Source organism: Comamonas sp. C11 (genome assembly GCF_024496285.1).
Classification (GTDB): Bacteria; Pseudomonadota; Gammaproteobacteria; order Burkholderiales; family Burkholderiaceae_C; genus Comamonas; species Comamonas testosteroni_F.
Window position 1 is genome coordinate 5,594,265 of record NZ_CP101743.1, and the last position, 54,484, is coordinate 5,648,748.

At 63.6% G+C, this 54,484-nt stretch carries 54 protein-coding genes (2 of these 54 only partly in view); 23 read left to right on the forward strand and 31 right to left on the reverse strand.

The window, feature by feature from the left end; genetic code table 11:
- The 3 genes from hprK to hpf form a co-directional block, all read right to left on the reverse strand.
- Positions 1–422: the start of an HPr(Ser) kinase/phosphatase gene (gene hprK, locus NOX35_RS25835; RefSeq protein ID WP_003060345.1), read on the reverse strand. Its footprint begins 538 nt before the window's first position; only the first 422 of its 960 coding nucleotides appear in the window; it begins with the start codon at positions 420–422; its stop codon lies off the left edge, out of view.
- Positions 423–458: 36 nt separating this feature from the next.
- Positions 459–932: a PTS sugar transporter subunit IIA gene (locus NOX35_RS25840; RefSeq protein ID WP_182285006.1), complete on the reverse strand. Its 474-nt coding sequence runs from the start codon at positions 930–932 to the stop codon at positions 459–461.
- 156 nt (positions 933–1,088) lie between these two features.
- Positions 1,089–1,448 (reverse strand): ribosome hibernation-promoting factor, HPF/YfiA family, encoded by a 360-nt coding sequence (gene hpf, locus NOX35_RS25845; RefSeq protein WP_256495205.1) that lies wholly within the window; start codon positions 1,446–1,448, stop codon positions 1,089–1,091.
- A 440-nt stretch (positions 1,449–1,888) separates the two neighbouring features.
- Between hpf and NOX35_RS25850 the strand changes: the two genes are divergently transcribed.
- Positions 1,889–2,806 carry a phosphoribosylaminoimidazolesuccinocarboxamide synthase gene (locus NOX35_RS25850; RefSeq protein ID WP_003067010.1) on the forward strand — a complete coding sequence of 306 codons (918 nt, stop codon included), beginning with the start codon at positions 1,889–1,891 and terminating at the stop codon, positions 2,804–2,806.
- A gap of 147 nt (positions 2,807–2,953) precedes the next feature.
- On the opposite strand, the gene NOX35_RS25855 is transcribed toward NOX35_RS25850, so the two are convergent.
- The 4 genes from NOX35_RS25855 to NOX35_RS25870 all read right to left on the reverse strand — a co-directional run bounded on the left by NOX35_RS25855 (position 2,954) and on the right by NOX35_RS25870 (position 6,320).
- Entirely contained in the window at positions 2,954–3,439 is a 486-nt protein-coding gene (locus NOX35_RS25855; protein ID WP_182285008.1) for a peptidylprolyl isomerase, read from the reverse strand.
- Positions 3,440–3,516: 77 nt separating this feature from the next.
- Positions 3,517–4,500, reverse strand: a complete 984-nt coding sequence (locus NOX35_RS25860; RefSeq protein ID WP_256495206.1) for a tripartite tricarboxylate transporter substrate binding protein — start codon at positions 4,498–4,500, stop codon at positions 3,517–3,519.
- Between the two features lie 67 nt (positions 4,501–4,567).
- Positions 4,568–4,942, reverse strand: a complete 375-nt coding sequence (locus tag NOX35_RS25865; RefSeq protein ID WP_054074314.1) for a hypothetical protein — start codon at positions 4,940–4,942, stop codon at positions 4,568–4,570.
- A gap of 16 nt (positions 4,943–4,958) precedes the next feature.
- A complete protein-coding gene (locus tag NOX35_RS25870) occupies positions 4,959–6,320 on the reverse strand; it encodes an acyclic terpene utilization AtuA family protein (RefSeq protein ID WP_256495208.1) in 1,362 nt (453 codons plus the stop codon).
- Positions 6,321–6,447: 127 nt separating this feature from the next.
- Here NOX35_RS25870 and NOX35_RS25875 point away from each other — a divergent pair, with 127 nt between their 5' ends.
- Entirely contained in the window at positions 6,448–7,335 is an 888-nt protein-coding gene (locus tag NOX35_RS25875) for a LysR family transcriptional regulator (RefSeq protein WP_256495209.1), read from the forward strand.
- Between the two features lie 149 nt (positions 7,336–7,484).
- On the opposite strand, the gene NOX35_RS25880 is transcribed toward NOX35_RS25875, so the two are convergent.
- Positions 7,485–8,531 carry a pirin family protein gene (locus tag NOX35_RS25880; RefSeq protein WP_256495210.1) on the reverse strand — a complete coding sequence of 349 codons (1,047 nt, stop codon included), beginning with the start codon at positions 8,529–8,531 and terminating at the stop codon, positions 7,485–7,487.
- Between the two features lie 147 nt (positions 8,532–8,678).
- A complete protein-coding gene (locus NOX35_RS25885; RefSeq protein ID WP_182285013.1) occupies positions 8,679–9,401 on the reverse strand; it encodes a glutathione binding-like protein in 723 nt (240 codons plus the stop codon).
- A 237-nt stretch (positions 9,402–9,638) separates the two neighbouring features.
- Here NOX35_RS25885 and NOX35_RS25890 point away from each other — a divergent pair, with 237 nt between their 5' ends.
- A complete protein-coding gene (locus NOX35_RS25890) occupies positions 9,639–10,682 on the forward strand; it encodes a tripartite tricarboxylate transporter substrate binding protein (RefSeq protein WP_256495211.1) in 1,044 nt (347 codons plus the stop codon).
- Between the two features lie 16 nt (positions 10,683–10,698).
- Here NOX35_RS25890 and NOX35_RS25895 read toward each other — a convergent pair whose 3' ends face one another.
- Positions 10,699–11,583, reverse strand: coding sequence for a LysR family transcriptional regulator (locus NOX35_RS25895; protein WP_256495212.1), 885 nt, complete (start codon positions 11,581–11,583; stop codon positions 10,699–10,701).
- Positions 11,584–11,747: 164 nt separating this feature from the next.
- On the opposite strand from NOX35_RS25895, the gene NOX35_RS25900 reads away from it, so the two are divergent.
- Entirely contained in the window at positions 11,748–12,557 is an 810-nt protein-coding gene (locus NOX35_RS25900; protein ID WP_256495214.1) for a substrate-binding domain-containing protein, read from the forward strand.
- Between the two features lie 65 nt (positions 12,558–12,622).
- Here the strand turns inward: NOX35_RS25900 and NOX35_RS25905 are convergent, their stop codons facing one another.
- Positions 12,623–13,153 (reverse strand): DUF1439 domain-containing protein, encoded by a 531-nt coding sequence (locus NOX35_RS25905; protein ID WP_182285017.1) that lies wholly within the window; start codon positions 13,151–13,153, stop codon positions 12,623–12,625.
- 286 nt (positions 13,154–13,439) lie between these two features.
- Here NOX35_RS25905 and NOX35_RS25910 point away from each other — a divergent pair, with 286 nt between their 5' ends.
- A complete protein-coding gene (locus tag NOX35_RS25910; RefSeq protein WP_256495215.1) occupies positions 13,440–14,102 on the forward strand; it encodes a DUF924 family protein in 663 nt (220 codons plus the stop codon).
- Between the two features lie 5 nt (positions 14,103–14,107).
- Here the strand turns inward: NOX35_RS25910 and NOX35_RS25915 are convergent, their stop codons facing one another.
- The 8 genes from NOX35_RS25915 to NOX35_RS25950 form a co-directional block, all read right to left on the reverse strand.
- A complete protein-coding gene (locus tag NOX35_RS25915; RefSeq protein WP_182285019.1) occupies positions 14,108–15,211 on the reverse strand; it encodes an acyltransferase in 1,104 nt (367 codons plus the stop codon).
- Between the two features lie 435 nt (positions 15,212–15,646).
- Positions 15,647–16,417 carry a sterol desaturase family protein gene (locus tag NOX35_RS25920; RefSeq protein WP_182285020.1) on the reverse strand — a complete coding sequence of 257 codons (771 nt, stop codon included), beginning with the start codon at positions 16,415–16,417 and terminating at the stop codon, positions 15,647–15,649.
- 50 nt (positions 16,418–16,467) lie between these two features.
- Positions 16,468–17,430, reverse strand: coding sequence for a transporter substrate-binding domain-containing protein (locus tag NOX35_RS25925; RefSeq protein WP_256495216.1), 963 nt, complete (start codon positions 17,428–17,430; stop codon positions 16,468–16,470).
- A gap of 155 nt (positions 17,431–17,585) precedes the next feature.
- Entirely contained in the window at positions 17,586–18,422 is an 837-nt protein-coding gene (locus NOX35_RS25930) for a tRNA-uridine aminocarboxypropyltransferase (protein WP_371878561.1), read from the reverse strand.
- 82 nt (positions 18,423–18,504) lie between these two features.
- Positions 18,505–19,278: a hypothetical protein gene (locus NOX35_RS25935; RefSeq protein ID WP_256495219.1), complete on the reverse strand. Its 774-nt coding sequence runs from the start codon at positions 19,276–19,278 to the stop codon at positions 18,505–18,507.
- A gap of 72 nt (positions 19,279–19,350) precedes the next feature.
- A complete protein-coding gene (locus NOX35_RS25940; protein ID WP_256495220.1) occupies positions 19,351–19,962 on the reverse strand; it encodes a class I SAM-dependent methyltransferase in 612 nt (203 codons plus the stop codon).
- Positions 19,963–20,154: 192 nt separating this feature from the next.
- The gene (locus tag NOX35_RS25945) at positions 20,155–20,397 is read right to left on the reverse strand and encodes a hypothetical protein (protein ID WP_182285024.1); all 243 of its coding nucleotides are present in this window, start codon (positions 20,395–20,397) and stop codon (positions 20,155–20,157) included.
- A gap of 252 nt (positions 20,398–20,649) precedes the next feature.
- Positions 20,650–21,024: a VOC family protein gene (locus NOX35_RS25950; protein ID WP_003072386.1), complete on the reverse strand. Its 375-nt coding sequence runs from the start codon at positions 21,022–21,024 to the stop codon at positions 20,650–20,652.
- A 103-nt stretch (positions 21,025–21,127) separates the two neighbouring features.
- On the opposite strand from NOX35_RS25950, the gene NOX35_RS25955 reads away from it, so the two are divergent.
- The 3 genes from NOX35_RS25955 to NOX35_RS25965 all read left to right on the forward strand — a co-directional run bounded on the left by NOX35_RS25955 (position 21,128) and on the right by NOX35_RS25965 (position 23,826).
- Positions 21,128–21,703 carry a flavin reductase family protein gene (locus NOX35_RS25955; RefSeq protein WP_256495221.1) on the forward strand — a complete coding sequence of 192 codons (576 nt, stop codon included), beginning with the start codon at positions 21,128–21,130 and terminating at the stop codon, positions 21,701–21,703.
- Between the two features lie 247 nt (positions 21,704–21,950).
- The gene (locus NOX35_RS25960; protein WP_182285026.1) at positions 21,951–22,769 is read left to right on the forward strand and encodes a hypothetical protein; all 819 of its coding nucleotides are present in this window, start codon (positions 21,951–21,953) and stop codon (positions 22,767–22,769) included.
- Complete coding sequence (locus NOX35_RS25965; protein WP_182285027.1) at positions 22,762–23,826, forward strand: PAS domain-containing protein; 1,065 nt, start codon at positions 22,762–22,764, stop codon at positions 23,824–23,826. Before NOX35_RS25960 ends, NOX35_RS25965 begins: the two co-directional genes overlap by 8 nt.
- An 877-nt stretch (positions 23,827–24,703) precedes the next feature.
- Here the strand turns inward: NOX35_RS25965 and NOX35_RS25970 are convergent.
- A complete protein-coding gene (locus NOX35_RS25970) occupies positions 24,704–25,711 on the reverse strand; it encodes an NAD(P)-dependent alcohol dehydrogenase (RefSeq protein WP_256495223.1) in 1,008 nt (335 codons plus the stop codon).
- Between the two features lie 163 nt (positions 25,712–25,874).
- On the opposite strand from NOX35_RS25970, the gene NOX35_RS25975 reads away from it, so the two are divergent.
- Entirely contained in the window at positions 25,875–26,279 is a 405-nt protein-coding gene (locus tag NOX35_RS25975; RefSeq protein ID WP_256495225.1) for a helix-turn-helix domain-containing protein, read from the forward strand.
- Between the two features lie 103 nt (positions 26,280–26,382).
- On the opposite strand, the gene ycaC is transcribed toward NOX35_RS25975, so the two are convergent.
- The 3 genes from ycaC to NOX35_RS25990 form a co-directional block, all read right to left on the reverse strand.
- Positions 26,383–27,012 carry an isochorismate family cysteine hydrolase YcaC gene (ycaC, locus tag NOX35_RS25980; RefSeq protein WP_256495226.1) on the reverse strand — a complete coding sequence of 210 codons (630 nt, stop codon included), beginning with the start codon at positions 27,010–27,012 and terminating at the stop codon, positions 26,383–26,385.
- A gap of 39 nt (positions 27,013–27,051) precedes the next feature.
- Positions 27,052–27,747 (reverse strand): hydrolase, encoded by a 696-nt coding sequence (locus NOX35_RS25985; protein ID WP_182285031.1) that lies wholly within the window; start codon positions 27,745–27,747, stop codon positions 27,052–27,054.
- Positions 27,748–27,836: 89 nt separating this feature from the next.
- Positions 27,837–28,757 (reverse strand): pirin family protein, encoded by a 921-nt coding sequence (locus tag NOX35_RS25990; protein WP_182285032.1) that lies wholly within the window; start codon positions 28,755–28,757, stop codon positions 27,837–27,839.
- Positions 28,758–28,888: 131 nt separating this feature from the next.
- Here NOX35_RS25990 and NOX35_RS25995 point away from each other — a divergent pair, with 131 nt between their 5' ends.
- Complete coding sequence (locus NOX35_RS25995; RefSeq protein ID WP_182285033.1) at positions 28,889–29,800, forward strand: LysR family transcriptional regulator; 912 nt, start codon at positions 28,889–28,891, stop codon at positions 29,798–29,800.
- A gap of 66 nt (positions 29,801–29,866) precedes the next feature.
- On the opposite strand, the gene NOX35_RS26000 is transcribed toward NOX35_RS25995, so the two are convergent.
- Positions 29,867–30,352: a glutathione peroxidase gene (locus NOX35_RS26000; protein WP_182285034.1), complete on the reverse strand. Its 486-nt coding sequence runs from the start codon at positions 30,350–30,352 to the stop codon at positions 29,867–29,869.
- Positions 30,353–30,618: 266 nt separating this feature from the next.
- On the opposite strand from NOX35_RS26000, the gene NOX35_RS26005 reads away from it, so the two are divergent.
- From NOX35_RS26005 to NOX35_RS26020, 4 genes are all read left to right on the forward strand, one after another.
- Positions 30,619–33,087, forward strand: coding sequence for a penicillin-binding protein 1A (locus NOX35_RS26005; RefSeq protein ID WP_256496963.1), 2,469 nt, complete (start codon positions 30,619–30,621; stop codon positions 33,085–33,087).
- Between the two features lie 127 nt (positions 33,088–33,214).
- The gene (gene putP / locus NOX35_RS26010) at positions 33,215–34,738 is read left to right on the forward strand and encodes a sodium/proline symporter PutP (protein WP_198424705.1); all 1,524 of its coding nucleotides are present in this window, start codon (positions 33,215–33,217) and stop codon (positions 34,736–34,738) included.
- Positions 34,739–34,915: 177 nt separating this feature from the next.
- On the forward strand, positions 34,916–35,335 hold the full coding sequence (locus NOX35_RS26015) for a ribonuclease domain-containing protein (RefSeq protein ID WP_182285035.1): 420 nt from the start codon (positions 34,916–34,918) through the stop codon (positions 35,333–35,335).
- 142 nt (positions 35,336–35,477) lie between these two features.
- Positions 35,478–35,903, forward strand: a complete 426-nt coding sequence (locus NOX35_RS26020) for a barstar family protein (RefSeq protein ID WP_003072350.1) — start codon at positions 35,478–35,480, stop codon at positions 35,901–35,903.
- 74 nt (positions 35,904–35,977) lie between these two features.
- Here the strand turns inward: NOX35_RS26020 and NOX35_RS26025 are convergent, their stop codons facing one another.
- Positions 35,978–36,670 carry a TerC family protein gene (locus NOX35_RS26025; protein ID WP_256495228.1) on the reverse strand — a complete coding sequence of 231 codons (693 nt, stop codon included), beginning with the start codon at positions 36,668–36,670 and terminating at the stop codon, positions 35,978–35,980.
- Between NOX35_RS26025 and NOX35_RS26030 the strand changes: the two genes are divergently transcribed.
- From NOX35_RS26030 to NOX35_RS26045, 4 genes are all read left to right on the forward strand, one after another.
- Positions 36,669–36,887 (forward strand): hypothetical protein, encoded by a 219-nt coding sequence (locus tag NOX35_RS26030; RefSeq protein WP_256495229.1) that lies wholly within the window; start codon positions 36,669–36,671, stop codon positions 36,885–36,887. The two genes, NOX35_RS26025 and NOX35_RS26030, sit on opposite strands and share 2 nt — an antisense overlap.
- A 61-nt stretch (positions 36,888–36,948) precedes the next feature.
- Complete coding sequence (locus NOX35_RS26035; RefSeq protein ID WP_256495231.1) at positions 36,949–37,641, forward strand: response regulator transcription factor; 693 nt, start codon at positions 36,949–36,951, stop codon at positions 37,639–37,641.
- Positions 37,642–37,662: 21 nt separating this feature from the next.
- Positions 37,663–39,543 (forward strand): ATP-binding protein, encoded by a 1,881-nt coding sequence (locus NOX35_RS26040; protein ID WP_256495233.1) that lies wholly within the window; start codon positions 37,663–37,665, stop codon positions 39,541–39,543.
- Positions 39,544–39,600: 57 nt separating this feature from the next.
- On the forward strand, positions 39,601–40,797 hold the full coding sequence (locus NOX35_RS26045) for a transcriptional regulator (protein ID WP_256495235.1): 1,197 nt from the start codon (positions 39,601–39,603) through the stop codon (positions 40,795–40,797).
- Between the two features lie 3 nt (positions 40,798–40,800).
- Here the strand turns inward: NOX35_RS26045 and mnmA are convergent, their stop codons facing one another.
- Positions 40,801–41,931, reverse strand: coding sequence for a tRNA 2-thiouridine(34) synthase MnmA (gene mnmA / locus NOX35_RS26050; RefSeq protein ID WP_256495236.1), 1,131 nt, complete (start codon positions 41,929–41,931; stop codon positions 40,801–40,803).
- 53 nt (positions 41,932–41,984) lie between these two features.
- On the opposite strand from mnmA, the gene NOX35_RS26055 reads away from it, so the two are divergent.
- Positions 41,985–42,923 (forward strand): LysR substrate-binding domain-containing protein, encoded by a 939-nt coding sequence (locus NOX35_RS26055; protein WP_256495237.1) that lies wholly within the window; start codon positions 41,985–41,987, stop codon positions 42,921–42,923.
- Here NOX35_RS26055 and NOX35_RS26060 read toward each other — a convergent pair.
- Positions 42,907–44,922: a DUF2075 domain-containing protein gene (locus NOX35_RS26060; protein ID WP_256495238.1), complete on the reverse strand. Its 2,016-nt coding sequence runs from the start codon at positions 44,920–44,922 to the stop codon at positions 42,907–42,909. The two genes, NOX35_RS26055 and NOX35_RS26060, sit on opposite strands and share 17 nt — an antisense overlap.
- Positions 44,923–45,163: 241 nt before the next feature.
- On the opposite strand from NOX35_RS26060, the gene tcuA reads away from it, so the two are divergent.
- The 3 genes from tcuA to NOX35_RS26075 all read left to right on the forward strand — a co-directional run bounded on the left by tcuA (position 45,164) and on the right by NOX35_RS26075 (position 48,902).
- Entirely contained in the window at positions 45,164–46,615 is a 1,452-nt protein-coding gene (gene tcuA, locus NOX35_RS26065) for an FAD-dependent tricarballylate dehydrogenase TcuA (RefSeq protein ID WP_182285042.1), read from the forward strand.
- A 3-nt stretch (positions 46,616–46,618) separates the two neighbouring features.
- Positions 46,619–47,827, forward strand: a complete 1,209-nt coding sequence (gene tcuB, locus NOX35_RS26070; protein WP_256495239.1) for a tricarballylate utilization 4Fe-4S protein TcuB — start codon at positions 46,619–46,621, stop codon at positions 47,825–47,827.
- 91 nt (positions 47,828–47,918) lie between these two features.
- Positions 47,919–48,902: a tripartite tricarboxylate transporter substrate binding protein gene (locus tag NOX35_RS26075; protein WP_182285044.1), complete on the forward strand. Its 984-nt coding sequence runs from the start codon at positions 47,919–47,921 to the stop codon at positions 48,900–48,902.
- A gap of 122 nt (positions 48,903–49,024) precedes the next feature.
- On the opposite strand, the gene NOX35_RS26080 is transcribed toward NOX35_RS26075, so the two are convergent.
- The 4 genes from NOX35_RS26080 to NOX35_RS26095 form a co-directional block, all read right to left on the reverse strand.
- The gene (locus tag NOX35_RS26080) at positions 49,025–49,522 is read right to left on the reverse strand and encodes a carboxymuconolactone decarboxylase family protein (protein ID WP_256495240.1); all 498 of its coding nucleotides are present in this window, start codon (positions 49,520–49,522) and stop codon (positions 49,025–49,027) included.
- Positions 49,523–49,763: 241 nt separating this feature from the next.
- Entirely contained in the window at positions 49,764–50,687 is a 924-nt protein-coding gene (locus tag NOX35_RS26085; RefSeq protein ID WP_182285046.1) for an RNA polymerase sigma-70 factor, read from the reverse strand.
- Between the two features lie 201 nt (positions 50,688–50,888).
- On the reverse strand, positions 50,889–52,505 hold the full coding sequence (locus NOX35_RS26090) for a gamma-glutamyltransferase family protein (protein WP_256495243.1): 1,617 nt from the start codon (positions 52,503–52,505) through the stop codon (positions 50,889–50,891).
- Positions 52,506–52,651: 146 nt separating this feature from the next.
- Positions 52,652–53,662, reverse strand: a complete 1,011-nt coding sequence (locus NOX35_RS26095) for a tripartite tricarboxylate transporter substrate binding protein (protein ID WP_256495244.1) — start codon at positions 53,660–53,662, stop codon at positions 52,652–52,654.
- Between the two features lie 158 nt (positions 53,663–53,820).
- Between NOX35_RS26095 and NOX35_RS26100 the strand changes: the two genes are divergently transcribed.
- Positions 53,821–54,484, forward strand: partial view of a LysR family transcriptional regulator gene (locus tag NOX35_RS26100; RefSeq protein ID WP_182285049.1) — the 5' portion only. It continues 257 nt past the right edge of the window; only the first 664 of its 921 coding nucleotides appear in the window; it begins with the start codon at positions 53,821–53,823; its stop codon lies beyond the right edge, outside the window.

Consider the following 54,484-nt stretch of genomic DNA (forward strand, 5'->3'; position numbering starts at 1 on the left):
GCGAAATGCTTGGACAGATAGGCACGCAGCACGTCGATGACGAAGGCCGACTGCTCCTTGGTGGAGAACAGCGGGATATGCGCGCGCTCGCACATGGAGATCAGTTCGTCGGGCGCGTCCTGACCATCGGCCAGCACCAGCACCGGCGGCTCCAGCGTGACGATGCGGGCAATGCGGCGCAGGCAGTCCTGCGAGGTGGCATTGGTCAGATAGGCGATTTCACGCTCGCCCAGCACCTGCAGACGGTAGGGATGGATGTAGTTGAGATAGCCCACCAGATCGGCACCCGAGCGGGCCGAGCGCACGGCCATCTCGTCGAAGCGGCGCTCGGAGGCGCCCAGCCCCGCTATCCACTGCCAGCGCAGGCTGGAGTTGCGAAATGCCTCGAACAATACATCGGCACTGATGGCGCTGGGTCTCATGGCAAGGCCCTGTCAGTCAAGAAGAAGGGCCAGGACTCAAGCCTGGGAGTTGATGGAGGACTGCCAGCTGTCGATCATGCCGTGCAGCTGCTGCGCATCGGTGGACGACTTCAGGCGCTCGCGCAACTGGCTGTCGCTGAGCAGCTCGGCGATCTCGGAGAGGATTTCCAGGTGCTTTTGCGTCGCCGCCTCGGGCACCAGCAGGAAGATCAGCAGCCCGACCGGCTGCTCGTCGGGCGCATCGAAGCCGATGGGGTTGGCCAGCTGGAACACTGCCGCCATGGGAGCCGTCAGGCCCTTGATGCGGCCATGGGGAATGGCAACTCCATGCCCCAGGCCGGTGGAGCCCAGGCGTTCGCGTGCGAACAGGCTATCGGTGATCAGGGCACGAGACAGACCATGCAAGCTCTCAAAGAGCAAACCCGCTTCCTCGAAAGCGCGTTTCTTGCTGGTGACATCAACGCTCACAAGCACTTGAGCGGCGGGAAGGATAGAAGCTAGGCGATTCATGGTGTGATCAACAATTATGCACCGCAGCGCTGAAAACCGTGGGGAAACCCTGATCACCATCAAAAACCGCCCCGTAGGGCGGCGCTTTTAGCGTTGTAACAAGGCGACAGCCCTGCAACAAACCGGCGCAAACGCTGGGCTTGCGCCTCGCTTTCATCAAGCTGACACCTGCGCCAGCCCCAAGCCCCCGGCATCGAGTCGCTTGGCTGTGGCACGCGGGCCTTGCTGACGAGTCTTGTAGCGCATCACCACACGGTCGAGCTTGTCGGCCAGGGCATCCACGGCGGCATAGAGGTCGAAATGCTGCGTCTCCACGAACAAGTCTTGCCCTTTTACGCGTACCGTGCAACCGGCGCGCTGTCGTTTGTCTTTTTCCTTTTGCTTGTGGACTGTGAGCAGCACCTTCACGTCCACGACCTGATCGAAGTGCCTGAGAATGCGTTCCAGCTTGGCCATGACATAGCTGCGCAGCGAGGGAGTGACCTCCAGGTGATGCCCGCTAATCGTCAAATTCATAACAAAACACTCCTTAGCTCTCGGTGAAATCACTGCGGTTTCACAGCACCTGATGGCTGTGCCGCAGCCTGGCAGTTCGGAATGCGCATTCGTCTTTGCTGTGAATCCACTATGCGCCCGCCCCACGCCAAAGGCAACGAAATGACCGTGATAGCGCAGGCTAGTCAGGGGCCTTGTTTGGCGGTTTGATGACAGGCGGTTTTGACGCCACAATGAGTGGCTTTGGCTGGCATGCGGGGGATACGCCTTCATGCCCCATGGCCCCGATCGCAGCAGGCGCGCACTGGCAAAGACCGTGACCGTCCAAACCCCTGCCTGCGCCATTAAAATCGCGTTTTTACGCAGCCGCCTCTCGGGCCTGCGACGCTGGCAGCCCCCGGGCTTTCAGGCGCCTGCTGACCGACTGCACGCCTGAATTGCCTGACAGCCCTATCTCGACCATGACCACCCAGCCCTCCGCCCTGCATACCTCCAACATTGCCTCGCTGCCCCTGCTCGCACGTGGCAAGGTCCGCGACAACTACGCCGTGGGCGACGACCGCATCCTGATGGTGGCCTCGGACCGCCTGTCTGCCTTTGACGTGATCATGGGCGAGCCCATTCCCGGCAAGGGCGTGCTGCTGACGCAGATGGCGCTGTTCTGGTTCGACAAGCTGGGCCATATCTGCCCCAACCACCTGACCGGCGAAGCCCCCGAATCCGTGGTCAAGCCCGAGGAAGTCAAGCAGGTCGAAGGCCGCTCCATGCTGGTCAAGCGCCTCAAGCCCGTGCTGATCGAAGCCGTGGTGCGCGGTTATCTGGCCGGCAGCGGCTGGAAGGAATACCAGGAATCGCAATCGGTCTGTGGCGTGAAGCTGCCCGCCGGCCTGACCAACGCGGCCAAGCTGCCCGAACCCATCTACACCCCCGCGGCCAAGGCCGAAATGGGTGACCACGACGAGAACATCACCTACGAGCGCACCGTGGAAATGGTGGGCGAACAGCTGGCAGCCCAGATCCGCGACACCGCCATCCGCATCTACAAGGAAGCGGCCGAGATCGCGCTGACCAAGGGCATGATCATTGCCGACACCAAGTTCGAATTCGGCCTGACCGAAGATGGCACCCTGGTGCTGATGGACGAGGTGCTGACCCCCGACAGCTCGCGCTACTGGCCCGTGGAAGGCTATGAGGACGCGCTGGCCAAGGGCGAGAACCCTCCCAGCTACGACAAGCAGTTCGTGCGTGACTGGCTGGAGCAGGCACAGGTCAACGGCAAGGCCTGGGACAAGAAGGCTCCCGCGCCCCGCCTGCCCAAGGAAGTGATCGACAGGACGGCGGCCAAGTACCGCGAGGCGCTGGATCGCCTGACCGCCTGAGCGATCAGTCCCAAGCAGACAAAAGGCCCCCGGAATCGAAATCCGGGGGCCTTTTTTGTTTTGATAGCTGCTTGCGCTTTCAGACAAGGGATTTCAGCTCGAAATAATGCTGAAATCCTTTGTGAGAATACGCTGACAGCTATGTTTTTAATGGTGGTGGCCGTGACCGCCATGCACATGCTTGTGGGCGATTTCTTCTTCGGAGGCCTCGCGCACATCGTTGACCACCGCGCTGAAGCGCAGCGCGAAACCGGCCAGGGGATGGTTGCCGTCCAGCAGCACCACGGGGCCCTTGATCTTCACCACGTTGTAGATCTGGGGCAGGCCCTGATCGTTGGTGCCGCGCAGCTGGCCGCCCACCTTCACGCCCGCAGGGAATTCACCCTTGGGAATGGTGCGCTTGAGGCTTTCGTCGCGCTCGCCGAAGGCGTCCGCCACGGCCAGATCCACGGTCACGACATCGCCTTTTTGCTTGCCGTCCAGAGCGGCTTCGACCTTGGCGAAGATGTTGTCATAGCCGCCGTGCAGATAGGCCACATCGCCCTTGTCCAGCAGTTTGACGGCCACGCCGCCCGCGAGCAGCTCGTGAATCTTGTAGTTGATGGTGACGGCAGTGTCTTTGGTGATGTTCATGACAATGGATTTCGAGTGGTGCGGTGCCTGAACCCGAGTCAGGCATCGCGCAAAGCTGTCATTGTCGGCGACTCGGGCTATTCCAGTGTCACGCCCGTGGCCTTAACCACGCCGCGCCATTTGTCCACGTCGGCGCGGATCTGCTGTGCAAAGGCCTCGGGCCTGCTGGCCACGGGCTCGGCGCCCAGGCTGCGCAGTTGCCGGGTCACCTCGGGGTCGCGCACGGCCTGGGCAACTGCGGTCTGCAGCGTGTCGAGCACCGCCTTGGGCGTTCCCGCCGGCGCCAGCAGGCCGAACCAGCCCGAGACCTCGTAGCCGGGCACGCTTTCGGCAACGGTGGGAATGTCTGCCGCCCCGGGCCAGCGCTGTGCCGTGGTCACGGCCAGCGCCCGCAGCTTGCCGCTGCGCACGAAGGCGATGGTGGACGGCAGGTTGTCGAAGCCGGCCTGTATCTGCCCGCCCACGAGATCGGTGAGCATGGGCGATGCGCCCTTGTAAGGCACATGGGTCATGTCCACGCCCGCCATCATCTTGAGCAGCTCGGCGCTCATGTGCGGAGAGCCGCCGGGGCTGGTCGAGCCGAAGTTGATCTGCCCGGGCCTGGTCTTGGCCAGCGCCAGCAACTCGCCCAGGGTGCGCGCGGGGACGCTGGGATGAACCACGATGATGTTGGGCGTGCTGGCCACCACGGTGACGGGCGCGAAGTCCTTGACGGCGTCATAGGGCAGGTTCTTCTGCAGCGCCGAGTTGATGCCGTGCGAGCTGGCCGTCCCCATGACCAGGGTGTAGCCGTCGGCGGCGGCCTGGGCCACGGCCACCGAGCCTATGGCACCGCTGGCGCCGGCCCGGTTCTCGACGACGAAGGGCTGGCGCAGCCGCTCGGACAACTGGGCCGCCGCCAGCCGCGCGATGATGTCCGTGGTGCCTCCTGCCGGATAGGGAACGATGATGCGCACGGGCTTGACGGGATAGGCCGGGGCCTGCGCGAAGGCCACGGCCGTGCAGGCCGCCATGGCCAGCGCTGCGGCGGCAGCCAGAGCGCGAAACAGTTGCGAGGTCATTGCGGTGTCTCCTGGTGGTGTTTTTTGGAATATGCGGTGGATGCCCGTGCTGGATGTCGGTGCCAGCTCAGCCTGGCGCACGGCGGCGCAGCAGCGGAGCCAGCGCAGCGGGAACGAGCAGCTCGAAGCCCAGGATGGCCGCCGACAGCGCCTTGCCGTAGTTGTCCACCGACAGGCTGCGCGAGACGCCGCCGCCCAGTGCACCGTGCGCCACGAAATTCAGCGCGTGAAGGTTGTCGGCCTCGTAGCGCAGCACCTCGCCGGTGATGGCCGGGCCATGAAAGGCCTTGAAGCGTTCGGCGCTCAGCTGCTGCTTGAGCAGCGCATAGAGCTCGGGCTCGTAGGCAAACACGGCGATGTTGGAGGTATTGCCCTTGTCGCCCGAGCGCGTATGTGCCACCTGCTCCAGCGGCACCCGGATGTCCTGGTTCATGTCCTGCATGCTTTGCTCTCCCTGCTCAGCTCGTGAAGTAGTCGATATGCGCCGTCACCTGCTCGCGCGGCACCAGCGAGGACCACACGCCTATCACCTCGCGCGTGCGCTCCTGGTGCGGCACTCGCTTGCCGGTGTGGGCAATCCCCGAGACCGCCATGCCGTCCACTTCGCGCCCCACCTTGACCGCCTCCTCGCGCGAACGGGTGCGTGCCGCCACGCGCACGGCCACTTCATAGGGCTCGGGCGCATCCGCCGGCGTGGCAGCGCCATGCACGGCATTCAGGCCCAGGAAGTCGATACGCACCTCCTCGGCATCGAGCTTGACGATGCGCAGGCGCTCCTCCAGGATGCGCCTGGCCAGCTGGGCGCGGCGCAGCGCGCCAGGGCCGGCGTAGAAGAACATGTCCTCGCCGATGAAGCCCTCGGTGCATCCCATGGAGACCTTGAGCGTGGATGTGCGCGGCTTGCCCGTGAGACCCGTCACGCGCACGCGATCGGGCGCCAGTTGCTCGATGCGAGCCTGCGTGAAGTCGACCACCACATCGGGCGTGATGTAGTTCGCCGGGTCGTGCACCTCGTAGAGCATCTGCTCCTTGACCGTCTGCAGGCTGATCATGCCGCCCGTGCCGTCCACCTTGGACAGGGTCACGCCGCCTTCGGCATCGACCTCGGCGATGGGAAAGGCCAGGTTCCAGGGATCGGGCACGTCCTTGAGGCCGGGGTCCGCAAAATACCCCCCGGTGATCTGGGCCCCGCACTCCATCAGATGGCCTATCGCACTGCCGGCACCTATACGCTCATGGTCCAGCAGGTCCCAGCCGAACTCATGCACCATGGGAGCCAGGAACAGTGAAGGATCGGCCACGCGGCCCGTGACCACGATCTGCGCGCCTTTCGCCAGAGCGTCGACGATGGGAGCGGCCCCGAGATAGGCTTCGGCCGAGATCAGCGAGTGGGCAATGCTCTGCGTGGGCGCACCTGTCTCCAGGATGGTGGGAGCCAGCGACAGCACGCGGTCGGTGATCAGGCTGCCGCCCACGGCCGCCACCTTGACGCCGGTGATGTCCAGCTCGCGCAGCAGCTCGACGATGCGCCGGGCCGCACCCTGCGGGTTGATCCAGCCCTGGTTGGAGATGATGCGCGTGCCCTGGCGCATGCATGCAGGCAGCACGGCTCGCATGCGGTCGTCGAGATAGGTGTCGTAGCCCGGAAAGGACGGGTCCCGTCTGGCCCTGACCTGCGCGGCGGAGACCGTGGCCTCGGCCATGGTCTCGAAGCACAGGTAGTCGAGCCGGCCATGCTCGGCATTGAGGGCGGCGGGCTCGATCCGGTCGCCCCACCAGGCGGCTCCCGCGCCTATGCGCAGGATCTTGCTGTCATTCATTGCGCTCGTCTCCGTTGTTCCCCCAGACCCGGGGGCTGAGACCATTCTGTACAGTCGTTTTTCAAGAGACAACGCATGCGCGCGCACAGCGCATGTGAATCAATTTCACAGGGGGCAAAGACCTTAGATGGACCAGTTCGGCGAGATGACGGTATTCCTGCGCGTGATCGAGGAAGGCAGTTTTTCCGGTGCCGGCAGAAGGCTCGAGCTATCGCCTTCGGCGGTGAGCAAGCTCATCGCGCGTATGGAGGCACGCCTTGGCGTGCGGCTGTTCGAGCGGGTTGCCGCAGCCATACGCCTGACCCAGGAAGGCGAGCGCTTTCGCACCGCCAGCCAGCGCGTGGTGCAGGCCATGGAGCAGGCCGAGGCTTGTGTGCGTGTGGCCGATGCCGAAATCTCGGGCACGGTGCGCATCCATACGGCGCTGACCACGGCCAAGTACCTGGTCGCGCCACGCCTGCACCTGCTGCTGGACCGGCACCCGCGACTGCACCTGGACTTCGTCCTCGGCACGGAGCGCGGCGACTTCGTGCGTCAGGGCATAGACGTCGCCATCCACAGCGGCAGGCCTACGGAGCAGACGCTGATCGGCCGCCCGCTGATGCTCAGGCCTTGGGTGATAGCCGCGGCGCCGCAGTACCTCCAGCGTTTCGGCCATCCCGAGCAGCCCGAGGACCTGCTGCAGCACCGCTGCCTGAACTTCACCATACGCACGCAGTGGAACCGCTGGACTTTCCACGAGGAAGGCGGGCTCAAGACCATAGACATCCCCAGCCACATCGGCGCCAACCAGGGCGAACTGTTGCGCAGCCTGGCGCTGCTGGGCCACGGCGTGGTGCGACTGGCCCACTTCCATATCGCCGCCGACCTGGAGCGTGGAACCCTGGTGCCGCTGCTGCAGCAGTTCCAGGAGCGCAGCGAGGACGACCGCTTCTACCTGCTATATCCGCGCGGCAGATCCCTGGCACCGCGCGTGCGCGCCGTAGTGGATTTCCTCGCGGGAGAGTTCGGCTGAGCGGGCATCACCCCAGGCATTGCCGCGCGCAGTCGAGCAGGCAGAGCGCCCTTGGATCTGGGCACCCGAGCAATACCGGCCTGGCAGGTGCTCAGGGAGCAGGGCCGCACGCCGGAGGCGGCCAGCTTCACGCCCTGAGCCTGGCCATATCAGGCCTGGGGAGGCTGCTCGTCGACGTCGGCGCCAGGGTAGCGCGCAAAGCGGCGATTCTCGGTGCCATGCACCGGATCACTGTCCTTCCAGGGCCAGCCGCCGAACTGGGTGCGGCGATAGTCCTGCATGGCCTGCATGATCTCCTCCTGCGTGTTCATCACAAAGGGGCCATATTGCGCCACCTTCTCGCCAATCGGCTTGCCCTGCAGCAGCACCAGTTCTGCACTGACATCGCCGGTGTTGACCAGCTCCAGCTCGCGCTGAGCGTCGACATGCATGGCCAGATGGTCGTTCACGGTTTCGCCACCCACAGTCATGCTCTTGCCTACGAAGAAGTAGAGCATGCGGTGAGTTTGCTCACCTGCAGCCCTGGGCAGGGTCCAGCGGGCACCGGGCTCCAGCTCCAGCGTCCAGATGGCCACATCGCTGTCGGCCTGGGAAGCCCAGGATTCGGGTGGTGGCTGCAAGGCCTTGCCCGCACCGTCCAGGGCACCAGCCACCACGGTGACGGTGGTTTTGCGGCCCGCCGCATCGCTGAAGCTCTGACGAGGAATCTGCTCGTTCCAGAACATGGTGAAGTGGGGCTCCACCATCTTGTTCCTCGCAGGCAGGTTCAGCCAGATCTGGAACAGTTCAAGCGGATTGGGCTTGTCGCTGCTCAGCAGCGGAAACATCTCCGAGTGCTGGATGCCCTTGCCGGCAGTGAGCCACTGCACATCGCCGCCGCCGAAGCGCGCGGCTGCGCCCAGCGAGTCCGCATGGTCGATGCGACCCTTGCGCACCAGGGTCACGGTCTCGAAGCCGCGATGCGGGTGGCCCGGGAAGCCCGGAACCGGCTCGCCGTGGTACATCGAGAAACCGTCCCTGGCACTGAAATCGCTGCCCATTTCGCGTCCCTCGAACTCCACGGCCTGCACGCCCATCTTTCCGTTGCTGGCCGGATAGCTGTCATCGTGGTGAGCGCAGAACAGGAAGGGGTCCAGGCAGGGCCAGCGCGGACCCAGGGGGGCACTTTCCAGAATGGGTGGGCGATTCGTGGTCATGGAGTTCTCCTCTTGAGAAGCCGCTGCCAGCTGCAGGGCCTGAAGTCTCGAAGATAAGGCCGGCCCACGGGTTTGAAAGACATCACCACTGGGACAGTACTTGCCGCTTTTGCAACAACGGCAAGCCTGTGCCGCCCGAGCCGGCGCTCAGCCGCGCGGCGGAATGTTCAGGCCTTTTTGCGTCGCCGGGCGGGCCATGAAGGCCTTGAGCACGCGCTGCAACTCGGTGAACCCGCTCCAGCCCACCAGCTCGGCGGCGTTGTAGCCGTTCTCGTCGACCATATTGCGCACCCAGGGCCAGATGGCGATGTCGGCAATCGTGATCTGCTCGCCCATGATCCACTCGCGGCCCTGCATGCGCTGCTCCAGCACGCCCAGCAGGCGTTTGGACTCGTTGATGTAGCGATCGCGCGGGCGCTTGTCCTCGAAGTCCTTGCCCGCGAACTTGTGGAAGAAGCCGACCTGGCCGAACATGGGTCCCACGCCGCCCATCTGGAACATCAGCCACTGCAGCGTCTCGTAGCGCGCCGCGGGGTCTGCGGGCAGCAGCGGGCTGCCGCTCTTTTCGGCCAGGTAGATCAGGATGGCCGCCGACTCGAACAGCGCCAGCGGCTTTCCGCCCGGGCCTTGCGGGTCGATGATGGCGGGAATCTTGTTGTTGGGGAAAGTGCCGACAAACTCCGGCGTGAGCTGGTCATTGGTCTGGAAGCTGACCAGGTGCGCCTCGTAGGGCAGCTGCATCTCCTCCAGCGCAATCGACACCTTCACGCCGTTGGGCGTGGGCAGCGAGTACAGCTGGATGCGCTCGGGGTGCTGCGCGGGCCATTTGCGGGTCACGGAAAAATCGGCGAGGACTTGGGGTTGCGTCATGGGTTTCCTTCGGAGCGTGTTGGCAATCTCTGCGGCCCCGCATGGGGCTGTCGGCGTGGCCTGGCAAGCCACGACACAGAGCGCCCGAGCATCCTAACGGTTGTCATGCGGCCTTGCAGGCAGCGCTGCCGATGGCTGGGATGGCCAGATGCGGGTACGCAGATTCCCTCATCGAAGCCAGTGCCTGAGCCGGTGATATTGGGTGTTTGATAAAAAAGTGAACCACGGAGACATCACATGCATCAGCTTCCTGGCAGGCCCGATTCTTTTTTCACCGGCACAAAGGCGCCTGCTTGCACTTTGCTGCGCCGACGGCAAGTGCTGGGCCTAGGCGCTACCGCGCTGGCTGCAGGGCTGATGCTGGCCAGCGGTGCGACCGCTGCCGCAAGCTTTCCGGAGCGCGCCGTGACGGTCGTCGTGCCATATTCGCCGGCCGGAGGCGTGGACATCGTGACCAGGCTGGTCACCACGCCCATGGCGGAGTTTCTGGGTCAGTCCATCGTGGTGGAAAACAAGCCCGGAGGCGGCACGAATATCGGCATGGCGGCAGTGGCACGCTCCGCGCCCAATGGCTATATGCTGCTGACGGCCTCGAATACGCTGACCACCAACAAGGCACTGTACTCCAAGCTCAGCTTCGACCCGGCAGTTGACCTGATTCCGGTAGGGCGCATCGGCGAGGCGCCACTGGTGGTCGTGGTCAACGCCAGGTCACCATACAAAAGCCTGGCCGAACTGATCGCAGCGGGCAAGGCCAAGCCCGGCGCCCTGTCCTATGGCACGGCAGGAGTGGGCAGTTCGGGCCATATGGCAAGCGCCTTGCTGGAAAGGGCAGGACAGTTCAAGGGCGTCCATATTCCCTACAAGGGAGGATCCACCGCAGTGACGGACCTGCTGGGCGGGCGTCTGGACTTCATGGCCATCAATCCGCTGGAAGTCGCGGGCCATGTGAACAGCGGCAACCTGCGCGCACTGGCGGTGCTCAACAAGAATGGCTCGCGCCTGCTGCCCCAGGTGCCTACTGCACGCTCCCTGGGTGTGGATGTACAGGCCACCGTATGGTGGGGCCTGGTAGCCCCCAAGGGAACGCCCGAGGCCGTGATCCAGACGCTGAACGCCGCACTCAACAAGGCACTGACCACGCCTGCGGTCACCCAGACGTTGGCCGATATGGGCGCCACGCCCCTGGGAGGAACACCGGCACAGTTCGGCAGCTTCATCCAGGCCGAAACCCGGGAACTAGGCGACGCCATCCGGGCCGCCGATATTCGCGCGGACTGATGCCGGAGAAGGCCGCTCAGCGCAGCAACTGCCAGAACATCTGCACGCAGGGTGATGGCGCCTGCTGCATGCTGACCAGCGCGATGCGCGAATGGCGCGCGGCGTCGGCCAGCGGCTGCAGCACCACGCCGGGCGGGCAGATGCGTTCATAGACGCTGGGCACGATGGACAGCCCCAGGCCGGCGGCCACCAGCGCCAGCATGGTCGAGGTCTCGCGTGCCGGCTGGGCGATGCGCGGCACAAAGCCGGCCTCGCTGCACAGCGCCAGAATATGTTCGTGCAGACCACCGCCCAGTACGGCCGGATGCAGCACAAACGGCTGGTCGGCCAGGCTGCTCAGAGCCTGTGCCTGGCCCGCAGCCGCCTTGGCATGTGCCACCGGCAGGGCCAGCTTCAACTCGTCGCGCCACAGCGTCTGCTCCCGGATCGGCACGGGGATGCGAAACGTCGGCGAGGGGCGCATGAAGCCGATATCGATCTGCCCGGCCGTCAATGCCGCGATCTGCTCGCCCGTGGTCATATGCTGCAGGTCCAGCTCCACCTGCGGGTGGCGGCTGCGAAAGTCGCGCAGCATAGTGGAGAACTCCTCAAACAGCGGCACCGATGCCGTGAAGGCGATGCGCAGCCGCCCCGCCAGACCATGGGCCGCCATGCGCACCAGCTCGCCGGCCTGCTGGTGCAGCTCCACGATCTGCCGCGCCTTGTCCTGCAGCAGCAGGCCTGCCGGCGTCAGCGCCACGGCACGGCGCGAGCGCTCGAACAACTGCGCCCCCATCTCCTGCTCCAGCAGACGGATCTGCTGGCTCAGCGGGGGCTGGCTCATATGCAAGCGCTGGGCCGCACGGCTGAAATTCAGCTCCTCGGCCACAGCCAGAAAACAGGTCAGACGGCGCAAATCCATAGGACGATTTTCGTATCAAGTCCAGACGCAAACGGTATTGGACGCAAAGACCGCAGCTTTTCACAATCCGCTCAGCCGCAGAAGCCATGACAACCGTAGCTGTCTGCGTTGATTCAATAAGGGTTCAAGGCCTATCCAGACCAGCCCGATACAGAGAGACATTGATGAAGCCGTTTCCCCTTTTCACCGTCCGCCGAGCCCTGCTGATCAGTGCCGTGGCCCTGGCCGCAGGCTGCGCCCAGCAACCGGGCAGCACGCCCAAGGAGCCCGTGCGCCTCATGACCTCGGGTGGCTTCACTGAAGCACACAAGCTGCTGGCGCCGCAGTTCACGGCCCAGACCGGCCTGGCAGTGGAGTCGGCCTATGGCTCGTCCATGGGAGCCTCGCCCACCTCGATTCCCAATCGCCTGAGCAAAGGCGAGAAGGCCGACGTGGTGATTCTGGCACGCGGCGCGCTTGACGATCTGGCCGCCAAGGGCCTGGTGCGCAACGGCACCCAGATCGACCTGGTGCGCTCTGCCGTGGGCGTGGCCGTGAAGAAGGGTGCCCCCATCCCCGACATCAGCAGCGAGGACAAGCTGCGCCAGGTGCTGCTCAACGCCAAGAGCATTGCCTACTCGGCCAGCGCCAGCGGCACCTATTACGAAACCCAGATGCTCAGGAAACTCGGCATTCACGATCAGGTCATGCCCAAGAGCAGGAAGATCGTGACCGAGCGCGTGGGCACCATCGTGGCGCGAGGCGAGGCCGAAATCGGCCTGCAGCAGGTCAGCGAGCTGCTGCCCATCGAGGGCATCAGCTATGTCGGCACCCTGCCCGATTCGGTGCAGCACTACACCCTCTTCTCGGCCGGCACGGCCAGTACCTCGACCAACCCGCAGGGGCTGGAGCAGTTGCTCAAGTACTACACCTCGCCAGCCGCCGCCAAGACGATTCGTGAAACCGGCCTGGAGCCCATTGCCAAGCCCCGCTGAGCATCGCACGAACCCGCAAAAAAGCCCGCCAGGCAAAGCCTGCGGGCTTTTTTGTCACCGCCAGCTCAGCGCTTGCTGCCCGGGCCGGCTTTCTGCACCAGGGCCACGGTCAGCCCCTGGGCGGTGACGGTAATGGCGCCAGGCTCCATCGCCAGCGCATCGACCAGGGCCAGATCCTGGTCCTGCAGCTGATAGAGCACCACCTGGCCCATGGCCTGCTCGGCCAAGGCCGTGGCATAGGTGCCCAGCATATCGCTGAGCGCGGGCGACAGCCCTTCCATGCTGAGCTGGTTGACCTTGATCTGGTAGGCGCGCAAGGTGCGGTCGGTGGGTTCATAGCGCAGCGCGAAATCGACATTGAGCAGGCCGCTGTACTGCTCCTTGAGCACCTTGCCGCTGAGCTCGGCCGGAATCACGGCGTTGAGCATATTGCGCTCGGGCAGCATGCTCAGCTGCGGCGCCTTCAGGTCCAGATGCAGCAAGCCCGCCACGGGGAACTGCCTGGGGAAGCGCCTGGCCAGCATCTCCTGCAGCTTCTGCTGGCTCACGCTCACGCTGCTGGGCACGGACTTGCCCGAGCAGCCTGTGGCAGCCATTCCCAATCCCAATACTGTCACCGCCAACCATGAGCGCCGATTCATCACGACCACCGAACTCCGTAAAACCTGATTCAAAACCCGTGCAAACGCCTGATAAACCAACGCTGTCAGCTATGGTTTTTGAGTACTCCATTGTCTCCGAGCCTGCTATTCCACAGAGTCTCGATGGATGATTGCAGTTCCCCATCTGACGCAATCTGCAGGTAAAAGACTGTTATCTAACGTCCGACGCCATCCGGGGTTGACTGTCAACGCAAGCAGCTGTGCATGCACAATGATTCGCATGACCGCATATCCCTCTTCCCTCAGCCATGAGGCACTGACAGCCGCCGCCCAGGACACCAGCCTGCCCGAGCAGATCCTGACCCAGTGGTTCGGCAGCGCCAGGCCCGGCAATGCCGATGCCCTCAAGCACAAGGCGCAGTGGTTCACCAAATCGGCAGCCTTCGACGAGGCGCTGCGCCAGCGCTTTGGCACAGCGGTGGAAGCCGCTCTGGGCGGTGCGCTGCAGCACTGGGCAACCCAGGGCCCATGGCAGCAGCTGGCGCTGGTGATCCTGCTGGACCAGTTCACGCGCAATATCCACCGCAACACCCCCAAGAGCTTTGCCGGTGACGCGCAGGCCCTGGCACTGGCGCTGCAGGCGGTGGACTCCGGCGCAGACCGGCAACTGCCAGAGGTGGCCCGCGTCTTCATGTATCTGCCGCTGGAACATGCCGAAGACCCGGCCATGCAGCAACGCAGCGTGGCCGCCTTCGAGGCTTTGCTGGAGAGCACCACGGACGCCGAGCTGCGCGACTATCTGGCCGGAACGCTGGACTACGCCCATCGCCATCAGGCGGTGATAGCGCGCTTTTGCCGTTTCCCGCACCGCAACCACATTCTGGGCCGCGCCAGCACCGCCGAAGAGGCCGAGTATCTGGCCCAGCCCGGTTCAGGCTTCTAGGGCGATCACGAGCCGCGCGTAGCCTCGCGCAACGCGGGCTCCTGGCGTGGCTTGGGCTGGCGCTCAGGTTTTTTGCCCGCCCCCAGGTCGCGGTGGCGCATGGCCCAGCGCTCCACTGTGTAGAACGACAGCGCCGACAGCGCGGTCGAGATCAGCAGGCCGACGACCACGGTCACGGGCCAGGAGTAATCGGCGCGCAGATAGCGCACCACCGGGTAATGCCAGAGGTAGATGCCATAGGACAGCTGGCCCAGCTTGATGAGCAGCGGTGCCGTCAGCATTTCATAGACCAGTCCCGCGGGCTTTTGCACGGCCAGCAGAACGACCAGGGCCGCGCATTCCACCACCGTGATACCCCAGACCATGGCGTGCTGGTTGTCCCATTCCAGCTCCATGATCAGCGGCACGGCCAGCACAAACCACATGGTGTAGGCGCGCAGCGACTGCAGACGCTCTATCCATCGAGGGTGCTCCATCATCAGCGCCGCCAGCAAGGCGCCCGCCAGCAGCCCCGAGGCCCGCGTATCGAAACGGAAAAAGATTTCGTAGAACTGCTGGCCCTGCACCACCCAGAAGATGCGCCACAGCGTGCTCAGCAGCCACAATGCCAGCAGCGGTGCCCAGACCCGGCCAGGCGTGGCCTTGCGCAGCAGCAGGACCAGCAGCGGCGGCCAGATCAGATAGAAATGCTCCTCCACCGACAGCGACCACATGTGCAGCAGCGTGTCTGGACTGTCGAAGAAAGCAATGCCGTAGTCGGCCAGGTAGAGGATGGAGACCAGGGCGTCCGAATAGATATCCGTGAGGTCTGGCCAGATAAAGGGCGCGAACACGCAGTACGCGACCAGAAACAGCGCCAGCGCAGGCATGAGACGGAAGAAGCGGCGGCGGTAAAAGCGCCAGTAATCGAGCTTGCCATGCTGCCGATACTCCATCAGCAGCAAGGAGGTGATCAAAAAGCCGCTGAGCACGAAGAACAGATCGACGCCGAAGAAGGCGCCATCGAACATCGGGGCATGTGCATGCGAGAGCAGCACCAGCACAATGGCTATGCCTCTCAATCCATCGAGCGCTGGGTTGTAGCGCAGCTTGAACGCCGACTCCACCAAAACCGGACACCTTTCCTTTCGCCCAGGCACGGGCCGGGCTTGCAGACAAACAATCACAGCCATGCACAAGACATGGCTGAAGCAGTATTCAGAGTTTGAGCAAAGAGGCAGTAACAGCTCTTTGCAGCGACCCGGGGGTCACTGAGCGCATGAAAACGCGCTCGGGGGTGCCGGAACCTGGCAGGCGATTTGTCTGCTTCAGCTCACTGACGGTGAGACGGCAGATTGTTATGAATGCCCACAGCCAGACGGCTTGGCGTCTGTTGACAGGTGAACAGACCGGGCCAATTTGAACAGATTTTTGCCGCCGCCCCAAACCAGAGGCAGAGCTTGCCGGGCTCTGGCAGGGTCTTGGCAAGCCGTGTTAACAATTAAGAACAAAAACAGCACGCCGCGCTCCACCCATCGGCATCATCAGCTATCAAATTCGAAGCTTCAGGATGACTTGCGGCGCCCGCAGGCGGGTGCACTCTGGTGAACATCGCGCCACAGCAGCATCTCGGCCACGCGTTCGGACTTGTCGTCATCAAAGCCCAGCTTCTGCGCGCGCTCGGCGGGGTTGGTCCAGGTGCCGAACAGCATGTCCCACAGCGGCAGACCGTAGTTCTGCGCATGGTGGCCATGCTGATGGTGCACGGTATGCATTTCCGGGCGCTGCAGCACATAGCCAAGCCAGCGCGGCGTGCGCATGTCGGCATGGGTGAACAGGTCGAAGGCCGCCGTCAGTCCCAGAGCCACGGCTGCCGCCGCCGGGCTGGCACCCAGCACCCAGTAGCTGGAGATCACGCTCAGCAGCATGGCAGCGCAGGAGTCCAGCGGGTGGGCGTAGAACGAGGTCAGCACCTCGATGCGACGCGCGCTGTGATGCAGCTGGTGAAACACGCGCCACAGCAGGTCAGAGGCATGGGTGGCGCGATGCCACCAGTAAAAGACAAAGCTGGTGATGAAAAAGCTCAGCAGCCCCACCAGCATCGGGTTCCAGCGTGCGCCCACATCCAGCAGCGCATGCTGGCGAATGCGCTCCTCCAGCAACCAGCCCAGCACCAGCGTGCAGACCAGCGTCAGCGCGCCCAGGGCGCTGCTGTAGATCAGCCAGCGCCGGTCGCAGAGATTGCGCGAGGCAGGCGCAATCACCTCGCGCGTGAAGACTGCCACGAACAGCAGCGCAATCAGCGGATAGACCAGGTACTCCAGCACGGCAATCATTCCCCCTGAGGTTTGCCATGCAGTCTATCGACTGGCGCCGCTCCAGTGCTTTATTGGGGCAATACGAACTGCTCCAGCGGCGTGTCGTTGGGCGCGGCCAGCTGTTTCTTGAGCACCTCGCCCATAGGCAGGTTCAGGTTCACGTTCTTGGGCGCAATGGGCTGCATGAACCATTTGTTGTAGAGCTTGTGCAGCTCGCCCGAACGGATCATCTGCAAAATGGCGCCGTCCACGGCCTTCTTGATCTGCGGGTCGTTCTTGCTGAACTGGATGGCAATCGGCTCGGCACCGATCACCTCTCCCACGATCTTGTAGCCCTTGGGATTCTTGCTCTGGCCGATCACGCCGGCCAGCATGTTGTCGTCCAGCACAAAGGCATCGACGCGACCCGACTCCAGCATCAGAAAGCTCTCGAACTGGTCCTTGCTCATCAGCGTCTTGAAGTTCAGCTCGTTGTCGCTGGCGTACTTGCGCAGAATCTGCACCGCCGTCGTGCCCGTGATGGCGCCCACATTGCGCCCCTGCAGCTGCTTGAAGGAGGTGATGCCCGAGTCGGCACGCACGGCCATGCGCACCTCGCTGACATAGGTGGTCAAGCCAAACGCCACCTGCTTCTGGCGCGTTAGGTTGTTGGTCATGCTGGCGCAGTTGAAATCGGCCGTGCCGTTGTTGATCAGCGGCATGGTGTTCTGCGGCGTCAGCACCATGTATTTGAGCTGGGCCCGGGGCGCGATCGCATGCACCACACGCTCGCAGAGGTCCATGTGATAGCCGACGAACTTCTCGTTGGCACCGATCGCGTAGGACATGGGAACTGCTGCCTCTCTTACCCCCAGCACCACGGTGCCGCCAGCCTGCCAGCGCTGCAGCGTGGGCGATGCGGACAGATCCACCGCCGTATCGATACCGGAGCCGATACTGGAACTCGCCGCTTCGGTCTTGCCCGCAGCCATGGCCGAACCCGCACATACCAGCGCTGCTGCCAGACCACCCCATTTCAACGACTTGCGCATCACCCACTCCCGAAAAACAAAAGCGCCGAGACCTCTGGTCATCGGCGCTATCACCCACCCGATCCGGCACACACCTCATGCAGTCATGAGGCCCTGGCCCGATTGTCCGTGTTCGCTTATTGCTTTGAGTGGAATGCTTATGCCTGCACGGCGCTTCATGCGTCGCGTTTGGCGGGGGGCGTCCCCATCAGTTCACGCAGGCGCTGGTGGATGCTGTCGGCCTCATCGACCGGCTGCTGGTGCTTGGCCTGCAGATAATGCTCGGTGAACACGCCCAGATAGCTCTCCAGCACGCGGCCGGCCTGCATATCGCCGGCATCGCCCACCAGTTCCAGACACAGGGCCGCCACCTCGCTGGTGCAGAAATGGTCGTCGCGCTTGGATCTGCGCAACTGATAGCGCGAGATCAGGTCCGGGTGCAAGCTGAGCACGGGAAAGCCATCGAGATACGGGCTTTTGCGAAACATCTTGCGTGCCTCGGACCAGGTCGCATCCAGCAGTATGAACAGCGGGCGCCTGCCGGGCTGCAGCGCGCGGCTGTCGCCGCCGTCCAGCGTCTCCACCACACGCTCGGCAGGCTCGGCATATTCGCCGGGAAACACCACATAGGGCTGCCATTGCGGATCGGCCAGCAAGGCCTCCAGCTGCGGATCCACCTCGGTGCGCGACCAGCCAAAGGCATGGGTGTCCTTCACCACATCGGCAATCAGCCAGCCCGTGTTGCTGGGCTTGAGCGGCTCGGCATCATGCATCAGCAGGCAGAAGGCCGCGCGCGTGGCCAGCTCGGGGCGCAGCGCGCACATGCAGTGCGAGGGGCGCAAACGGCAGCCCTCGCAGCGCTCGCCCTTGGGGCCGCCACGCGCCAGAAACGGACGCGTGCTGCGCGCCAGCCGGGCCTGGCGCAAGCGCGAGACGGCATGCGGAGCCAGCGTGGAGGCAACGCTTTTCTGCGGGGTCAGAGCGGCGGGGGACAAGGGCATGGAAACGGGCAAGACGGACACCAGCAGGTTCAGACAGATGCCCGGATTGTCCCGTCTTTGCCAATTCCAGTGCTGATGCTGCAGGAGCGCCTGCTTAGTCGCAGTCGCCCTGCTCGAAGGTCGGACCACGGCCAAAACTGAACACCGTGGGCCCGGCATTCCTGAGTCCGGCAGAGATCACGCTCCTGAATCGGTCCGGCTCACAGTTGAAACGTGTGTCCAGCACATAGTCCTCGGACTCCGCCTTGACCATGGCATCGCGCCAGGCGGCAGTCGCATTCAGCACCTTGCCGTCCACCATGGGGGCCTGCACCGAGTAATTGATGAAGTTGGTCAAGCGCGAGCCCTTGGCCTCCAGATAGACCACGGGGTCGGCGGCATTGCCGCACAGCGTCAGGCAGTCAGCGTAGTAACGGCTGTCCAGCAAAGGCTCGAAGCCGCCAAAGGTCAGATCGCCGAGCTTGATGTCGGGCTGACCCTCGGACACGTTCAACACGCTCTTGAGCGAGAGATTGCAGCTGGGCGCGATATCGATCTCGACAGACTCGATCACCTTGTCGGCCTCGTCGCTGACCAGGGTGATATCGCAGCCGTCGGTGCGGAACTGGTGGCGGTGGAATTCCGAACGCATGGCCGGGCCGGCAATCTTTTCCACATAGGCCAGATTCATGCCTATGGTTTCGGTGCTGAACAACTGGTCGATCACGCGCTTGGCCTGGGCGGCAGGCTGTGCAGGCGCGGGCGCCGGTGCAACGGCCGGGGCCTGTGCCGGGGCTTCAGTCTTGGAGTCCGAGCAGGCCAGAAGCAGGGCTGCGCCAGCCATGGCAGCGGTCCAGGCTGCGCAGCGTTTGATCCAGCGATAAGGCATCTGCATATCCTTGTGAGTTCGCAAGCCCCGCAATATAGGTGCAGGCCCCGAAATCACCAAGAACAAGAGGCTTCAGCTCCCAACGCACTCCAGCTCGAACAGCGGCATATCGGCCTGACGACTCAGCCATACGCCGCCGCCCAGCTCCTTGAAGTGAGGCTGCAGGCCGCGGCGGTACAGCTCGGCACGATGGCGATACAGGCGCGGGTCGGTCAGTTCCTCGTCGATGATGTCGCGCTCGTAGTCCTCACGTGCCACGGCCTCGATGTAGAGAGCGCCGCGCGACAGCCGGCCCAGATTGGCCAGTGCCTTTTTCAGATCTGCCGGGCTCAGATAGGGCAGCACGCCCTGGCAGATCACCAGATCGAAAGGCTGGCCATCTTTGGGCTGCCAATCCACCACCGAGCCCTGCTCCCAGCCATAGCGCTCGCACAGATAGGGGCTGAACTCCACGCCCTGATACTGCACGCCCGGGAAATGCGTCTGCATCGCCTCGCGCCACAGGCCTATGCCGCAGCCCACATCAAGCACACGCTGCACGGGCACGCGCAGATACGCAAGATACGAGCAGACAAACGCACCCAGCCGCCGCGCGTGCTCTGGGTCGATCACGCTGGTCTTCTTGTCAAAGTAAAAGCGCTGGTAATACGCCTCGTCAAACCACTCGTTGCTTGCTGATTGCACGCAGCCTCCTTCAAAAAACAAACGGCGCCCGAAGACGCCGCACGGCTTGGCTATTCTTGCGCCTGAGCCTTGGCGACTGGCGCACTACAACGCAGAGACGCCAAGCAAGAGCCGCCTCGCGGCGATGGCGCCGCCCTCCTTCCGCGAAGCGGGAAAAGGGGAAAGAGGGAAGGCGCGCAGCGCCTGAGAGGGTTAAACCCGGCCCACTACCGACCAGCCCTTGCGCTGATCCTGCTTGTTGTTCTCGTAGTCCCACACCGTGCCGCAGCGCTCGCAGACATAACGGGTCACCGTCGCCGTGCTCGAGCCTCGCTCCTCCTTGCGGTTGCCGCGCTGCATCAGTTCGGCATGGCCGGGGGCTTTGCGCCAGTTGCGCTGAATGCCGGCACAGGCGTCGCACAGATGGTCTTCGGCAGGAGTGGAGGTGTTGGTCATGAAAAAACTACTGAATGTGGTGCAGACCCCGGACGTCTGCCCGCGCTGCAAAACAGCCATTGTGCCGCCTGCCCCGGTTTTGCACCGGGGGCCAAAGCAGCATCACCGCTTGCAGGTCGGGCATGACCGCGCCCCATATTGCCATTCGGGGCTCAAGGCCTTGCCCTGAAAGCGCAGAAAGCTCCTGTTTTTGATCCCCACCGCTGAAGACAAAAAAGGCCGCTTGCGCGGCCCTGGTTCAGTCGGCCTCAATCAGGCCTTCGCGGGGCGATAGGCCAGACAGATCTTGTTGCCGTCGGGGTCGCGCAGATAGGCCAGATACATGGAGTCGCCGCGCCAGCCCGGCGCGTCCTCGATAGACACGCCGCCCGCTGCCAGGCCCGCCGCATGGGCCGCATTCACCTGATCGGTGGACTGTGCCAGAAAGCCCGTGGTCGCGCCATTTCCCGAGCTGGCCGACTCGCCGTTGATGGGGGTGGAGATGGCAAACACGCCCGTGGGGCTGCGGTAGAAGAAGCGGTTCTTGTTGGCAACGCCGGGCGCAATGCCCAGCTGACCCAGCAGTGCGTCGTAAAAGCGCTTGCTGGACTCCAGATCATTTACACCCAGCATGATGTGGCTAAACATGGTTGTCTCCTGGAAAAGCCCTGTTTCGGGCGAAGATGGGAAATAGGCAAGCCATCGTAACGGGAGCTTGCCGTCCTCTTCTGTCACCCATTTTCAGCCCACCATGCTGCCAGACCATTTCACCCCGGTTCCCCTGGACAAGTCCTACCGCCTGCTCAATCACGGCCCCACGGTCATCGTCTCGGCCCAGCATGCAGGCGAGCGCAACGCCATGAGCGCTGCCTGGGTCTGCGCGCTCGATTTCGCACCGCCCAAGATCAGCGTGGTGCTCGACAAGGCCACGCGCACGCGTGCGCTGGTCGAGGGCAGCGGCCTCTTCGCCCTGCAACTGCCCACCGTGCCCCAGGCCGCCCTGACGGTGGGCATAGGTACGGACAGCGCAGCGACCGAACCTCACAAACTCGCCAAGCATGTAGTGCAGCTTTTCGACGCACCGGGCCTGGCTGTACCGCTGGTGGCAGGCTGCGCAGCCTGGCTGGTCTGCAAGCTGATCCCCGAGCCGCATAACCAGCAAAGCTATGACCTGTTCATCGCCGAAGTCGTGGCAGCCTGGGCCGACGAACGCGTGTTCCGCAATGGACACTGGGAGTTCGGCTCCGCGCCTGCCGAACTGCGCACCCTGCACTATGTGGCGGGCGGGCAGTTCTTCGCGATTGGCGAATCGGTGCTCGTGAAATAGAAGGTTTCATGGCTGCATCGCTTATGCATAAAGCGATGGCAGCTATCAAAATAATTCGCACTTTGCCGTGACAGCCACTGACACCCTCAGGCGCCCTGGCCCGCAGCGCCTGCGCACCCGGGTATTTGTAACCGCCTTGATTTAGACTGCATCACTGACTGACATATCAAACAACCCGTGACTGCAGGTGCCGTACCGCCGCATAGGGCAACGATCTCTGCTATCAATCACCGTGAAGTGACAGGCCATGGCGCAAGAGTTTTTTGATCCCGTGCTGTTCATCAAGGAAGATGCGCCGACGTCGGTCGATCTGTCGCAGACACCGTTTTTCTGCAATATCCACGGGTTCCCGCACTATTGCGCAGAGCTGCCCACAGGCTTGAAGCTGATGGAGCCTGCCACCAGCGATCCCAATGCCGCCCTCGGCAACGCATACCGCGTCCTTTCTGCGACCACCACCTACCCGGACCCCAAGTACGGCAATCAGACCAGACTGGAGTTCCAGGCCGATCGGGTCGAGTACAAGGCCATTGCAGCCACGCATAAAACTGCAGCGGCATTCGGCATGACGCTGATAGAGCCGGGCCAGGGAATTCGCATCACCAGCCCACAGCCGCATCTTTCGCTGGTCGACTATGAGTACGGCATGTTTGCCGGGCACCGCTCGCCCTATGAGGGCACCGGCTACCGCCTGCTGGGCAAGGTCTGTACCGACCTCGAGCATCACGATTTCCCGCATGTCTTCACCTCCATCGACCCGCACCTGCCGCTGGTGATTTCGGTGGGAAAGTACTGGCCACAGCAGCAGAAAATCTGTCTCGCCGACCTCTGGCTGCCGCGTGGCATGGCCTTGTATGTGCCTCCCCGGCCCAATCTGCCCGGGCAGACTTGCCTGGATCTGCACGGCAACCGCAATGCGGCCCTGGCCTGCTGGCGCGGGATAGAGCGATCCAGCGTCAAAACCCAGACCCTGCTGCAGACCGAGGGCGGCTATTTCTACTGGTTCTGGAACGAGCTGCCCACCACCCACCCTCTTCTCGATCTGACAGGAGCGTCCCATGCTTGAAGCCCGCCCCCGCCTGCGTACCCTTGAACCCGACACGGACAACGGCCTCTACCAGACGCTGCTGGAGTCCACCCTGGCGATTCCCTTCAAGATTGACTGGACCACGAAGAAATACAGCTATATCGGCCCGCAGATCGCTGATCTGCTGGGCTGGAGTCCCGAGAGCTGGGAGACCGTGAACGACTGGGCCGAACGCATCCACCCCGACGAGCGCGAACAAACCGTCTCGCGCTGCGTGGAGCTTTGCCTGGCTGGCGTGGATCACGAGGCCGAGTACCGTGCGCTGACCAGCGACAACCGCTTTGTCTGGGTCAAGGAAGTCGTGCATGTGCTGTGCGACAAACAGGGCCAGCCCACAGCGCTGATCGGCTTCACCTTCGACATCACAGAGCAGAAAAAATCCGAGCATTTGCGGGCCGAGCTCGAGGCCCAGAAACTCTCCAACGCGCGCCTGCAGGAGCGCCTGCGCCTGACCCACGACCTGCACGACGGCCTGGGCAGCGAGCTGGTCCATATGATTGCGTCCGTCGAGCAGGGCAGCGATGCCCTGACCCGGCCCCAGGTGCTGTCCATGCTCAAGCTCATCCGCAACGATCTGCGCCAGAGCATAGACAGCAACGCCTCGGTCCAGGTGCGCGTGCCCGCCACTCCACAGGAATGGCTGGCCCCCTTGCGCCGCCGCTTCAACGACCTGTTCGAGGCCCTGGGTGTGCGCTGCGACTGGCAGTTTCCGCAAAGCTGGAGCCAGCCACCCAACGCGCTGCAATACCTGGCTCTGACCCGGCTGATCGAAGAGGCGCTGACCAACGTCATCAAGCACAGCCAGGCCCGTCATGTGCGCCTGTCGCTGGTGCAGCCTCAAGCGCAGGAGCTGCTGCTGGAGATCGAGGACGACGGCGTAGGCTTCGATGTGCAGGCCGTGGATGCGTCGGGCCTGGGCCTAGGCATGCGCTCCATGGCGGTGCGCATTGCGCGGGTCGGTGGACTGCTGGGGATTGAGTCGTCGCCGGGGCGGACTGCTTTGACGGCGAAGGTGGTGTTGGGGGCTGAGAACTGAGCTTTTTTGCGCTTTAGGGCTTGCCTAGCTTACGGCTATAGCTATTCTTTTTAGCACCTTGCTTGGTTTGAGTTCTGAGGCCGGGTCTCGCCCCGGCAGGCGAGTTACTTTCGTGTTCACGCACGAAAGTAACCAAAGAACGTGCCCCGACTGTCCGCGTCCCTACGCTTCGCTACGCGCAAACCTGCGTCACGCCATTCAGTCTGCGGTGCGGCAAAACTCGCTTTGCGCTGCGCGCGCCGCTCAAACAGGTTGCCGCAAGTCAGAGCACGCTGCATTGGCACTCTTCGGTGCCAATGCCCGCAGCCCGAACCGCGTGCCGCAGGCACAGACACACGGGTGAATGCGGGTGGCCTGCGAGAGCTATGAGCAAATCGGGCTGTAACGCTTATTCAGCAAACGCAAGCAGCTATCAAAAGCACAAAGAAGCTATCCCGCATCCGGTATTGCCCCTTTTGCCCACGCCGGCGACGGCAAGCTCTTGGGGCTGGCAGTTGCACCGCAGAGTGCAACTGCATCGTCATCCAATCTGCGGCGACCTGTTTGAACGGAGCGCTGAAAGCGCGAAGTGAGTTTTGCCGCACAGCCCCAAGAGCTTGACGGCGCAGGTTGCCCGCAGCGAAGCGGAGGGTCGTGGGCAGCAGGGGCTGGCTCTTTGCCTACTTTCTTGCGAAGAAAGTAGGTCGGCTGGCGGGCCGAGACCTGCCTTCTGTCAGCCGACAAGGCATGTCCCCGGAACAAAAAACTCAAGCCAAATCGAACTTAGCACAAGGCAAACCAAGAGCTGACAGCTATCAAAACAAGAAGGGCATGCGGCCCACCAAGAACCACATGCCCAATCAGCCTCAAACTCAGGCGCACAAAGCGCCATCAGCTATCAATATTCGAGGCAGATCTTGCCGAAATGCCTGCCAGCGGCCTGGTGCTCGAAGGCCGCCACCATCTGCTCCAGTGGATAGCGGCTGTCGATCACGGGTTTCCAGCCGAAGTTCTCCAGCGCGCGCACCATGTCCTGCTGCTGCTCGCGGCTGCCGACGATCAGGCCCTTGAGGGTTTGCTGCTTGCGCATCATCTCCACCGTGGGCACGGCGCCCGCAAAGCCGGTCAGCACGCCGATCAGCGCGATATGACCGCCCACGGCGCAGGCGCGAATGGATTGAGGCAGGGTACCGGGGCCACCGACCTCGACCACGATGTCGGCACCGCGACCGCCGGTGGCGGCCAGCACGGCGTCGCCCCATTCGGGCTGCTCCTTGTAGTTGATCACCAGATCGGCCCCCAATGCCTTGAGCTGCTCGGCCTTGGCCGCGCTGGAGGTGGTGGCGATGACGGTGGCGCCCATGCTCTTGGCCATCTGCAGCGCAAAGATGGAAACGCCGCCCGTGCCCAGCACCAGCACGGTGTCGCCGGCCTTGAGATGCCCGTCCACCACCAGCGCACGCCAGGCGGTGAGGCCGGCCGTGGTCAGCGTGGCGGCCTCGGCATGGCTCCAGCCCTTGGGTGCATGGGTAAAGCTGGTGGCGGGCAGGTTCACGAACTCGCGTGCAAAGCCGTCCACGCCGTCGCCGGGTACGAGCTGGAAGTCGGAGGGCACATGGCGGCCCGACAGCCATCGCGGAAAGAAGGTGGAGACCACGGCATCGCCCACGGCAAATTCCGTCACGCCTGCGCCCACGGCCGTGACCAGACCAGCGCCGTCTGCCATGGGAATGCGGCCGTCGGCCGCCGCGCCGGGGCGGCGCACCACGCCCAGGTCGTGGTAGTTGAGCGAACTGGCGTGAATACGCACCTGGATCTCGCCCGCAGCAGGCGCCGCAGGTGCGGGCAGGTCGACAAGCTTCAGGTTTTCAAAACCGCCGGGGGCGGCCAGTTGCATGACTTTCATGGAGTGCTCCTCAAGAGGGTGAAACAGATGCTCTGCATGGTGCCGTCTATGCACTCCAGCCGCCAGTACCAACATATTTGTTGGGTAGTATTAAAAATGTAAGCAATGCATGACTACGGGCCGGCGCTACGATGTTGGCGTCCAGAACTGCAGCGAGGTGCCCATGAAACGATTGAACAGCAAGAGCGGCTGCGCCGTGGAGGTGACGCTGTCGGTCATGGGCGGCACCTGGAAGCCCATCATCCTGTTCCAGCTGCTGCATGGCAAAAAGCGCTTTGGCGAGCTGAGCCGTGCCATCCCCGGCATCACCCAGCGCATGCTGACGCTGCAACTGCGCGAGCTGGAAGAGGCCGGCATTGTGGAGCGCACGGTGTATGCCGAAGTGCCGCCGCGCGTGGACTATGCGCTGACCGAGCTGGGCCGCAGCCTGCAGCCGGTGCTGATCGCCATGCGCAACTGGGGCATCGCATACAGCAAGAACTTTGCTCAGGCCGAGGCCGAGCCCATGCATGACACAGATCAGAACAGCGCAAGCTGCCTTCCAGACTTGAAGCAGAAACAGGCTTGAACGCCTACCCATCAAGCGTCAACAGCTATCAATTCCAATAAATCAACAGCAAAAAGCCCGCAGGCTGCAAAAGCTTGCGGGCTTGGGTCTGAAGCAGCAGGGCTTACTTGCCGGCGGTCAGCGTGGTGTAGCTGTTGATCAGGTTGCGGTAGTCAGGGATGTGGTTGGAGAACAGAGTCCCCAAGCCCTCGATATCGTTGCGCCAGTCGCGGTGCAGCTCGCAGGCCGCGCCGAACCAGGTCATGAGCTGGGCGCCGGCCTGCTCCATGCGGCTCCAGGCGGCCTGCTGGGTCATGCTGTTGAAGGTGCCAGAGGCATCGGCAATGACGAACACCTCGAAGCCTTCTGCCAGTGCCGATAGCACGGGGAAAGCCACGCAGACCTCGGTCACCACGCCGGCCACGATGAGCTGCTTCTTGCCCGTGGCCTTGACGGCCTTGACGAAGTCCTCGTTGTCCCAGGCATTGATCTGGCCGGGACGGGCGATATAGGGAGCCGTGGGAAATTTCTGCTTGAGCTCGGGCACCAGGGGCCCGTTGGGGCCGGTCTCGAAGCTGGTGGTCAGAATCGTGGGCAGCTTGAAGTACTCGGCCATGTCGGCCAGGGCCAGCACATTGTTCTTGAACTTGTCGGGGTCGATATCGCGCACCAGGGACAGCAGGCCGGTCTGATGATCCACCAGCAGCACGGCGGCATTGTCCTTGTCGAGGCGAATATAGGGTTTGTTGCTCATGACGATCTCCTTCAGAGGTAGTGGAGGGGGTGAGGAAAATCAAACGCGCCGGGAATCCAGCACTTCGTGGTTCTGGATCACTTCCTGCGCCTTGGCGTAGCTTTCAATCAGCAACTGGTAGTTGGGGAAGATGCCTGTATAGGCCTGGGCCCACTCGGCCGCGTCGTCGCGGTTCCAGGTCTTTTGCAGCTCCGAGGCCACGGCCGCGGTATCCATGGGCACCACACCGGCCTGCAGCATGCGGGCCAGAGTGATTTCCTCGGCCATCTTGGAGTAGGTGCCCGACGCGTCGATGACGGCAAACACCTGGTAGCCATCGGCCACGGCAGCGATGGAGGGAAAGGCCATGCAGACGCTGGTGATGGTGCCGGCGATGATGAGCTGCTTCTTGCCCGTGGCCTTGACGGCCTTGACGAAGTCTTCGTTGTCCCAGGCATTGATCTCGCCCTTGCGTGCCACGTAGGTGGCGTGAGGTGCGTTCTGGTGTATTTCGGGAATCAGCGGACCGTTGGGGCCCTGAGGCACGGAGGCCGTGGTGATCACGGGGATCTTGGCCAGCGAAGCGATCTTGGCCAGCGTGCTGGCCAGACGGCGCAGCGTGGTGAACGGCATATCCTGCACGGTCTGGAACAGGCCGCTCTGGTGGTCGATCAGCAGCATGGCCACGTTGTCGGGATCAATCACGGGCTTGGCGCCGTTGAAATTGGCGGGGATGGCTGCGGTCTGGATGCTCATGGAAGTCTCCTTGGAGTTGGGTGCGAAGGCAGAGGTCTCGCTCCCCGGCCGCATCGCTGCAGGGCCGGGGATACGGTGGCACTGAGGGCTCAGTGGTTCGGCACGGCCGTGGGCGCATGGCGCTCGGCCGCCGGAATGCGGCCGAACTGGCCGCTGCGGAAGTCCTCCAGCGCCTGCTGGATTTCCTCGTCGCTGTTCATGACGAAGGGGCCGTAGCCGACCACGGGCTCGTCAATCGGCTCGCCTGACAGCCAAAGCAGCGTGACGTCGCTGCTGGCTTCCAGATGCACGCTGTCCGCAGCGCGATCCATATGCACCAGCTGTCCGGCGCGGGCAATCTCCTGTCCGTTGACCAGCAGCGTGCCGTGCAGCACCACCAGCGCCAGCGTGCGGCCGGCCCGGGCCTGCAGCTCGGTGGCTGCTCCGGCGTTCAGCCTCACATCCCAGACATCAATGGGCGTGAAGGTCTTCGCCGGGCCGCGATAGGCAGGCCCCTCGCTGCCAAGGTAGTCACCGGCAATGACACGCAGATGACCCGCACCGTCCGCCAACGCGACCTGCGGGATGTCGGCATTCAGCAGGGTCTGGTAGCCGGGGGCGGACATCTTGTCCCTGGCCGGCAGGTTGACCCACAGCTGCACCATCTCCAGCGGGCCGCCGCTCTTGGCAAAGGCTTCGGAGTGGTACTCCTCGTGCAGGATGCCCGAGGCCGCCGTCATCCACTGCACGTCGCCGGGGCCGATGGTGCCGCCGGCGCCCGTGGAGTCGCGGTGGGCCACTTCACCCTCGTAGACGATGGTCACGGTCTCGAAGCCGCGGTGCGGATGCGTGCCCACGCCGCGCCGCACCGTGGTGGGCGTGAAGTTCTGGGGACCGGCGTGATCCAGCAGCAGAAAGGGGCTCAGGGCCCTGCCGTGGTCGCCATAGCTGAACAGCGAGCGCACCGGAAAGCCATTGCCCACCCAGTGGGGTCGGGGAGCTTCGTAGACACCCAGGATTTTCTTGAGCATGACATTTCTCCTTGCGGCTGGCCTGCGGTCCCTGTGGATGCCGCAGGCGTTGAACATGGAGAAAGTATGAATTTGGAACGATGACTTGAGTAGCCCACAATATTCAGCCTCAGAGTTCTATTTTTAAAACGATGAAGCTGCCCGATCTCAACGAGCTCTACTACTTCGCCCAGGTGGTCGAGCATGGTGGATTCGCACCTGCAGGCCGCGCCCTGGGGCTGCCCAAGTCCAAGCTCAGCCGCCGCGTGGCCCTGCTCGAAGAGCGCCTGGGCGCGCAATTGCTGCTGCGTTCCACGCGCAGCTTTGCCGTGACCGAGGTGGGCAAGCGCTACTACCAGCACTGCCGCGCCATGCTGACCGAGGCCGAGGCCGCCGAAGAGTCGGTGGCGCTGGTGCATTCCGAGCCCTGCGGCAAGGTGCGCATGAGCTGCCCCGTGGCCTTGCTGGCCTCACGCGTGGGTCGCATGCTGGGCGAATTCATGCGCCAGTACCCGCGCGTGGAGCTGCAGGTAGACGAGACCAACCGGCGCGTGGACGTGGTCGGCGAGGGGCTGGATCTGGCCCTGCGCGTGCGCCCGCCGCCGCTGCAGGACAGCGATCTGGTGCTGCGCACGCTGGCAGAGCGCCGGCAATGCCTGGTGGCCGCACCCGAGCTGCTGCAGCGCCTGGGTCAGCCCGGCGGCCCCATGGACCTGTCGGCCTGGCCCAGCCTGGACATGGGCGGCCTGCAGGAAACCCACCGCTGGGTGCTGCACGGACCCGACGCCGTGCGCGCCGAGGTCAGGCACCAGCCGCGGCTGGTGACGCAGTCCATGCTGGCCCTGCGCGATGCGGCTCTGCTGGGCGCCGGGGTGGTCCAGCTGCCCAGCATGTTCGTGCGCGAGGACCTGCGCAGCGGCACGCTGGTGCAGGTGCTGCCGGGCTGGGAGCCGCGCTCCGAAATCATCCACGCCGTCTACGCCTCGCGTCGCGGTCAGCTGCCCGCCGTGCGCGCCCTGCTCGACCATCTGGCCCAGTCCTTCAGGACCTTGTCGGAAGAATGAGCATCAAAACCGCCTGCAGCAATTTCTGGGTAAGCGCCGCAAGCTATCGAAACGATAGCTAAAGCATCAGCCCAGAGCCGCCTGGATATCGTCCGCCAGCTTCTCGGGCTTGTCCTGGGGCGCGTAGCGGCGTATCACCTGCCCGTCGCGGCCCACGAGGAATTTGGTGAAATTCCATTTGATGGACTTGGTGCCCAGCACGCCCGGCGCTTCAGAGGTGAGCCAGCGGTACAGCGGATGCGCACCGTCGCCGTTGACTTCGATCTTGTGCATGAGCGGGAAGCTGACGCCGAAGTTCAGCTCGCAAAAGCTCGCGATCTCGTCATCCGAGCCTTTTTCCTGGGCACCGAACTGGTTGCAGGGAAAGCCCAGCACCACCAGGCCCCGGTCCGCATATTGCTCGTGCAGTGCCTGCAAGCCTTTGTACTGGGGCGTGAAGCCGCAGGCACTGGCGGTATTCACGATCAGCAATACCTTGCCCTGGTACTGCGACAGAGGAATGCTGCGCCCCTGGATGTCGGTGGCTTCAAAGTCATAAACGCTGTTCGCCATGCTGATCTCCCGCCAAAGTGAAGCCCCAAGCTTAAGGCCGTCGGCAAAACATCTCACCATTGGAAACAAGCCTGCGCAGCCACGCCACGGAGACAATACCGGGGCTGCGACCATAGAAAAACCGATCCCCGCAAGCAGAGCGCCTGTTTTTTGGGCATTCTTCGCAGTCTTGCCTTCTTGCGGCCCTTGGCGGGCTGCCTTGCAACGTGCGTTTGTCCTTGAACGAATTGAAAGAAAAATGGGTAGCTCAGGCCACGGCTCTGTGGATGCGCGCTCGCGCCAGCACTGCCGGCCAGCGCATTGCGGCCCTGCCCTGGTGGCGTCGCTGGCCGACGCGGCGTGAATGGCGGTGGTTTGCCGCGGCCTTGCCGGTGCTGTTTGTCGTCTATGTGCTGCTGCTGATTCCGTTCACGCCCAGCATCAGCGACATCCGCAAGGCCAAGCTCGAGCAACCGGCCCAGATCCTGAGCGCCGACGGCAAGCTGATCGGAGAGTTCAAGCGCAGCAACCGCCAGTGGGTGCCGCTGGAGCAGATTTCGCCTGCCGTGGTCAAGGCACTCGTGGCCACCGAAGACCATCGTTTCTACGAGCACCATGGCATGGACTTCACGCGCACCGTGGGTTCGGTCATCCATACGCTGGGCGGCAATCCCCAGGGCGGCTCCACCATCACCCAGCAGCTGGCACGCAATCTCTATCCCACGGAAATCGGCCGCGCCCGCAATGTGAACCGCAAGCTCAAGGAGGCGATCACGGCCTTCAAGATCGAGGCGCTCTACACCAAGGACGAGATTCTCGAGACCTATCTGAACACCGTGCCCTTTCTCTACAACGCCTATGGCATAGAGATGGCGGCGCGCACCTATTTCGACAAGCCGGCGGCCAAGCTCACGGTGCTGGAAAGCGCCACGCTGGTGGGCATGCTCAAGGGCAATGCCTATTACAACCCCGTGATCAACCCCGACCGCGCGATTGCCCGGCGCAACACCGTGCTGAGTCAGATGGTCAAGCGCGGCGAGCTCAAGGACGATGAGTTCGAGCGCCTCAAGAAGCGCCCCATGCGTCTGGACTTCGAGCGCCAGGAGGAACCCACGGGCATGGCGCCGCATTTTTCCCAGCAGCTGCGCAAATGGCTGATCGCCTGGGCCGACAAGCACGACTACAACATCTATACCGACGGTCTGGTGGTGCGCACCACTCTGGATTCGCGTCTGCAGACCTGGGCGCAGCAGGCCGTGAACCGCCAGATGCATACGCTGCAGGGCATTGCCAACAACAACTGGAGCCACCGCGACGGCTGGAGCGCCGAGAACGCCCTGGTGCTGCAACTGGTGCGCGAGACGGAAGCCTTTCGCAAGCTCGCCAGAAGTGGCAGGCCTTCCGACATCAGCGAGGAAGAGGCGCTCAAGAAGCTGCTGGCCGACAAGGCCTTCATGAGGCAGCTGCGCGAGGACAAGACCCGCGTGCAGGCCGGCTTTCTGGCCATAGACCCGCGCACCTCGGCCGTTCTGGCCTGGGTGGGAAGCCGCGACTATGCCCAGGATGCGTTTGACCATGTGGCCCAGGCACGCCGCCAGCCCGGCTCCACCTTCAAGCCCTTTGTCTATGGCGCAGCCCTGCAGCGCGGCGCCAGGCCCGATGACACACGCAAGGACGAAGCCGTGGAAATCCAGCTGCCCGGCGGCGAAGTCTGGCGCCCCAGCGACGCCGTCGAGCCCACGGGCGTGCCCATGAAGCTCAGCGATGCGCTGGCCTATTCCAAGAACACCATCACTGCCGAGCTGGGCCAGGAAGTGGGCATGGACCGCGTCATCAAGCTGGCCCGCGGCCTGGGCGTGCGCCAGAGCCCGCTGGAGCCCGTGCCTTCGCTGGCACTGGGCTCCAGCCCCGTCACGCTGCTGGAAATGGTCAACGCCTACGGCAGCATCGCCAACTCCGGTCGCTACATCCCGCCCCAGCTGGTCACCCGTATCGAGAATGCCGATGGCGAGCTGCTGGCCGAATTCACCCCGCCCAAGCCCGATCAGGTCTGGGACGAGGAGGAGAACTACGGTCTGCTGGAGATGATGCGCGCCGTGATCGACAAGGGCACGGGCCGCGCGATTCGCAAGCAGTACGGCATTCGCGCCGATGTGGCCGGCAAGACCGGCACCACCCAGGGCAATGCCGACGGCTGGTTCATCCTCATGCACCCGCAGATCGTGGCCGGCGCCTGGGCCGGCTTCAACGATGCGCGCATCACGCTCCGGAGCGACCAGTGGGGCCAGGGCTCGCGCAGCGCCCTGCCCATGGTGGGTGACTTCATGTCGCGCGCCATGCGCAGCCCGCTGCTCAATGCCAAGGCCCGGTTCACCGAGCCCAACACCAGCCACTGGTGGAGCGATCTGGTCGGCCGCCTGCGCGACAAGGTTCAGGAATGGAGCGGGCCCGCAGATGAGGGCAACGACCCCGATCGCACAGCGCCGACAGCACCTACCCATCCAGCGCCCAACAGGAGCAATGGCAGCGAGGTCGACATCATAGAGAGCACGCCTGCAGCGCCGCCCTCGACCGGCGGCCAGCCGGCGCCGGCCGACAGCGGCGCCCAGCCGCCTGATCTCGACAGCAGCCCCGGACTGGCACCCGGCGAGATGATGCAGGCACCGGCCAGAACTCCCGCGCCTTCAAGCTGGAGCGATATAGGCACACCGCTGCCGCCAGCGGCGCCGCTGAATGTGCCGCAAGACAGCCCATAGCGCGGTTTTCAGCCACATGCCCCACTGGGCTGTCGAATAACTGGTCCAATTGCAGACCGATACCCGCCAGCAGGCCTCCCACCAGGAGGCCGCTGGCGGATTTGTTTTCGCCGGGCATGAAACCCACATGCCGAAAGCGCTGCGCCGACCCGGAGCCGACATGACCGCCAATACGCCAACCATCGTCACCTTTGCCATCTACCTGCTGGGCATGCTGCTCATAGGCTGGGCGGGATACAAAGCCACGTCCAACCTGTCCGACTACATCCTGGGCGGGCGCAGTCTGGGCTCGGTGGTCACGGCCCTGTCGGCCGGGGCATCGGACATGAGCGGCTGGCTGCTCATGGGCCTGCCCGGGGCGGTGTTTGCCACCGGCCTGTCGGCCTCGTGGATTGCCATCGGTCTGTGCATCGGTGCCTGGCTCAACTGGCGCTTTGTCGCGGCACGCCTGCGCGTCTATACCGAGAAGGTGGGCAATGCGCTGACATTGCCCGATTACTTCACCAACCGCTTCGAGGATGGCAGCAGCCTGTTGCGCATCGTCACGGCGCTGGTGATTCTGGTGTTCTTCACCGTCTACTGCGCCTCCGGCGTGGTCGCCGGCGCCCGCCTGTTCGAGTCCATGTTCGGCATGGACTACCAGACAGCCCTGTGGGTAGGCGCCGTGGCCACCATGGCCTATGTTTTCATCGGCGGCTTTCTGGCCGTGAGCTGGACCGACACCATCCAGGCCTCGCTGATGATCACCGCGCTGATCATGGCGCCGCTGATGGTGATCTATGCCGACGGCGGCGTGGGTGCCAGCAGTGCCATCATCGAAACTGCGCGCAGCGGTGCCTTCGATATGTTCCAGGGCCAGGGAGCGATCGCCATCGTCTCCTTGCTGGCCTGGGGTCTGGGCTACTTCGGCCAGCCCCACATTCTGGTGCGCTTCATGGCGGCCGAGTCGATCAAGACCATTCCCAACGCACGCCGCATCGGCATGAGCTGGATGGTGCTGTGCCTGGGCGGCGCCGTGGCCGTGGGCTTCTTCGGCATTGCCTTCTTTGCCAGCCGCCCCGATATCGCGGTGAACGTCAACGGCAACCATGAACTCGTGTTCCTGGAAGTCGCCAAGCTGCTGTTCAACCCCTGGATCAGCGGCGTGCTGCTGGCCGCCGTGCTGGCGGCCGTGATGAGCACCCTGTCCTGCCAGCTGCTGGTCTGCTCCAGCGCCCTCACGCAAGATATCTACAAGACCTTTCTGCACAAAAACGCCAGCCAGAAGCAGCTGGTCTGGTTCGGCCGCGCCATGGTGTTTGCCATTGCCGTGATAGCCATCCTCATTGCGCAAGACCCCAAGGCCAAGGTACTGGGCATGGTCAGCAATGCCTGGGCCGGTTTTGGCGCCGCCTTCGGCCCGCTGGTGCTGATTTCCCTGCTCTGGGCCCGCATGACGCGCAACGGCGCGCTGGCCGGCATGGTTGTGGGCGCGGTCACGGTGCTGGTCTGGCAGCATTACCAGTGGTTCAGGCTCTATGAAATCGTTCCCGGGTTTACGTTGTCCGCTATCGCAATCATAGTGGTCAGCCTGCTGGACAAAGGACCTTCGGCCACGATCACGGCCAAACACCGCGAGGTGGAGGCTGAAATCGCTGCCCACGGCGAATAAACGCTGTCACCCCCCTGCCCAAGCCCTGCCCGGCCATGCCGCCAGGGCTTTTTTGTCGTCGAAAACCGCTCTCCAGGCTGCACAAAAAATAGGCGCAACTTGCATTTTCAGGGCCTATCCGTCACACTTGCGGGTCGAAATTTCAGGCATTACCTGAGATTCTGAAAGGTTTAGTGAATGCTCAAGGCCGCTGCAGCCAAGGTATATCAGACGGGTTTAGCGTTGATGCTGGGTGCCGCTTTTGCGCTGGCATCCCCTGCGGCTTTGGCGCGAAAAGCGCCCGAAGTCGGTGCCACCGTTCCCGGCTTTGAGACCGTGAGCCTGGCCGATCTGCCGCGCGAAGGCCGCACCACCTATGGGCGAATCCTCCAGGGCGGTCCGTTTTCCAGCGACAAGGACGGCACAGTTTTCGGCAACCGTGAGCGCATACTTCCGCGCCAGGCCAGAGGCTATTACCGCGAATACACCGTGCGCACGCCAGGCGCGAAAAACCGGGGTGCACGACGCATAGTCTGTGGCGGCTTGCAGCCCCAGGTTCCCGATGCCTGCTTCTACACTGGCGACCACTACAACAGCTTTCAGCAAATCGTCCAATGAAGTTAAAAGATGCCCTCCAGGCCCGCCATACAGCGGCTTTTGACCTCTTGAATTCCGCAGCGGCGGTTTGCGCAGACAGCCTGCAGCGCTGTCAGTACCGACTCTGCCACCAGTTTTGATGTTTTTAGAAAGAATCACGGAGATGGACACGCCACTTCGTAAGCCCTCGGAAACACCGTTGCGCAATGTTCGCCCGAACATCGTGCAATCCATTCGCGCCTATCGCATTCCTGATCTTCAGGCAGCAGCAGAGGCGCTGGGCTCCCATTTCCTCTATGCCAATCTGGCCCATGCCCAGACCAAGGCCGATGTTTTCGAGCTGCTGTCCACCCAGTTCTACCTGCCGGCACACTTTGGCAAGAACTGGGATGCGCTTTATGACTGCATGACCGACCCGATCAACAAATCCGGCCCGCAACCCGGTTTTGTGGTGGTGCTCGACCAGATTCCGACCACTCCCAAGTTCGACAAGGAAGTGCGCGAGCAGTTGCTGGACGTGTTCCGCGATACTGCGGACTTCTGGGCAGAGCGCAAGATTCCCTTCCGCTGCTTTTACTCATTCCTGTAGGTCGGCTGCTGCGGCGCACACAACACAAAATGCCCGCCTTGAATGCGGGCGTTTTTGCTTTCAGAACCAAAGGCTCAGGCGGGGCGGCCCTGAGCTGCGGCCTTGAGTTGCATCCACTTGCCCATTGCAATCACCAGCACGGCGCCACAGGCGGCCGCTGCGTAATGCGCCCAGGGATTGGTCCGTACAAAACCTTCGAGCATATGGTCGCTGGTGATGGTTTCGCCGGCCACCCAGCCAATCAGTGCCGCGCCCAAAGTGACGATGGCCGGAAAACGCTCCATCAGCTTGATCATCAGCGTGGAGCCAAAGATGACCAGCGGAATGCTGATGGCCAGGCCCAGAATCAGCAGCAGCATATCGCCGCCCGCTGCAGCAGCCACGGCGATCACATTGTCCAGACTCATGACCAGATCGGCGAGCAAAATGGTGCGAACGGCAGCCATCATGCCCTGCCTGGCCACACTGCCGGAATCCTCTCCTTCATCTTCGCCCTTGAGCAGGCCCACGCCAATCCACAGCAGCAGCAGGCCACCGATCACCTCGACGAATGGCAGCTGCATCAGCTTGGCTGCCACCACTGTCAAGGCAATACGCAACACCACGGCGGCGCCGGAGCCGAACAGCACCGCTTTCTTCTGCTGCTCCGGCGGCAGGCCACGTGCGGCCAGAGCGATGACCACCGCGTTGTCACCCGAGAGAATGATGTTGATCCAGACGATCTTGAACAAGCCGATCCAGAAATCGGCACCGAGCATGGCATCCATGGAAAATATTCCTGAGTTCTCTGTCCGTTGCACCTTTAACGGACAAACGCCCGGCATTGCAAAGCCAGGCGTGATCAATGCAGGGAAGTTTAGCCAACTGCCTCTTGGAGCCGCTGTCGGCGTATTGCTTCTGACGTCATGGGAATTGCAGGCCACGGAGTGCGCCTCCGCTTTGCGACAGGCACCCCAGACCCCTCAAATTACCAGTTTTCAGTGATAGCCAAGCGACTTGATCTCGGTAACAGTGGGATACGAAAACCAGCGGCACCTCATACAATATGGCAGAGACTTTTTCCCTCCCTACAGAGTCCATTCTCCCCAGCCCCTTGATCGTGGTGGAGGATGAGCCGTTGATCCGCAATCGGCTGGAAAGCATTTTGCATGGCCTCGGATATGCGGATGATGCTCTCATCTTTGCTGCAACCCTGGGGCAGGCACGCGCCCGGCTGGCGGAGCATCCGGTCGCCATGGCACTGGTGGACCTGGGCTTGCCCGACGGCAGCGGCATAGAGCTGATCAGCCAGTTGCGCGCCGCCGACCCCGGCATGGGAATTCTGGTCATCTCGGCATGGAGTACTGAAGACGCCATTCTCTCGGCGCTGCGCGCCGGGGCCAACGGCTATGTGCTCAAGGAGCGCGACGACCTGGAGGTCACCCTGTCCATACGCAGCGTGCTGCGCGGCGGCGCGCCCATCGACCCTTTCATTGCACGGCGCATCATTGCCGAGCTGCAGCCTCCCCAGCCCACGGAAGCGCACAAGGAGATGCCGCCCGAAGCCATACTCAGCGCCCGCGAAATCCAGATCCTCAAGCTGGTTGCAGACGGCATGACCAACCGGGAGATCGCAGAGTCGCTCTTTCTCTCGCGCTACACCGTGGAATGCCATGTGAAGAACATCTACCGCAAGCTGGCCGTGCCTTCGCGCACCAAGGCGGTCAGCGAGGCCCGGGCACGCGGTTTGCTTAGCTGAATGATCAAGCGGCCGGCTCTCATGCTCCGCCTGATATTTGCGCTCGTCATGGGCTGGAGTTGCGGCGTGGCCTGGGCACAGGAGCTCAGGCCTCAGGACCTGCTCTGTGAACCGCGCATTGTGGCCCGCCAATCGGCCAAGGCACTGCCCGAGGGGCCTCCACCCGATGCGGCCTTGCTGCAATGGGTGGATGTGCAGGGGCTGGATGACTGGACTCAGCGCTGGCCCGGCTATGACGGTGCAGCCTGGTACCGCATCGATTGGGAGAGCCCCTGCGGGCGCGATCAGCCCGTGGCGCTGGCCGTCGTCAATATCGTGATGGCGGGCGAGGTGTTCGTGAATTCAGAACTGATCTGGCGCGATCAAGCGCTGGTGGAGCCGCTGAGCCGCAGCTGGAATATGCCACGCTACTGGCTGCTGCCCAAGGCGCTGCTCAAGGAGCAGGGCAACAGCATCTGGGTGCGCGTCCACGGGCTCAGCAGCCAGACGCCAGGCCTGGGACGGCTGCGCATAGGCCATCCAGCCGAACTCAAGCAATGGACGGCACAAGCCACCTGGAACCTGCGCACCATTTATATGGTCTGCATCACGGTCAGCCTGGTGCTATGCCTGCTGTTTTCGTTTGCCTGGCTCCACAACCGCAATCAAAAACTCTATGGCTGGTACGCACTCAATCTGATGTGCTGGGCACTGATGCTCTGCTTTATGGTCATGACTGATCCCTGGCCCTTCAGCAGCACGCCGGCCTTTGCCAAGGGAAATCTTCTGGCTTTCATTGCATTTACCTACACTTTCTGCATTTTTACGCTGCGTTTTGCGGAGTTGCGCCTCATACGCCTGGAACGTACGCTGGCCGGCATATGCAGCCTCTGTGCTGTATTCGCACTGTCTGTGCCCGATGCACAGGTAGCGCTGAGCCGGGCCGTCTGGCTGCTGATGTTCTGTCTTTGCGCTCTGGTCTGCCTGCTGTTTCCACTGCGCGCGCTGCAGACACGCACGCCAGCCCACATCGTTTTCAGCCTCTGCTTCGTGCTCTACCTGGCCATCGGCGTGCATGACCTGCTGCTGCTGACCAAGGCCTTGGATCACAATCTGACGCTGATTCCCTACACGACCTTGCTGAGCATGCTGGTGATCGCGTGGTTGCTGGGGAGACAGGTCGTGTGGAATATGCGCCGCATCGAGCACTTCAACCACGAACTCAGTCTCACCGTCACACAGGCCTGTGACGACCTGAGCCAGACCCTGGAGAGGGAACACCATCTGGCTCTGAGCCACTCCCGCCTGCAGGAGCGTCTGCGCATTTCCCAGGATCTGCACGACGGTCTGGGCGGATCTCTGGTGCGCTCCATTGCCCTGGTCGAGCAGAGCAGCACCCCTTTGCCCAATGCCCAGGTTCTGTCCATGCTCAAGCTCATGCGTGACGACCTGCGCCAGATGATTGATACCGGCACCAGCGCCGCCATCCAGGTTCCCGAGACACCCATGCAATGGCTTGCTCCGCTGCGCCACCGCTTTGCACGGCTGTTCGAGGAGCTGGACATTCAGGTGAAGTGGCGTCTGCCCGAATACTGGGCTCACGCGCCCAGCCCCATTCAGTGCCTGACGCTGACCCGTGTGCTGGAAGAGGCATTGACCAATGTCATCAAGCACAGCCGCGCCAGCCAGGTCCAGGTTCGGCTGGAGACTCCCGACTCCAGGGAGTTGCAGCTGCAGATCGAGGACAACGGCACAGGCTTTGATTTGGATAGCACACAGATCAACAGCATGGGCGTTGGCATGCGCAGCATGCTGGCGCGTCTGGAGCGCCTGCAAGGCACTCTGGTCATACAGTCACGCCCCGGCCGCACCGAACTGCAGGCGAGCCTGCCACTGTTCGGCAAGGTACAACGCCACACCTGAGTACAGAGCTCCGCGTCGTCTCCCCAGAGCGTCTGGCAACTGCGCTATGCTTTCTGCATGCCCCTGCTTATCGACGGAACACCGTATGAAGACGGCGTCTTCAACCTTCAGCTGACGCCGGACGCGCCGCACAGACTCAAAACCAGCCCCGGTCAGGGCAGCCTGACCCTTGGCCCCAGGAAGCTGTTGAAAACAGCGGACCTGTGGCTGCCTGTCGACGCCTGCGTGCTCTGGTCCTGCTTCGACCCCTTTGCCACGCCCGCAGGCTCGCCCTGGCCGCGCAGCTTCTACTACACGGGCAATGACAGCGGCTTCTTCACGTGGGCGCAACTGCGCCCTATCGAAAACTTCAGCTGGCACCCGCAGCTGCTGCAGGATGTGCATATCGACGCCAGCCAGTCACAGATTCGCGAGCTGAGCATTCATCTGCAAGCGGGCAATCAGGGCCACATCCACCTGAAGCTGCCGCAGCAGGGCATGCGCCTTCATCTGCAGGGCAATCTGGAGCAAATCACCGTCACCGCAGGCCTGCCTGAAAGCCTGAGTTTGAGCCCGGCCACCAGCAAGAACCCGGCCGACGAAGCCTTCCAGCTGCCCGACATGGGCTGCCTGAAACAGGTCACCACGCTGGAGCTGAGCAATGGCGCAGGAAAACAACCCATTTCGCTGCAAAACCTGCTGCAGTTTTCGAAGCTGGACTCGCTCTCCCTGTGGGGTAATCACAGAGATTTGGCCCAGCTTTCTTCATGCACGCAGCTCAAGGCGCTATCACTGCGTTTTATGCGCAATCTGTCGGGACTGCCTGCGCTGCAAACCTGGCCGGAGCTGGACTTCTTCATCGCCTACAACGTGGAAGAAGCCGCCGGAAAACGCCTGCGCCAGCAGCTCAAGGAGCGCACCAAGGCACGACCCTGGGCCGGCTACACATCTGTCAGCCAGCTGCGCAAGCCTGAATGGTGGGCCAAGGAATATGGGCGGCCATTTTCGGGCTGGCCCGCAGCCCGCGCCAGGATTGCGCATGCAGCTTACGAGCTGGCCGAACGAGAAATTGGCAAAGCCAGCAGCCTTGGCCATGTGCAAGCTGCACTGACGACCTTTACCGCCCGCTTCAACACAGTCAAAGGCATTGAAACCAGCGAGCGTGAAGACCTGGGGCTGGCCGTGCAGCAACTGGCACAACTGCCTGCGGCACTGTCACTGAATCTGACGGATGAGCAGGCCCAGCGGTGGTTTGATGAAAACCGCGACTACTAGCGATTACGGAGCGGCCGCAGGATCGACCTGTGCAATGATGCCGCCGCCAAGGCAGACATCGCCGTCATAGAGCACGGCGGACTGACCAGGGGTGACGGCCCATTGCGCTTCGGGAAAGTCCAGGCGAAAGCCTGCATCCGTGGCCTGGGAAATCAGCGCAGGCGAATCGGGCTGACGGTAGCGGGTCTTGGAGCCGTAGGCCTTGCCCTCGGCCGGGGCATGGCCGGCCACCCAGCTGACCTGATCGGCCAGCAAGGCATGCGACTGAAGCAGTGGATGGTCATGGCCCTGCACCACGCGCAGAATGTTCTTGTCCATTTCCTTGCGCGCCACAAACCAGGGCGCATGGTCGCCCGCACCACGGGCGGCGCCCTTTTCCTTGACGCCGCCAATGCCCAGACCCGAACGCTGGCCCAGCGTGTAGAAGGACAGGCCCACATGCTTGCCCAGCTTGCGGTTGCGGTCGTCCAGGATGAGACCCGGCTCCTTGCTGATATAGCGGTTCAGGAAGTCGCGGAACGGGCGCTCGCCAATGAAGCAGATGCCCGTAGAGTCCTTCTTCCTGGCATTGGGCAGGCCGATCTCTTCGGCGATGCGACGCACCTCGGTCTTGTGCAGCTCGCCCACGGGAAACATGGCCTTGGACAGCTGGGCCTGGTTCAGGCGGTGCAGGAAATAGCTCTGATCCTTGCTGTTATCCAGGCCCTTGAGCAGCTCGAACAGCTGGGTGGACGGATTCTGGCGCACGCGTGCATAGTGGCCGGTGGCGATCTTTTCTGCTCCCAGGCGCATGGCGTGGTCCAGGAAGGCCTTGAACTTGATCTCCGCATTGCACAACACGTCCGGGTTGGGCGTGCGACCGGCCTGGTACTCGCGCAGGAACTCGGCAAACACGCGGTCCTTGTAGTCCGCGGCAAAGTTCACATGCTCGATCTCGATGCCGATCACGTCGGCCACGGCCGCCGCATCGACAAAGTCGATATTCGACGAGCAGTACTCGCTGTCGTCGTCATCTTCCCAGTTCTTCATGAAGATGCCGACGACCTCGTGGCCCTGCTTTTTGAGAAGATAGGCGGTGACGGCGGAATCCACACCGCCCGACAAACCCACCACGACACGCTGCTTGTTGCTCATAGGTATGCGATTATCCCAGCGCCCGTCAACTGCTGCGGGCGTGAGGATTTGCCATGGAACTGCGCCAGCTACGCTACTTTGTACGAATTGTTGAACTGGGCTCCATGAGCCGGGCAGCGCTGGATCTGGACATGGTGCAGTCGGCGCTGAGCCAGCAGATCAGCCGCCTGGAGTCCGAACTCTCGACGCGGCTGCTGCAGCGCACACCGCGTGGCGTCACTCCTACCGAGGCCGGCCAGGCCTTTTTCCATCAGGCCCAGCTGACCCTGCGCCATGCCCAGCAGGCCATTCACGCGGCCCAGCAGGCGCGGCTGTCGGGTGCCGTCAGCATCGGCCTGTCGCCCACGATTGCCAATGTGCTGGGCCTGCCGCTGATGCGAGCCATGCGCGAGCGCTACCCCGAGGTGAGGTTGCACATGGTGTCGGCCCTCTCAGGGCATCTGACGAGTCTTCTCAACGCCAGACAGCTGGATCTGGCCATCCTTTTCGATACTCAGAGCGCCAGACGATGGAGCGTGATGCCTCTGCTGGAAGAGCAGCTGTTTCTGATCCAGTCGCGCCAGCAACCGGTGGCGCCGCAGATTCAGCATGAAGTGCCCATCAGCCTGGAGCAGCTGCAGCAAGTGCCGCTGATCCTGCCCTCGGGCAGCCACGGCCTGCGCAGCTCCATCATGGCCTCGTTCACCAGTGCCGGTTTCCAGTCGCAGATGGCCATGGAGATCGACTCGCTGACCCTGCTGATGGAAGCAGTCGACGCCGGCATGGGCGCCACGGTCCAGCCCTGGTCAGCCGTGGGCATGTACCGTGATGCAGCCGAGCGTTTTCAGTGGTCCCAGATCGCCGATGACTCGGTGCGGCGCAAGGCCGCCCTGTGCAGCCTGTCGGACGACGAGCTCTCGCCAGCAGCTCTTGCTGCCCGCGTAGTGCTGATGGATTACGCACGCCAGCTGGTGCAGTCAGGGGGATGGGTGGGGGCTAAGCTGGTGTCCTAATAGGCACCTCGGGAATACCCAAAAGCGCCAAATATTCCCAGCTCGGGTCATAAAACTGCGAATCGCGCGTTGAGTCTTGTTCGTCGCCCTCGGGCACCACAATAACCATGCCTTGGCGCGCTCTGGTGAGCAGCACCCGGTAGGCATTCAAGCGATAGCGTTGATCGACCTCTTGCCGAATCTCTTGCCACCGCGTGCCGCTGAAGCTGCGAAAGCGCCAGGGGGCGGATGGGTTCTGGGGCTGGTACATCAAATCGCCATCCCAAACCACCATGGTCCAATCCAACTCCAAGCCCTGCACATCGAACTCACTGCCGGCATCTTCCAGGTAATAAGACGATCTCACGTCATTGGCATCGTTCAAGAACCATGCACAAGGGTCGATCTTCACGCCCATATTTAAGCCCAAGGGCTTGATGCGCTTGGCGCCCGAGGAGGCCAACGCCCCATAGCGCTCGCTGCCCCGTGCCTTGCTTTTAAGCCACTGCTTGGCCTGTGCCAACGAGCGCGTGCGCACGATGGGGTAATGTTTGAGCACTTGCTGCAGCTGCGCTTTTGCCTCAGCAATCTCGCCAGCCATCACGGCGGCGATGGCTTGTGACAGCCGCTCTGAACGAAAAGATCGTAGCGATACCCCTAGGTGCAATGCGGGCGAGCGCACGATTTGACTATGTTTTAGCTCTGACAACTGAAAGCTGTGCAGATAGCTGCTGTTCTCCAATGGCACGGGAAGATAGATATCCCAATGCGTAAAGCGGTCCCGCAGCGCGCGCAGCCATTCCTCCAATCCGGCTTCGCCGGTGTTGATTTCTTGGCCTCCGCCAATTAAGCAAACAATGGCAGCCCAGCCCTCGTGCCTGTCCATCACATCAATCAAAAAAGCTGGCTCTGATTGGTCAAAGTCGGGCTCGTTGCGCTTGGTGCGCATGAACTTGCTGGCTTGCTCGCGGTCCCATGCGCGCTGGGCTTCATCAAAAACTACCACCCGCTCAACAGGCGCCGCCTCGCTTTTAAGGTTGTCATCTCGAAAATGGTGAATGTTTTGGATAAACGCCTTGGCTTTGCGCTCTGCATCGTTTTTTCTGACGGGCTGGGCGCTTTGCTTGCTTTGCAGCACTTCATCGCGGGCCAACGCCTCTCGCAAAACATCCACCAAGGGGCCATTGCCCGACAAGAACACCGCATGCTCTTGCTCATCAGCATCATGTTTGCGGCGCTCGCACACCAAGTTCAGCCCCGCCAAAGTCTTGCCTGCACCTGGCACGCCAGACACAAAGCAAATCACCTTTCGCTTGAACTGCCGCGCACGATCAATCGCCGCCGTCAACGCCTCGGTGGTAGCTCCTAAGTTCTCTGCCCCGGCTTCGGAGTGCGTAATTTCCTCCACCCCATGACCTTTGTAGAGGGCTTGCGCGGCCTCCACAATGGTAGGCGTTGGCCGGTATCCGGCAGCCAGCCAGGCTGCATAGTCCAGTTCAAGCCCTGCTGCAGACTGCGCGAACTTCGCCAGCACCGCGCGCAAACTGTCGGTATTGGCTTGGATGACAGGGTAGATGCCATCCACTGGGTAGGTATAGGCCTGCTCCACATCCGGCGCAGCAGTCGCTACCAAGATGGGTGCAATCACTGCCGTATGGCTGCCCCCATGAAAGTTGCGCAGGTCCAAGGCATAGTCCAAGACCTGTGTTTGCGCCGCCGCGTCGTATTGCTTGGCGCCCACCTTGAACTCCAGTACCGCCACTTTGTTCCCCAAAAGCAGCAAGTTATCCACGCGCCGGCCAATGCGGGGGATGACGAACTCAAAGCCGATCATGCCCTCCATACTGGAGTCGAGCGCCTCGCGGAGAATTTCGATCTGCTGCTTCCAAGCCCCCATTTGCTCCGTCGCTACATCACCTTCGGATGCGATGGAAAGTTGCCCCAAGATGGTATGGACTGAGGCAGCAAAAAACTCCTGAATCGTGGCGATATATGCAGCGCGCTGGGAAGGTTTTTTCATTTCTAAGGGCGATATTCAAAACCGTTTGAGCATAGCCCGCGCACGGCGATGCGAGCTGCTTCGGCGTCAATTCATCACAAATAGTGATACCCCTATCCCCTCCCTCTGCTACACGGGTGACGCGGCACTCACTACATTCCGGTTCAATACTTGTCTGACGGTGTCCCCTCTTTCACGCGGGGTCGCCGCCTGCGCTCGATTCCCCCACGTTGAATCGCCACCGGCCCCGTGGCAGCCCATCATGAAAACTGAAGCCTTTGACACCGATGTACTCGTCATCGGTGGCGGCAACGCCGCCCTGTGCGCCGCGCTGATGGCGCGCGAAGCAGGCAGCCGTGTGCTGCTGCTTGAATCTGCACCGCGCGAATGGCGCGGCGGCAACTCCGGCCACACCCGCAATCTGCGCTGCATGCACGATGCGCCCCAGGACGTGCTGGTCGAGGCCTATCCCGAAGAAGAGTACTGGCAGGACCTGCTCAAGGTCACGGGCGGCCTCACCAACGAGCATCTGGCACGCATGGTGATCCGGGCCTCCTCGACCTGCCGCAGCTGGATGCGCAGGCATGGCGTGCACTTCCAGCCACCGCTGTCGGGCGCGCTGCATGTGGCACGCACCAATGCCTTCTTCATGGGCGGCGGCAAGGCGCTGGTGAATGCCTATTTCCGCAGCGCCGAAAAGCTGGGCGTGGAGATCCGCTACGAGTCGCCCGTGGACAAGCTCGAAATCGAGAACGGCCGGTTCCAGGCCGCCTGGGTCAAGACCAAGGATGGGCGCCAGCGCATCACGGCCAAGAGCTGCGTGCTGGCGGCGGGCGGCTTCGAGTCCAACCGCGAATGGCTGCGCGAGGCCTGGGGCCAGAACGAGCGCGGCGAATGGCCGGCCGACAACTTCATCATCCGCGGCACGGCCTTCAACCAGGGCGTGCTGCTCAAGCATATGCTGCAAGAGCAGCAGGCCGACGGTCTGGGCGATCCCACGCAGGCGCACATGGTGGCCATCGATGCCCGCGCTCCGCTGTACGACGGCGGCATCTGCACGCGTATCGACTGCGTCTCGCTGGGCGTGGTGGTGAACCGCGATGCCCAGCGCTTTTATGACGAGGGCGAGGACTTCTGGCCCAAGCGCTATGCGATCTGGGGCCGCCTGGTGGCCCAGCAGCCCGGCCAGGTCGCCTACTCCATCATCGACAGCAAGGCCATAGGCCGCTTCATGCCGCCGGTGTTCCCTGGCGTGAAGGCCGACTCCCTGCCCGAGCTGGCACAGAAGCTGGGGCTGGATGTGGACCGCTTCATGGCCACCCTCGACGCCTACAACAGCAGCTGCAAGGTCGGCCATTTCGACCATACCGCGCTGGACGACTGCCACACCGAAGGCCTGGCTCCCGCCAAGACGCACTGGGCTCGCCCGCTCGACACCGGCCCCTACTACGGCTATGCGCTGCGCCCCGGCGTGACCTTCACCTATCTGGGCCTGAAGGTGGACGACACCTCCGCCGTGCGCTTCAGGGACCAGCCCAGCCAGAACCTGTTCGTGGCCGGCGAAATGATGGCCGGCAATGTGCTGGGCAAGGGCTACACGGCCGGCGTGGGCATGTCGATAGGCACGGCCTTTGGCCGCATTGCCGGACGCAATGCTGCTCTCGCGGCTGCCGGCAAACCCGCTATCCATGGTGCCGTCAAGGACGAGGTCTAAATCATGAGCATCCAATCCCTGCAAGAATTGGGCAAGGAAGCCCAGACCCTGGCCACCGGCAAGGTGATTCCCATCCTCCCCGCCCCAACGGAAACCGCTGCCGAAGACGAGGTGGCGCGCGTGATGCAGATCTGCAATGCCTGCCGCTATTGCGAAGGTTTCTGCGCCGTGTTCCCGGCCATGACGCGCCGTCTGGAGTTCGGCAAGGCCGATGTGCATTACCTGGCCAACCTCTGCCATAACTGCGGCGCCTGCCTGCACGCCTGCCAGTACGCACCGCCGCATGAATTCGGCATCAACATCCCCAAGGCCATGGCCGAAGTGCGCGGCCAGACCTATGCCGACTATGCCTGGCCGCCCGCCTTGGGCAGGCTGTACCAGAAGAACGGCCTGACCCTGTCCCTGGCACTGGTGGCCGGACTCTTCCTGTTCCTGGCGCTGGCCGTCGCGGCGCAAGGTGGCATTGGCCAGCTGTGGAACGGCAATCTGGGCAACAACTTCTACAACCTGTTCCCGCACAACCTGCTGGTCGGCATCTTCGCGCCGGTGTTCCTGTTCGTGGTCTTCGCGCTGTTCATGGGCGTGCGCCGCTTCTGGAAGGACGTCAAGCCCGCCACCAGCAATGTGGATGTCAGCGGCCCCGCCGCTGCCGAAGCCACGCATGACGTGCTGCGCCTGAAATACCTGGACGGCGGCCATGGCGACGGCTGCCACAACGAGGACGACGAGTACACCTTGAAGCGCCGCCGCTTCCACCACCTGACCTTCTACGGCTTCATGCTGTGCTTTGCTGCCACCGGCCTGGCCACGGTCTATCACTATGTCTTCGATCTGCCCGCTCCCTACGAGCTGCCCAGCCTGCCCAAGATTCTGGGCGCCCTGGGCGGCGTGAGCCTGATGATCGGCACGGCCGGCCTGTGGATGCTGAACCGCGCTCGCCACCCGCTGCATGGCGATGCCAAGCAAAAGCCCATGGACCTCGGCTTCATCGCCCTGCTGTTCCTGGTGGCCGCAAGCGGTCTGGCGCTATGGCTGGGCCGAGGCACACCCGCACTGGCACTGCTGCTGTGTCTGCACCTGGGTGCCGTGATTGCGCTGTTTGCCACCCTGCCCTACGGCAAGTTTGCCCACGGCGTGTTTCGCACGGCTGCGCTGCTGCGCCACAACACCGAAAAGCGCGAGCCCAGCCCCATCGGCCTGGGCGCTGATTGAGCGAAGCCCCATGACAGGCACGCATGCCGTGCCTGCTTTCAGAAAAAAGCCGGATTACCGGCATTCCTTCCCCCGACCAAGGAGACATCCCATGATGAACAAACGCCATTTCCTGCGCGCCACGGCCGTGGCCGCCTCCCTGCTGAGCCTGGGCTCGGCGGCACAGGCTGCACCCGACTGGCTGCCCAACAAGCCCGTGACCCTGGTCGTGGGCTTTGCCGCTGGTGGAGCCGCCGACGCAGCGGCGCGCATGATTGCCAAGAAGCTGGGCGAGAACATCGGCCAGACCGTAGTGGTGGACAACAAGGGCGGCGCGGGCGGCAATATCGCCCACCAGTTCGTGGCCAAGGCCCCGACCGACGGTTCGGTGCTGCTGTTCGGCTCCATCGGCCCGCTGACGATTGCGCCCCACATCATGAAGGTGGGCTACAACCCTTTCACCGACCTGGCACCCATCTCGGGCGGCGTGAACTTCCCCAATGTGCTGGTGGTGCACAAGGGCGCGGGCGTGAAGAACCTGGCCGAGTTCGTGGCCAAGGCCAAGAAGAGCCCCGGCAGCGTGGACTATGCATCGACCGGCGCGGGATCGGCCTCGCATCTGGCGGGCGAGCTGTTCAACCAGCGCGCTGGCGTGGAGATGGTTCACGTGCCCTACAAGGGCGGCGCACCGGCCCTGCAGGACCTGCTGGGCGAGCGCGTCACCTCCTACTTCGCCGCACCCCCGACGGCCCTGCCGCATATCGAGACCGGCAAGCTGATTCCGCTGGCCACCACCGGCCTGACCCGCCCCGCCTACATGCCCAATATTCCCACCGTGGCCGAAGCGGGCTTCCCCGGCTTCGAGGCGCTGAACTGGTATGCCTTCGTCGCCCCCGGCAAGACCCCCACGCCCGTGCTGGACCGCTGGAACCTGGAAATCGTCAAGGTGCTCAAGGACCCTGCAGTGGCCGAGGCGCTCAAGGTCCACGGCCTGACACCCCAGCCCACAACCCGCACCGAGTTCGCGGCCTTCATGAAGAAGGAATACGAGCAATGGGGCAAGGTGGTCAAGGAACGCAAGATCACCCAGAACTGAGAGCGTGCTGGCAGTCCTGCTGGCGCCGATGCATAAGGCATGAGTGGGACGCAGCCCAGGTCGGGGACGGCGAGCAAGGGCCTCGCCGACGGCACCATGCCACGGGGAAGCCGGGCAACAGCTCAGACGGTGATGGGCTTTTTCTCCACGGGAGCCGCAAAGCCCACGCACAGACGGTTCCAGACATTGATGCAGCCGATCGCGTAGCTGAGCTCCACGATTTCGCGCTCGCTGAAGTAGGGGCGCAAGGCCTCGAAGTCCTGCGGCCCGGGATGGGCCTGGCTCAGCTGCGTGCAGCGCTCGGCCCAGTTCAGCGCGGCGCGCTCGCGCATCTCGAACAAGTCCACCTCGCGCCAGACCACCACGCTGTTGATGCGCTGCAGGTCCTCGCCGCGCGACAGCAGCTCGCGCACATGCATGTCCACGCAGAAAGCGCAGCCGTTGATCTGCGAGACGCGCAGATAGACCAGCTCCAGCAGCTGCACGCCGAGGCTGGAGCGCGCGATCAGGGCGTTGAGGCCGGCCTGCGCCTTGTAGAGCTCGGGGGCCAGCGCACGGAAGTCCAGGCGCGGCGCGGGGATGGCAATAGGGTTGGCGGCGGGATTGGCGATGTCGGACATGTGAATACTCCTTGAGGGACATTGCAGGCCCGCCCCAGCGGCCGGCCCATACCTCTTAGACGCGGCAGCGCTGCGGTTTGTGACAGGCCTGGCCGTTCATCGCCGGGTCATCAATAAACATAGCTTCTATCGCCCGGTGCAAAACAAATTCAGCAATAAAGCCATCTGAATCTGTTGATTGACTTGCGGTAACAGCTATTGCTTTCTTCGCCTTCTGCGACGGGCGTCGCCCATCAGGCCATCAGGCACCCGGCACGAGCACGCGGGTCAGCTTGTCCGGATTGCGCAGCGTGTAGATGCGCCGGATCAGACCGTCCTCGACCAGCAGCGTCTGCACCGACTCCACCTGGCCATCCACGCAGCGCACCAGACCCGGCAGGCCGTTGACCCGCGCCAGATGCAGGGTCTGCTCCTGCCCGTCGCGGCGCAGGCGTCGGGCCGTGGCGAAATACAGCAGCGCCAGGCGGCGCCCGGTTTCCAGCACGCGGCCAAAGGAAGCCACCTTGCCGCCGCCGTCGCTGATCAGCGCGGCATCGGGCGCGAAGAGCGCCTGGATCTGCGCCAGATCGCCGCCCCGCGCAGCCTGGGCAAAGCGGCGCAGCAGCTCGGCATGGGCCTGTGCGGGCGCCTCGAAGCGCGGCCGTCCGGCCTTCACATGGGCACGCGCGCGGTGCACCAGCTGGCGGCAGGCGGCCTCGCTGCGGCCCAGCGCCTGGGCCACTTCGGCATAGTCGGCATCGAAGACCTCACGCAGCAAAAAGGCCGCGCGCTCCTCGGGCGTCAGCTGCTCCAGCACGAACAGCAGCGCCGTGGAGACGTCATGGGCCTGCTCCAGCAACTCCTCGGCCGAGGGAGCGGCCTCGGTCCAGGGCTGGACCAGCGGCTCCGGCAGCCAGAAGCCCGCATAGTGCTCGCGCTCCACACGCAGGCGCCGCAGCCGGTCTATGGCCAGCCGCGTGGCCGTGGTCACCAGCCAGGCCTCGGGCTGGGCAATGGCGGCGCGCTCGCTGTCCTGCCAGCGCAGCCAGACATCCTGCACCAGGTCCTCGGCCTCGGCGCGCTGGCCCAGCATGCGGTAGGCCAGCCCGAACAGGCGCGGGCGATGGCGCTCGAAATCCTGCAGTCCCGCATCGGCGGACGGCGCAGCGTGGGAAGTGGGGCTCACGTGATGTCTCCTGCAAATAGGCCGGGCCAGCCACCCAGTGTGACAGGCCCCAAGCCTTAGACGCAGAACCAGCGCACTTTGTGACAGGGTGCCGGCTTAAAACCGGCGCGCCCTGAGCCAGAGACACCGAGGGAGGGCCGCCCCGCACCGAAGGTGTCGTCCCCTTGGGGGGAAGCGGCGCAGCCGCTCAGGGGGGGGACCTCAATACCCCACCGCGCACCCGTCCTTGCGCGGATCGGAGCCCGCGATGTAGTGCTCGCCCTCGCGCAGCACCAGCTGGGCGCCGCCAAAGGCGAACACGCCATGGCCGGCCTCGACGCTGACCTCATGGCCGCGTGCGCGCAGCTGCTCGACGACGGCGGCATCGAAGGACGGCTCCACGGCCACGCCCTTGCCGCCGGTCACGCGCCAGCGCGGTGCATCGGCCGCAGCCTGCGGGTTCTGGCCGTAGCGCAGCACGCGCAGCGCCATCTGCAGATGGCCCTGGCTCTGCATCGGGCCGCCCATGACGCCGAACGCCATTTGCGGCCTGCCGTCGGCATGCATGGCAAAGGCCGGAATGATGGTGTGCGAGGGGCGCTTGCGCGGGCCGACCTGGTTGGCATGGCCAGCCTCGGTGCTAAAGCCGTGGCCTCGGTTCTGCAGGCTGATGCCCGTGCCCGGCACGACCACGCCCGAGCCGAAGCCCATGTAGTTGGACTGGATGAAGGAAACCATCATGCCGCTGGCATCGGCCGCCGCCAGGTAGACCGTGCCGCCGGGACGCGGTGCGCCATAGCTGGGCAAGCTGGCCTTGTCACGGTCAATGAGCTGGGCGCGTTCGCGCAGGTAGTCGCGGTCCAGCAGTTGCGCAGGAGTGACGCGCATATGCTCCAGGTCGGCGTTGTACTGGTGCAGGTCGGCAAAAGCCAGCTTCATGGCCTCGATCTGCAGGTGCACGCTGTCCACGCCGTCCAGCGGCTGCGATCCGATCGGATCGCCACCCGCACCCAGCTCGTCCAGCATGCCCAGCGCCATCAGCGCCGCAATGCCCTGGCCGTTGGGCGGAATCTCGTGGATCACCGAGTCGCCGAACTTCTGCGACACCGTTCCCACCCAGTCGGCCTGGTGCGCGGCCAGGTCTTGCTCACTCATCACGCCACCGCAGGCCCGCGAATGCTCGACCATCTTCCTGGCCAGCGCCCCGCGGTAGAAGGACTCGCCCATGGTGGCGGCAATCTCCTCCAGCGTGCGCGCATGGGCTTCACTCCTGAATACCTCACCGGCCCGGGGCGCGCGGCCGCCTGGCAGAAAGCACTCGGCAAAGCCGGGCTGGTCGCCCAGTTTCTTGCCGCCCAGCTCCCAGAGCGTGGCAATCGTGGGCGAGACCGCGAAACCGTTGCGTGCATAGGCTATGGCGGGCTGGGCCACCTGCGCGAAGGGCAGCTTGCCGAAGCGCTTGGACAGCGCCACCCAGGCCGACACGGCACCCGGCACGGTCACGGCGTTCCAGCCCTTCTCCGGTATGCCGCCCAGCTGGGCAAAGTAGTCGGGCGTCCAGCCCGCAGGCGAGCGGCCCGAGGCGTTGAGGCCGTGCAGCTCCTTGCCGTCCCAAACGATGGCAAAGCCGTCGCTGCCGATGCCGCAGCCCGTGGGCTCGACCACGGTGAGCGTCATCGCCGCGGCCAGCGCCGCATCCACGGCATTGCCGCCTGCCTGCAGCATGGATAGGCCGGCCTGCGCGGCCAGCGGCTGCGAGGTACTGACCACGTTGCGCCCCAGCACCGGCGAGCGGTGCGAGGCATAGGGAAGCGTCCAGTCCTTGACGAGGTCGGTCATATCTAAGTCCGATCAGTGATTCATGGGCGTGGCGTCTAAAGCTGACACGCTCCAGGCCAGAGGCATCGAGCAAGAGCCGCCTCGCGGCGAGGATGCCGTCCCCCTCCCAGGGGGAAGCGGCGCAGCCGCACAGGGGGTTTCATACGTCATTCCAAAGTAATGTGGTTGTCCCTGATGACCTTGGCCCAGCGCGCGCTGTCGGCCTGCACCATGGCCGCGAACTGCGCGGGCGTCTGCGGCTTGGCGGGCTCCACGCCCTGCTTGGCCAGGCTGGCGATCACCTCGGGATTCTGGATGGCGCGGTTGAAGGCCTGGTTGATCCGGCCGACCAGCTCGGGCTTCATGCCGGCCGGGCCGTAGACACCGAACCAGGTGACCGAGGAATAGCCTGGCAGGCCCGATTCGGCCACCGTGGGCAGATTCGGAGCCAGCGTGCTGCGCCTGTCGCCGGTCACGGCCAGGGCACGCAGGCGGCCGCTGGCCACATGGGGCATGCCCGTGGGAATGGAGTCGAACAGCAGATGCACCTGGCCTGCCGCCAGATCGGTGATCGATTGCGCGGTGCCCTTGTAGGGCACATGGGCGAGCTGTATGCCGGCCTGCGCAGCGAAGGCGGCGGTGTTCAGGTGCACGATGGTGCCGTTGCCGCTGCTGGCGTAGTTGAGCTTGCCGGGATTGGCCCTGGCGTAGGCCATCAGCTCCTGCACGCTCTTGACCGGCAGCGAGGGCGTGACCAGCAGCACGCTGGCCGCGTCCGCCGTATGCGCGATGGGACTGAAGTCCTTGTCCGCCTTGTAGGCCAGCCTGGGCATCAGATGCGGCGAGATGGCATGCGTGCTGCTGGTGGTGAACAGCAGCGTATAGCCGTCGGCCGCCGCCTTGGCGGCCTCGGCCGTGCCTATGGTTCCGCCGGCGCCGGGCCGGTTGTCGATGACCAGTTGCTGGCCCAGCTCCTGCGATACGCGCTGCGCGATCACGCGTGCCACCAGATCGGTGGCGCCGCTGGCCGGAAACGGCACGATCACGCGCACCGGTCGGCCGGGCCAGGCGGCCTCGCCCTGGGCCAGGGCCGGCAAGGCCAGCAAACCACCTGCCACGGCCGCAGCGGCCTGAAGCCACTGTCGGCGCGTCGTTGAAACAGTAAACCGTGCCTGCATGGCAACTCCCGCAGAAATGGAGGGCTGGCCGCTGCCTGGCGACCATCGAACGGGAGATCTTAGAAAACCGGGGCATTTGCCGCTATCTGCAAATTTGCAAGCCATCGTTGCCGAAAAAGCAAACCGGGCACAATGGCGATTTGCTTTCACCGACTGCCATGCCCGAGTCCCGCCATTTGCTGCTGCAAGACACCGCGCTGCGCTACTTCCACGAAGTCGCACAATGCGGCTCGCTGAGCGAGGCTTCGGCAAGACTGCATGTGGCGGCCTCGGCCATCAGCCGCCAGATCGCGGCGCTGGAGGCGCGGCTGGGTACGCCGCTGTTCGAGCGCCACCCGCGCGGCATGGTGCTCAACGCCGCCGGCGAGATCCTGGCCGATCATGCGCGCCGCGCGGGGCTGGACGCCGAGCGCGCGCTGGACGAGATCAAGGCCTTGCAGGGCCTGCGCAGCGGCAAGGTGCGCATCGCCAGCTCCGATGCCTTCGCCAGCGAATTCCTGCCGCGCCTGTGCGCTGCCTTCCAGCGCGAGCACAGCGGCATCGTCTTCGAGGTGACGGTGCTGCCCACGCACGAGGTTTCCGGTGCCGTGCGCACCGGCATGGCCGACATAGGCCTGTGCTTCAGCCGGGCCCCCGAGCCCGGCATCACCGTCGCCTGCCGCGTGGCCGCGCCCGTGCTGGCTCTGGTGGCATCCGGCCATGAGCTGGCGCAGGAGCGCAGCGTGGCACTGGCCAGGCTGGTGCGCTATCCGCTGGCACTGACACCGCCCAGCACGGCCGTGCGCCAGCTGCTGGACGCCGCCTGCAGCCGCCAGGGACTGA

What these genes read in the sequence shown, in the direction of transcription:
- NOX35_RS25840 (WP_182285006.1), bottom strand. Translation starts at nt 932, where the DNA reads ATGAATCGCCTAGCTTCTATCCTTCCCGCCGCTCAAGTGCTTGTGAGC.
- hpf (WP_256495205.1), bottom strand. Translation starts at nt 1,448, where the DNA reads ATGAATTTGACGATTAGCGGGCATCACCTGGAGGTCACTCCCTCGCTG.
- NOX35_RS25850 (WP_003067010.1), top strand. Translation starts at nt 1,889, where the DNA reads ATGACCACCCAGCCCTCCGCCCTGCATACCTCCAACATTGCCTCGCTG.
- NOX35_RS25855 (WP_182285008.1), bottom strand. Translation starts at nt 3,439, where the DNA reads ATGAACATCACCAAAGACACTGCCGTCACCATCAACTACAAGATTCAC.
- NOX35_RS25860 (WP_256495206.1), bottom strand. Translation starts at nt 4,500, where the DNA reads ATGACCTCGCAACTGTTTCGCGCTCTGGCTGCCGCCGCAGCGCTGGCC.
- NOX35_RS25865 (WP_054074314.1), bottom strand. Translation starts at nt 4,942, where the DNA reads ATGCAGGACATGAACCAGGACATCCGGGTGCCGCTGGAGCAGGTGGCA.
- NOX35_RS25870 (WP_256495208.1), bottom strand. Translation starts at nt 6,320, where the DNA reads ATGAATGACAGCAAGATCCTGCGCATAGGCGCGGGAGCCGCCTGGTGG.
- NOX35_RS25875 (WP_256495209.1), top strand. Translation starts at nt 6,448, where the DNA reads ATGGACCAGTTCGGCGAGATGACGGTATTCCTGCGCGTGATCGAGGAA.
- NOX35_RS25880 (WP_256495210.1), bottom strand. Translation starts at nt 8,531, where the DNA reads ATGACCACGAATCGCCCACCCATTCTGGAAAGTGCCCCCCTGGGTCCG.
- NOX35_RS25885 (WP_182285013.1), bottom strand. Translation starts at nt 9,401, where the DNA reads ATGACGCAACCCCAAGTCCTCGCCGATTTTTCCGTGACCCGCAAATGG.
- NOX35_RS25890 (WP_256495211.1), top strand. Translation starts at nt 9,639, where the DNA reads ATGCATCAGCTTCCTGGCAGGCCCGATTCTTTTTTCACCGGCACAAAG.
- NOX35_RS25895 (WP_256495212.1), bottom strand. Translation starts at nt 11,583, where the DNA reads ATGGATTTGCGCCGTCTGACCTGTTTTCTGGCTGTGGCCGAGGAGCTG.
- NOX35_RS25900 (WP_256495214.1), top strand. Translation starts at nt 11,748, where the DNA reads ATGAAGCCGTTTCCCCTTTTCACCGTCCGCCGAGCCCTGCTGATCAGT.
- NOX35_RS25905 (WP_182285017.1), bottom strand. Translation starts at nt 13,153, where the DNA reads ATGGCTGCCACAGGCTGCTCGGGCAAGTCCGTGCCCAGCAGCGTGAGC.
- NOX35_RS25910 (WP_256495215.1), top strand. Translation starts at nt 13,440, where the DNA reads ATGACCGCATATCCCTCTTCCCTCAGCCATGAGGCACTGACAGCCGCC.
- NOX35_RS25920 (WP_182285020.1), bottom strand. Translation starts at nt 16,417, where the DNA reads ATGATTGCCGTGCTGGAGTACCTGGTCTATCCGCTGATTGCGCTGCTG.
- NOX35_RS25925 (WP_256495216.1), bottom strand. Translation starts at nt 17,430, where the DNA reads ATGCGCAAGTCGTTGAAATGGGGTGGTCTGGCAGCAGCGCTGGTATGT.
- NOX35_RS25935 (WP_256495219.1), bottom strand. Translation starts at nt 19,278, where the DNA reads ATGCCTTATCGCTGGATCAAACGCTGCGCAGCCTGGACCGCTGCCATG.
- NOX35_RS25945 (WP_182285024.1), bottom strand. Translation starts at nt 20,397, where the DNA reads ATGACCAACACCTCCACTCCTGCCGAAGACCATCTGTGCGACGCCTGT.
- NOX35_RS25950 (WP_003072386.1), bottom strand. Translation starts at nt 21,024, where the DNA reads ATGTTTAGCCACATCATGCTGGGTGTAAATGATCTGGAGTCCAGCAAG.
- NOX35_RS25955 (WP_256495221.1), top strand. Translation starts at nt 21,128, where the DNA reads ATGCTGCCAGACCATTTCACCCCGGTTCCCCTGGACAAGTCCTACCGC.
- NOX35_RS25960 (WP_182285026.1), top strand. Translation starts at nt 21,951, where the DNA reads ATGGCGCAAGAGTTTTTTGATCCCGTGCTGTTCATCAAGGAAGATGCG.
- NOX35_RS25965 (WP_182285027.1), top strand. Translation starts at nt 22,762, where the DNA reads ATGCTTGAAGCCCGCCCCCGCCTGCGTACCCTTGAACCCGACACGGAC.
- NOX35_RS25970 (WP_256495223.1), bottom strand. Translation starts at nt 25,711, where the DNA reads ATGAAAGTCATGCAACTGGCCGCCCCCGGCGGTTTTGAAAACCTGAAG.
- NOX35_RS25975 (WP_256495225.1), top strand. Translation starts at nt 25,875, where the DNA reads ATGAAACGATTGAACAGCAAGAGCGGCTGCGCCGTGGAGGTGACGCTG.
- ycaC (WP_256495226.1), bottom strand. Translation starts at nt 27,012, where the DNA reads ATGAGCAACAAACCCTATATTCGCCTCGACAAGGACAATGCCGCCGTG.
- NOX35_RS25985 (WP_182285031.1), bottom strand. Translation starts at nt 27,747, where the DNA reads ATGAGCATCCAGACCGCAGCCATCCCCGCCAATTTCAACGGCGCCAAG.
- NOX35_RS25990 (WP_182285032.1), bottom strand. Translation starts at nt 28,757, where the DNA reads ATGCTCAAGAAAATCCTGGGTGTCTACGAAGCTCCCCGACCCCACTGG.
- NOX35_RS25995 (WP_182285033.1), top strand. Translation starts at nt 28,889, where the DNA reads ATGAAGCTGCCCGATCTCAACGAGCTCTACTACTTCGCCCAGGTGGTC.
- NOX35_RS26000 (WP_182285034.1), bottom strand. Translation starts at nt 30,352, where the DNA reads ATGGCGAACAGCGTTTATGACTTTGAAGCCACCGACATCCAGGGGCGC.
- NOX35_RS26005 (WP_256496963.1), top strand. Translation starts at nt 30,619, where the DNA reads ATGCGCGCTCGCGCCAGCACTGCCGGCCAGCGCATTGCGGCCCTGCCC.
- putP (WP_198424705.1), top strand. Translation starts at nt 33,215, where the DNA reads ATGCCGAAAGCGCTGCGCCGACCCGGAGCCGACATGACCGCCAATACG.
- NOX35_RS26015 (WP_182285035.1), top strand. Translation starts at nt 34,916, where the DNA reads ATGCTCAAGGCCGCTGCAGCCAAGGTATATCAGACGGGTTTAGCGTTG.
- NOX35_RS26020 (WP_003072350.1), top strand. Translation starts at nt 35,478, where the DNA reads ATGGACACGCCACTTCGTAAGCCCTCGGAAACACCGTTGCGCAATGTT.
- NOX35_RS26030 (WP_256495229.1), top strand. Translation starts at nt 36,669, where the DNA reads ATGGAAAATATTCCTGAGTTCTCTGTCCGTTGCACCTTTAACGGACAA.
- NOX35_RS26025 (WP_256495228.1), bottom strand. Translation starts at nt 36,670, where the DNA reads ATGGATGCCATGCTCGGTGCCGATTTCTGGATCGGCTTGTTCAAGATC.
- NOX35_RS26035 (WP_256495231.1), top strand. Translation starts at nt 36,949, where the DNA reads ATGGCAGAGACTTTTTCCCTCCCTACAGAGTCCATTCTCCCCAGCCCC.
- NOX35_RS26040 (WP_256495233.1), top strand. Translation starts at nt 37,663, where the DNA reads ATGCTCCGCCTGATATTTGCGCTCGTCATGGGCTGGAGTTGCGGCGTG.
- NOX35_RS26045 (WP_256495235.1), top strand. Translation starts at nt 39,601, where the DNA reads ATGCCCCTGCTTATCGACGGAACACCGTATGAAGACGGCGTCTTCAAC.
- mnmA (WP_256495236.1), bottom strand. Translation starts at nt 41,931, where the DNA reads ATGAGCAACAAGCAGCGTGTCGTGGTGGGTTTGTCGGGCGGTGTGGAT.
- NOX35_RS26055 (WP_256495237.1), top strand. Translation starts at nt 41,985, where the DNA reads ATGGAACTGCGCCAGCTACGCTACTTTGTACGAATTGTTGAACTGGGC.
- NOX35_RS26060 (WP_256495238.1), bottom strand. Translation starts at nt 44,922, where the DNA reads ATGAAAAAACCTTCCCAGCGCGCTGCATATATCGCCACGATTCAGGAG.
- tcuA (WP_182285042.1), top strand. Translation starts at nt 45,164, where the DNA reads ATGAAAACTGAAGCCTTTGACACCGATGTACTCGTCATCGGTGGCGGC.
- tcuB (WP_256495239.1), top strand. Translation starts at nt 46,619, where the DNA reads ATGAGCATCCAATCCCTGCAAGAATTGGGCAAGGAAGCCCAGACCCTG.
- NOX35_RS26075 (WP_182285044.1), top strand. Translation starts at nt 47,919, where the DNA reads ATGATGAACAAACGCCATTTCCTGCGCGCCACGGCCGTGGCCGCCTCC.
- NOX35_RS26080 (WP_256495240.1), bottom strand. Translation starts at nt 49,522, where the DNA reads ATGTCCGACATCGCCAATCCCGCCGCCAACCCTATTGCCATCCCCGCG.
- NOX35_RS26090 (WP_256495243.1), bottom strand. Translation starts at nt 52,505, where the DNA reads ATGACCGACCTCGTCAAGGACTGGACGCTTCCCTATGCCTCGCACCGC.
- NOX35_RS26095 (WP_256495244.1), bottom strand. Translation starts at nt 53,662, where the DNA reads ATGCAGGCACGGTTTACTGTTTCAACGACGCGCCGACAGTGGCTTCAG.